Here is a 56714-nt window from a genome sequence, read left to right as displayed (position 1 = left end):
GGCGTCCCGGCGGCGCCCAGGACGAGGCCGCCGCCGTGGCGGCCGCCCTGGATGCGATGGCCGCCGCCCTGCAGGCCAGGCTCCACAGCGAACAGCGCTTCACCGCCGATGTGGCCCATGAGCTGCGCACGCCCCTCGCCGGACTGCACGCCGCGGCCGAACTGCTGCCGCCCGGCCGCCCCACCGAGCTGGTACGCGACCGGGTCCGCACCCTGGTCCGGCTGACCGAGGACCTGCTGGAGATCTCCCGGCTGGACGCCCAGGTGGAACGGGCCGACCTCGGCACCCACCGGCTGGGACCGCTGGCCGAGCGGGCGGTACGGGCCACCGGCACCGACACCGAAGTACGGGTGGTCCGGGACGCCGAGGTGGAAACCGACCGGCGCAGACTCGAACGCGTACTGGGCAACCTGGTCACCAACGCCCATAAGCACGGCCGCCCGCCCGTGGTGGTCACCGTGGACGCCGAGGTCATCACCGTACGGGACCATGGCGAGGGCTACCCGGCCTACCTCCTGGACCAGGGCCCGCAACGGTTCCGCAGCCAGTCGGGCGGCTCGGAGAGCGGCAGACGGACCGGTCATGGCCTGGGCCTGACCATTGCCACCGGACAGGCCCAAGTCCTGGGCGCCACCCTGCACTTCACCAACGCCCCCGACGGCGGCGCCCTGGCCGAACTCCGCCTCCCGCCCCGGCCGCCCGTCCACCGGGCCGAGGGTCCTGACCTTCCCTGACGCAACGAATTCCGGTGAGTGCCACGCGCAGTGAGCGCGCCGGGATCTCGCCAGTCCTACCCATGACTTCAAGAATCATACGGACAACTACGCCTATTGACGTTGTGCGTTCATCAATTTAAGGTCGCGGGACTCTTGGAAGAGATCAAGACCACGGAGAACAATGACGTACTCTCCCGGCGCGCGGCCGCGTCCTGCCCGTCTTTGCGCACTGCTGCTCGCAGGCGTACTCATCGCCGCGGTACCCCCCGCGGCCGCCGCGCAAGTGCCGCAACCACCCTCCGCCGCCCGTCCTTTCACCCCCGCCGCCCCCTCCGGGGAGTGCCGCACGGGCGACGGCTGGACCCTGGACAGCACCCGTATCAACAGCGACGACATCCACCACGCCTATGTCGGCAACGGCTACCTGGGACAGCGTGTACCGCCCAATGGCGCGGGCTACTACGCCGGCGGGGGCAAGACCGGCTGGCCGCTCTACACCCCGGCCTATGACGGCTCCTTTGTCTCCGGGCTCTACGCCCACAACAAGCAGACCGCTGGGGACCGGCAGGCCGCCGCCGCCCTGCCGACCTGGACCGGTCTCACCGTCGGCACCGGTGGCGAACACCCCGATACTTTCAACTCTTTGACAAAACCGGGCCGAATATCCGGATACCACCAGACCCTCTTCCTGCACTGCGGCCTCGTCCGGACCTCCCTGACCTGGACCGCCGCCGACGGCCGCAAGACCGACCTGGTCTATGAGGTGCTCGCCGACCGCGACGACCCGCACACCGGCGCCGTACGGCTGAGCATGACCCCGCGCTGGAACGGCGAAGCCACCGTCACCGATCTGCTGGACGGCCGTGGCGCCCGGCGTATCCACCAGAGCGCCGGCGGCGACCGCACCAAGGGCACCGGCCGCGACGGCCGGACCATGGATGTGGCCTTCCGCACGGACGGCACCGGCACCGACGGTGCCGTGGCCTCAACCCTGCGGCCCGGAGAGGGCGTCCACGCATCCAGCGACCAACGCGCCGGCGTTGCCAGAGACTTGAGTGCCAAACAGTCCCTCAGCTTCCCCGTTCGCAAGGGCCATGCCTACCAACTCACCAAGTACATAGGCGTGGACACCGCCCTGACCTCGCGCGCGCCACGCCAGGACGCCACCACCGCCTCACTGCGCGCCGCCCGGCGCGGCTGGGACGCCCTGCTGCGCGCCCACACCGCCGCCTGGGCCCGGCTGTGGCGATCGGACATCGAGGTGCCGGGGCAGCGCCAACTGCAGGAATGGATACGCTCCGCGCAGTACGGGCTGCTCGCCAACACCCGGGAGGGCGCCGCCAACAGCATCGCCCCGACCGGACTGACCAGTGACAACTACGCGGGCCTGGTGTTCTGGGATGCCGAGACCTGGATGTACCCGGCCCTGCTGGCCACCGCACCCCAACTCGCCAAGACCGTGGTCGAGTACCGCTACCGCACCCTCGCCGGAGCCCGCGAGAACGCCCGCAAGCTCGGCTACCCGGGGCTCTTCTACCCATGGAACAGCGGTAGCAAGGGCGATCTGGCCCAGGAGTGCCACAGTGTGGACCCGCCCCACTGCCGCACCCAGATACACCTCCAGTCGGACATCTCCCTGGCCGTCTGGCAGTACTACCTCGCCACCGGCGACACCAACTGGCTGCGGGAGCACGGCTGGCCGGTGATGAAGGGCATAGCGCAGTTCTGGGCCGGAAGGGTCAGCCGCGACACCGACGGCAGCTACTCCATCAAGGACACCGCCGGCCCCGATGAGTACAGCAATGGCGTCAATGACGCGGTCTTCACCAACGCCGGAGCCGTCACCGCCCTGCGCAACGCCGCCCACGCCGCCCAACTGCTGGGCGAGCGCGCACCGGGGGAGTGGACCGCGATCGCGGACCGGATCCGCATCCCCTACGACGCCCAGCGCAAGGTCTTCCTGCAGTACGACGGCTACCGGGGCAGCAGGATCAAACAGGCCGACACGGTGCTGCTGATGTACCCCCTGGAGTGGCCGATGCCACAGGACGCCGCGGAGCACACCCTGGACTACTACGCCCAGCGCACCGACCCCGACGGCCCCGCCATGACCGACTCCGTCCACGCCATCGACGCCGCAGCCACGGGTGTACCGGGCTGCTCCGCCTACACCTATCTCCAGCGCGCCGTAAGGCCGTTCGTCCGCGGCCCCTTCGCCGAGTTCTCGGAGGCCCGCGGCACCAAGGCGGGTGCCGATGACCCGCTGTCCGGCTCGCCGGCCCAGGACTTCCTCACCGGCAAGGGCGGCTTCCTGCAGATCTTCACCAACGGTCTGACCGGCATGCGCATGCGCCAGGACCGGCTCCACCTCGACCCCACCCTGCCCCCGCAGCTCGCCCAGGGCGTCACCCTGCACGGCCTGCACTGGCAGGGCCGTACCTATGACATCGGGATCGGCCCCCGGCACACCACCGTGCGGCTCACCGGCGGCGCGCCCATGACCCTGGACACCCCGCAGGGCCAACGCGTCCTCACCAAGGCGGCCCCGGCCGTCCTCGAAACCCGCCGCCCCGACCTCACCCCCACCGGCAACCTGGCCCGCTGCACCGCCGCCACCGCCTCCTCCGAGGACCCCGGCATGTACGCGGCCGCCGCCGTGGACGGCAATCCCGCCACGGCCTGGGTCCCCGCCGGTCCCGACGGCGAACTGACCACCGACCTGGGCAGGACCGTACGCGTCACCAAGGCCGCCCCCGTCTGGAGCGGCCCCGCCCCTGTCTCATACCGGATCCAGCTCTCTCCGGACGGCCGGCACTGGCACGAGGCCCCGCACGGTGGGGCGGTGTCCGCGCGATATGTACGCGTGATGCTCCACAGCGCGAGCGCTGCCAAGTCCCGTACGGGCATTGCCGAACTGACCGTCTCCTAGCGGGGCAAACGTGCTCTCCTTCCCCTGCCTGCGGCACCCCCGGGCAGGGGACCTTCTCCTGGTGCGTGTTGGAGAACCCGTGCTCGGCGGGGTGACGGTGGCGGATGCTGCTGGTCGTGGCGTCGGGCAGGGCTGGGCCGCGGTCTTGCCGGGAGCGCTCTGATCCGCTGCCATCGGGGATGGCGAAGTCGGCGTTGTTCTGTTCACCGAGGTGCCGGGTGCGGGCTTGTCGCGCTCCGGCGGCGTCGCGCGACGGCGTTACGGAAACGCCGTAGACGAACGCCGCCCCGGCCCCGTGCGTCTCAGTTGCCCTGTGACGCAACTTCGGGATTCCTTAAGCGTTCTCAGCGCTTGCGACCGATCTGCGGTCCGGTCGAAGGCGAGGAGGCGCGGGTTGGCGGCGCTGGCGGTGGTGCGGGATCTGCGTGAGTACCGGGATCCGGTCTCGGCGGAGGAGCTGGAGCGGTTCGAGAAGGGGGCTGTCGCCATTGACCGTGTCGGGGCAAGAGCGCGACGGTGCAGCTGGACTCGGTGAGGGCGAACGGCCTGTTGGCCGCGAAGCTCCAAGGTGCCCGGCAGTTCGCGGCTGGCAGTGCCTCTCAGCGGGTGGCGACCTGCTGATCGTGCTTGATGCGGGTGAGGAAGAAGTCCCGGACGTCCTGGGCGAGCAGCTCCGGCATCTCCATCGCGGCGAAGTGGCCGCCGCGCTCGAACTCCGACCAGTGCCTGATGTCGTACAGCCGCTCGGCCAGCGGTCGCACCGACTGCGTGATGTCGTGCGCGAACACCGCCACACCCACCGGTACCGGGCACGGCTCGATCCGCCGCGGAGTCTCGCGGTGCAGCCGCGCCGAGGAAGCGGCGGTGGCGGTCAGCCAGTACAGCGAGATGTTGGTGAGCATCCGCTCGTCGCTGATTGTCGAGCCAGGGTCGGTCCACTGTGCGAAACGCTCAGCGATCCAGACCAGCTGGCCGACCGGCGAGTCGGTCAGGGCGTAGCCGAGGGTCTGCGGGGTGGTGGCCTGCAGGGCCTGGTACGGCGGGCGATTCGTCATCAGCTGCCTGACCTTGTCCAGCCGGGCTTCATCCGTCTCTGACAGTTCGATGTCGGCATCCGGGTCCGGCCGGGTCGGCAGGTAGTTGACGTGGACCCCGACGACCTGCTCGGGTGCCACCGCGCCGAGCGCCAGGGAGATGCCCGTGCCGAAGTCGCCGCCCTGCGCGCCGTAGCGCTCGTAGCCGAGGCGGCGCATCAGCTCGGCCCAGGCCCGCGCGACGCGGACGATGTCCCAGCCGCGCTGGTGAGTCGGCCCGGAGAAGCCGTAACCCGGGATGGACGGAATCACCAGGTGGAAGTCGCGCGACAGCGGCTCGATCACGTCGAGGAACTCCAGGAACGAACCGGGCCAGCCGTGGGTGAGGATCAGCGCGAGCGCGTCCGGCTTCGCAGACCGGACGTGGACGAAGTGGATGTTCTGGCCGTCGATCTCGGTGGTGAAGTGCGGAAGCTCATTGAGCTTGGCCTCATGCGCACGCCAGTCGTAGCCGGTGCGCCAGTACTCGGCAAGCTCCCTGAGCCGCGCCAGTGGGAAGCCGTAGTCCCATCCGGCGTCGGCGACCTCGTCCGGCCAGCGGGTGCGGGAGAGGCGGTCGGTCAGGTCGTCGAGGTCGGCCTGGGGTATGTCGATGCGGAACGGCTTGATCATGGTTTTCACTCCAGGGATTCGTTAGAAGTCCAAACGTTCGTAGCGCTAATGAAAGTAGACTGTTAGTGGAACTAACACAAGAGGCGGAGGATCACCCATGAGCCCGACCCCCAACCCCACCCCGGCCCGGCTGCGTACCATCCCCAGCCGCCTGCTCGCCGGGGCCGCGCTCGCCGCCGACCGGCTCGTCAGCGAGCGCCTGGCCGCCGAAGGTGCTCACAAGTGGCACTTCGCCGTGCTGGTCGCACTCGCCGAGGCCGGCGCCGCCAGCCAGGCCGAACTGAGTCGTCGCACCGGCATCTACCGCAGCGACATGGTCGCCGTCCTCAACGAGCTCGCCGACGCTGAATGCATCCGCCGCGAACCCGACCCCGCCGACCGCCGCCGCAACGTCATCACCCTCACCCCCACCGGCCGCCACCGCCTGGAGCGCCTCGATACGCTCATCACCGACGCCCAGCGCGAACTCCTAGCCCCCCTCACCCCCGACCAGCAGGACGAACTCACCCGCCTTCTCGCCGTCCTGACCGAGCACCACCACCCCCCGCACGGCGCGCAATAGCCCATCCACTCGCACCGTCCCGAGCCTTGCCCCCGTCGATGGCTCCTCGGGTCGTCCTGAACCTGGTGACCCTGGGCGCCGACCTGCGCGAGCGCGGCATCGGGCTGCACGATCGAGCAGGGCATCGACACCTCCACCATGGAGGACCGGGCGATGTTCGGGATGCTGTCCGTGCTCGCCGGGCTCCATCGCGAACTGATCGTGGCGAACACCAACGACAGGCTCGCCTCGGCGCGGGGCCGGGGCCGGGCGGGCGCCGGCCGAGGCGCACCGCGGGCCAGGCCGCGCTCGCTCAACGGCTCTATGACGAGCGGGAGAAGACTGTCCAACAGATCGCCGACATGTTCGGCGTCCCCCGGCCGACGGTGCACGGGCACCTCGACAAGACCAACCCATGACCAACTGCTCGCCCGCTGCCCGGCCTACCGGGAGCTCACCAACGCCCAGGTGCTGCGCGCTGCCGGTGGCGCCTGACAGGGGTGGCCGGCTCCATGGCCCTATCGGTCACCCCCTCGGCAGCGACGCCATCGCCTCGCGCAGTTCGACCCGAAGCCCACCTCACCACTGCACCGCGCGGTCGATCTGCGACTGGTCCAGCCTCTACTCCGTCCTCACCGGCTCCTTGTCAGGGCCGTCTTCGTCATCGCTGACACCGGCTTTCCACCCGACGACCCGGCAGGTCGGGGACGGCTCACCGTCATGCGGCATCAACGTTCACCGCCGCTGTGGGACACGCACTGAACTTGCTTTTTATCTTCCAGCCCGCCCAAGCACGTGAGCCGTGCCTTTGACCTGCACCTCTCAGCCTGCTGCTGAACCCGGGTGAGATGCTTTGGCTCATGATTGAGCCGCCTCTGATCGGCATCACGCCGGTGATTCCGCCCGTTGCCGTCTCCTGGCGGCGCATCGACACATGGCTGGCCCGGCACGCGCCCTCTCGACTCGCAGAGCTTGCTCCTCCGGCTTCACCGGATGACGTCGACCAGCTTGAAGTCGCGTTGGGCGTACGTCTGCCCGCCGATCTGCGCGCGTCGCTGCTGTGCCACGACGGGGATTCGTCCTATCTCGGCATCTTGCCGTGCGGCCCGCTGTACTCCACGGATGCAATCGCCGACGTGAGACAGAGGCGTATGGAGATCTGGGAGGGCGAGGACGATCCGGACGAGCAGGAGACCCCTTGGTGGGGAACGCAGTGGATCCCCTTCGCTGGTGGCGACGGCGATGAGCACTTCATCGACGCGGGCACGGGCTTGTGGCGTGACCATCTCGGTCGCGCACCGCATGCCGACTATGCCTGCTTCCTGGGGTGGCCGAGCCTTGGAACCTGGCTCCACGAGGTGGCCGAGGCCATGGAACACCACGATCGGACCGACTGGCTCGACTCCGTCGCCCATCCCTCCGTAGACGAGGACGGAGAGATCGACTGGTGAGTCGAGGGACGCGCTGTTGAGTCCGGTGGGTCGTACTCGCCTCGGCATGTTTGGATCGCTGTGGCATCCGGCATCGAACGACGTCTCGCACTGGGTCGCTCACCTGGGCATTCGCCGGACACTGGGGCGGCCTTCGTCTGATCATGTGCTCCGACCAAGGTGCACGTGACTACGACGAAGGCGGTGAGGGTGAGTCTGCTGGCTGGTGCTGTCCGGAGGGAAGCGTTCGCGGAGGTGTCACGCTTCCGGGGCGAGTTCTACGAGTGTCTGAGCGCCCGGCGTGACGAACTGTTCGAGCTTACGGACGCGCTGCTGTGCGTCGATGGGCCGGTGGTCTCGCCGGTGGACCTGACGCTGGTGCCCGAGCATCGTCGTGGGCACGGAGCGTTGTACGGAGCCCTCAACCACGGCCGGATCGACGTCGACAGGTTGCGGTCCGTGCTGGCCGACATGCCTTTGCCGCGCTTTGATGGTGGTCGCCTGGTGCTGGCGGTGGATGTGTCGCCGTGGCTGAGGTCGGACACCGGGATCCTGGACGTGGTCCGCCTCGGGCCCGAGGATGACGCGACCGCGGCCACCGCCGCCCAGCTGAGGGCAGGGGCCGAACGGCTCATCGAGGCGGGCCAGTGGACGCCCGGCGACCCGGCCATCACGATCGTCATGGACGCCGGCTACGACGTCACCCGTCTGGCCTGGGTGCTGCGGGATCTCCCTGTCGAGTTGGTCGGGCGGATCCGCAGCGACCGGGTGATGCGTTTGCCGAAACCACGGAGGATGCACGGCGTCAACGGTCGGCCGCCCAAGCACGGGCCGGAGTTCCGCTTCGCCAAGCCCGAGACTTGGCCCGAACCGGCGATCATCACGACCACCGACACGGTGAACTAGGGAAAGGCCGAAGCCCAGGCGTGGGACCGGGTCCACCCGAGACTGGCCCACCGTTCGGCCTGGCTGGATGTGGTCCTCGAAGACCGGCGCCGCCCCGGCGGACGTGGACCTGTGGTGGCAGGTGTTCCTCAGGAGATTCGATCTGGAGCACACGTTCCGTTTCGGGAAGCAGACGCTCGGCTGGACCACCCCGAAGCTTCGTGCTCCCGAGGCGGCGGACCGCTGGACCTGGCTCCTGGTCGTCGCCCACACCCAACTTCGTCTCGCCCGGCCGCTGGCCACCGATCTGCGCCGGCCCTGGGAGAAGCCGGCCAAGCCCGACAGCCTCACCCCGGCCCGGGTCCGCCGCGGGTTCAGGAACATCCGCGCGCACCTGCTCTGCCCGGCCCGTGCTCCTCAACCGACCGGCACCGGGCCCGGACGCCCCCTCGGCTCGAAGAACCGGCGACCCGCCACCCGCTACGACGTCGGCAAAACCGTCAAACGCCCCGAGACCCTCAAAGCCATAGGCAAACCTGGCAGATCTTGGTAGATAAAGAACAAGCTGAACGTCACGCACAGAGGCGTGGGAGGAGCCCAATCGGGCTTGCCCACACGCACTTGGCCCGCGTTGCAGCCCATTGCCCCGGCCGACGGTGGTGTTCGTCCGCCGCCGGCCGGGGCGAGGATGCGGGAGACCGTTCAGATGCGGTCCGCGGCGATCAGCAGATAGTGGAAGCTGCCCTCGCGGTAGGCGGTCAGGAAGGGCTCCTCGATGCCGGTGGCGACCGAGGAGCGGGCGCGCAGTTCCCAGTACGGGATGGTGGGGGCCGTCAGGTCCACGACGTTGATGGGCACCAGGCCGTTGGCCGCCATGGCCTTGAAGTAGGCACTGCGCGGATGGATGTTGCAGGTGTAGTGCTCGTCGATGCGGCTGACGGCCTTGGAGCGGCCGCCGGTGACATCGTTGTAGCAGCCGGTGATGACGACATAGCGGCCACCATGGGCCAGCAGCCGGGAGTATTCGGCGAAGAGCTCGAACAGGTCCACATACATGGTGGATTCGTTGTTCCAGATGCCCTGCAGGGCGCCGGTGGGCAGGCCGGTGTCCAGCATATTGCGGAAGTGGTAGCGCACCTTGTCGTCCACACCCCGCTTGCGGGCCTGGGCGTTGGCGAACTCCACCTGGGACTCGGAGATGGACACGCCGTCCACCTGGCAGCCGAAGCGGGCGTTGGCCATGATGCTGGTGCCGCCCCGGCCGCAGCCGGCGTCCAGCAGGCGGTGTCCGGGTTCGATGGGGCCGAGGTGGTCCAGGAGGACATCGGCCTGGGCGGATTCCAGGCGGTGCAGCTCCTCGATGATGCGCGCCTCGCGGGTTTCCTCCGGGCCTTCCAGGACCGAGGGGTCGTAGTCGCCGATCCCGTAATGGTGGTGGTAGAGGCCGTCCACATCGCCGAGGCGCAGATTGACGGGGTCCTTCTCGCTGTTCCAGTAGTCGGCGACCGCCTTCTGGTAGGCGGTGCGCAGGACCTGGGCGGGGGCATCCGGAGTGATGGTCATGGTGGGTGCTCCTTACGACATGCCGGTGCTTCCAGGGCGTTGAGGGTGTGCGGAGGGGACGCTCGGCGCGGTGGGCGGCTGGTGGGCGGCCGGCAGGGGGCCGCCGGCGGAATACGGACCGGCTCAGGCGTCGGCGGTACGGGCGATCTCGACGTTCTCCAGGACGCCGAGCGCGTCGGGGACCAGCACGGCCGCCGAGTAGTAGGTGCTGACCAGGTAGGAGATGACGGCCTGGTCGTTGATGCCCATAAAACGTACATTGAGGCCCGGCTGGTACTCGTCCGGGATGCCGGTCTGCCGCAGCCCGACCACACCCTCGATGTCCTCACCGGTGCGCATCGCCAGGATCGAGGTGGTGCCTTCCGCGGAGACCGGCAGCTTGCCCAGCGGGAAGATGGGCACCCCGCGCCAGGCGGGGAGGCGGTGTCCGTTGACATCCGCGTCACCGAAGTACAGGCCGCGCTTGTTGCACTCCCGGCCGAAGGCGGCGATCGCCTTGGGATGGGCGAAGAACGCCCTGGTCTGGCGGCGCATGCTCAGCAGCTCATCGAAGTCGTCAGGGGTGGGCGGGCCGGTGAGGGTGGAGATGCGCTGGCCGTGGTCGGCGTTGTGCAACAGCCCGAACTCCCGGTTGTTGACCAGCTCGTACTCCTGGCGCTCGCGCAGCGCCTCGATGGTCAGCCGCAGCTGCTGCTCCACCTGGTCCATGGGGTCGTTGTAGAGGTCGGCGACCCGGGTGTGCACCCGCAGTACGGTCTGCGCCACGCTCAACTCGTACTCACGCGGCTGGAGTTCGTAATCGACGAAGGTGCCCGGGAGGACGGGCTCGCCGCTGTGGCCGGAGGCCAGGGCGATATCGGCCTCACCGCGCTTGTTCCGGGGAAGCTCCCCCTCGGCCTCGCGGCGCCGGACATGCTCCCGCAGCCGCTCGCTCCGCCCGGCCACCTCCTGGTAAGCCGACCGGGACAGCAGCAGCACCGTGCACGCCGTCACCGCCCGCGCGGTGAACTCCCAGTCGCCGGGCTCCTCGGACACCGCCTGGCCGCCGAAGAACCCGCCGTCGGCCAGCACTCCCAGCCGCGACTCGCCCCCGTACTTCCCGGTGCCGACCTTCTCGACCTTGCCATGGGCGATCAGCACGACCTGGTCCGCCGGCTGGCCGGCCTGCGCGAGCAACTGGCCCGGCCCGTACTCCCGCTGCTCCATCCGCTCGGCCAGCGACCGCAGCACCTCCGGGTCCTCGAACCCGCGCAGGAGGGGCAGTTCGCCCAGCTCCGCCGGTACCACCCTGACCGCGGCCCCCTCCTGGACAAAGGTCACCCGTCCGTCGCCGACCGTATAGGACAGACGCCGGTTGACCCGGTAGGTACCGCCCTTGACCTCCACCCAGGGCAGCATCCGCAGCAGCCAGCGGGAGCTGATGCCCTGCATCTGGGGAACGGTCTTGGTGGTGGTCGCCAGATTACGGGCGGCCGCCACACCGAGGCTCAACTGCTCCCGGCCCGCGTTTCCCTCGTCCTGCCCCGGCTGTTCCGGCGTTGTTGCAGTCGTCATTACGGTTCCCTTCCGGAGGATTCGGGGATCGTATGTCGGCGCGGTGCTCCCATGGGGGGCCGGGCTGCCGCGGGAGCCGCGGGCCCCAAGTCAACCAGTGCCCAACGATGTTGGGCGAGGGCGGCCAAATGTACGCCGTGATTTCAGGACACCGGCCGCGGAGTCCGGATGGCGTGCTCAGAGGGTCCGGCCGTCATCCGTGTAGGGGATGCCATGGCCGCCGAGGACGGCTGGAATCCGACGAACCGGCCTCAGTGCCCGGCATGTTGGGAGAATGGCGATCCCGCACGTCAGGGCCCGGACGAGGGGTGTACGACCTTGTGCCGGTTCCTGGGCGCGTGCTATCCCTTCGGCGAGGACTGAGCCAAGTCGAGCCCCCTTGGACGGAGTTGCGGATGAAGGCGCCAATCCCCGGCACGACCGATGAACCGACGGGTCCCGTTGGCTCGTCCCCGTCCCTCTCCCGGCTGTTGTCCGGGCCGACCGGGCTGGGAACGAAATCCCTGCGCTTCACTCCGGCCATGGAACCGGAGCCCGTACCGGTCCCTGCACCTGACGCCCAGTCACCACCGCTCGCGGCCCTCCCCGAGCCGGGGCCCCGGCCGGCCTCGCAGCGGATCGAGGGGCTCTACTGCCCGCCCGCGGTACGCGACGACCGTGCGCTGGCGGACGAGATCAATGACCGGCTCGTCCAGTGGGCCGAGCAGGAAGTGGGCCTCTACCCGGACACCGATCTCCGGGAGGCCCTGGTCGGATTCGACGCGGGGCGGTCGGTGGTCCTCTGCCACCCGGACGCCCCCGGAATCGACCATCTGATGGCCGCCGCCCGGCTGCTGATCGGCGAGAACGCCGTGGACGACTACTTCTGCGAAGCGGAGTACGGCGGCAGTGCGGACCGGCGCGGCGCGGTACTGATCGTCGCCCAGTCGGCGATCGACCCCGCCCACAACACCCCGCGCTATGAGGCGGACTGGCGGGCCGGGATCGAGGCCCATCCCGCCCTGCGCTCCATGCGGTCGGCCATGGACTACTTCTACGCCCTGGCAACTCCGGCCCAGGCGCACCGCTTCCGGCACGACATCGCCAACCTCTACCTCGGATACAACGCCGAGGGCGACTGCATCAGCCGGCAGCGCACCCCGGCCGTCTGGGAGTACCTGGTCCAGCGGCAGTTCAACAGCTTCCGCCCCTGCCTGACCCTCACCGACTCCATCGGCGGCTATGAACTGCCCGCCCAGCTCTTCGCGGACCCCGGCGTACAGCGGGCCGTCGCCCTGTCCTCCAATGCCTCGACCATCTGCAATGACCTCTACTCGCTGCGCAAGGAGCAGGCCAGCGGCCGCTTCCACTACAGCCTGCCCACGGTGATCGCCGCCGAGGAGGAGTGCTCCATCGAGGAGGCCTTCCAGAAGGCGGTCGAGGTGCACAACGAGATCGTCCACCGCTTCGAGGAACAGGCCGCCGCCCTGTCCGTCACCAATCCGCTCACCGCCCGCTTTGTGACCGGTCTGCACAACTGGATGACCGGCAACCATGAATGGCACGCCGGCAATGTGGGCACCCGCTACGCGACCTCGCCCTGACGGCTGCCGCGCGCCGCCTCCCGCCATGGGGGCACGGCCCGGACCATGGCGGTGTGGACGACAACCGGATTCCCGGCGGCGCCGAACCGGTGGACGCGCTGGAGGTGGCGCCGACGCCCCGGACGGCCGTGGCCTGGCTGCCGCCGCAGGAGCTCTGGCCCGCGATCCAGGAGATCCGCTGGGAGCACGATCCGCAGGTGCGGCGGTGGCCGCCGCATGTGAACCTGCTGTTCGGCTTTGTCCCGGAGGAGGAGTTCACACGGGCCGTACCGCTGCTCTCCGCCGCGGCGGCGGAGAGCGCGGCATTCGCCGTACGGCTGGCCGGTGTGCGCTATTTCCGGCATCGGCACTACGCCACGATCTGGCTCGACCCGGCCGCGGCGGGCCCGGCCCCATGGGCCCGGCTCCACCGGGCACTGGCCCTGCGCTTCCCGCTCTGCGGCGGGCGCTTCACCCCGCATCTGTCGCTGGGCCGCACCCAGGCCCCCCGTCCACTGGCCGCGGAGTGCGCGGCCCGGCTGGGCGCGCGGCCGGCGGTGGTGGAGGAACTGGTGGTGCTCGCCCGGCGGGGAGACGGGCCCATGCGGGCCAGGGTGGCGGTCGGGCTGGGGACGGGGGAGGTCCGGTGGGCGGGGGAGGGGTAACACCCGGGCACCGGGCCCGCGTTAGCCTCGGTCGTATGGATCTCGAGCTGAAGCAACGGCGTGCCATGGTGACCGCGAGCAGCAAGGGGATCGGGGCGGCGATCGCCCGGCGGCTGGTGGACGAGGGGTGTGCGGTGCTGGTCCATGGCCGTGACCGGGAGCGGGCCGGGGAAGTGGCCCGGGAGCTGCGGGAGGCCGGGGGCACGGTGGAGGTGGTGCTGGGGGATGTGACGGACGAGGCGGCCGCGGAGCGGGTCGCCGGTCAAGCCCGGGACTGGGGGGCCGACATCCTGGTGAACAACGCCGGCCCCTTCGCCGAGAACACCTGGGAGACCGCGGAGCCTTCGGCCTGGCTCGCGGCCATGAGCGGCAATGTGCTGCCCGGGGTCCGCATGATCCGGGCAGTGCTGCCGGGCATGCGCGAGCGCGGCTGGGGACGGGTGGTCAATGTGGGAAGCCGGGCGGCGACCACCCCCCTGCCCCATATGGTGGAGTACTCGGCGGCCAAGGCCGCCGTCGTCAATATGACCACCTCGCTGGCCCGGCATCTGGCCGGCACCGGCATCACCGTCAACTCGGTGAGCCCCGGCGTGATCGCCACCGAGGGAATGCGGGCGATGTTCCGGCAGGAGGCGGCGGACGAGGGCCGGTCCACCCGGTGGTCGGATCTGGAGCCGCGGCTGGTGAACGAGTACGCGCCCAACCCGGCCGGCCGGCTGGGCACCGCCGAGGACATCGCGGCCGCGGTGGCCTTTCTGGCCAGCCCGCTGGCCGGCTATATCAACGGCATCGACCTTCGGGTGGACGGCGGCATCGCCCAAGTGCCCTGAGGATCCGGTCAGTCCGCAGGCACCAGGCGCCGGGCGGTGCGGATCATCTCGGCGACAAAGGCGTGCACCGCCGGGGTCTCGGCCGGTTCCGCGGTGGCAACACAGACGGTGCGGGTGACCGCGGGCCGGCAGGGGATCAGCCGGACGCCCGGGTGCGCCTGGGGTATCGCCATGCGCGGCACCAGCGCGGCGGTGACGCCCGCCGCCACCAGCCGTAGCTGGGTGCTGTAGTCGGCCACCCGGTAGCGGACCCGTACCTCCGCACCCGAGTGCCGGCGCAGCAGTTGCACCAGGGCCCGGTGGGCGTCGCTGCCCTCCGGGCAGCAGGCCCACACCAGGTCGTCCAGGCCGCTCAGCGGGACCTCACCGAGCCGGGCCAGCGGATGGGCCTCATGCACGGCGAGCATCGCGGGCTCATGGACCAGGGCCTGGGTGCGGATGGCCGGCGGGATGGCGGCCGGGGCGTGGGTCCAGCTCTCCATCACCACCGCGTCCAGCCGCCCGGCCCGCAACCCCGGCAGCAGCTCGGCGGTTTCGCCGTCGAGCACTTCCGGAACCAGCCGGGGATAACGGCTCGTCAGGGCCAGCAGGGTTTCCGGGAGCAGGGCGCGCAGCGCGGAGGCGACGGCCCCCACCCGCAGCGGGCCCGCCACCAGCCCGCTGATCGCCGCCAGGTCCGTGCCCGCCTGGGCGGCCACTGTGTCCATCCGCTGGGCGGAGGCGGCCAGTACCCGTCCGGCATGGGTGAGTCTGATGCCCCGGCCGTCCCGCTCCACCAGCTTGCAGCCCGACTCCCGCTCCAGCCTGCGCAGATGCTGCGATACGGCGGAGGCCGTCACATGCAGGGTCTCGGCTGCCGCGTGGACCGAGCCATGCCGGGCGACGGCCGCGAACACCCTGAGCCTCTCCCACGACAACATGTAGCCAGGCTACTGAGTTCAGCGAAGAAACAATAAGTAGTGCTGTGGGTTGAGTGCGGGAAGGCTGCGGTGTGTGAATGCCGCCTCCCAGACCTCCGCCCCCGTCCTGGCCGCGGACGCCCGGAAACGGGCCGACCGGACCACCGCCACCGCCCTGATCATCGGCGGTGCCGCCTGCCTGTCCGCCTCCGCGGTGTTCGTCAAGCTCGCCGACGTCAACGCGGGCACGGCAGCCTTTCTGCGCTGCGCCATCGCCCTGGTGCCGCTCATCCCGATGCTTGTCCATGAGACCCGCCGCCATGGCGGCATGTCCCGCTCCCTCAACCGGTACGCGGTGACCGCCGGTGTCTTCCTGGGCGCCGACTATGTGATGTGGACACTGAGCATCCTGGACATCGGCGCGGCCGTCGCCACCGTCCTGATCAACGTCCAGGTCATTGTCTTCCCGCTGCTGGCAAGGGTGTTGGACGGCACCGCCGTCCCCCGCCGCTTTCTGTGGTCCTGCCCGCTGATGCTGGCCGGCATCGCGCTGGCCGGCGGGGTCCTCAACTCCGGCGCCCACCACGGGCATCCGGTGCGCGGCACGGTACTGGGCATCGGCGCGGGCAGCGCCTACGCCGTATACCTCTATCTCACCCGGCGCTGCGGCCGCAGCTCACCGTGTCATGTGGTCAGCCCGGTCTGTGTCTCCACGGCCGCGGCCGCCGTCGCCTCGGGTGTCATCAGCCTGCTGACCACCGGACTGCCACTGGCCATCCCGGCCGCCTCCTGGGGCTGGATCGTCGCCCTGGCGCTGCTCGGCCAGGTCGCCGCCTGGCTGCTGATCAGCAAGGGCGGCCCGATGCTGCCGCCCAACACCTCGGCGGCGCTGCTGCTGCTCCAGCCCGTGATGGCGATCGGGTTCGCCCTGGTCATCCTCCATGAGACGCCCACCTACGCCCAGTTGAGCGGTTGCGCCCTGGTCATCTGCGCCGTGTGGATCAACAATCGCTCACCAAGGGCCGTCCGCGCCTGACGTCCGTCCGGCCCCGGGCAAGGACGGAAAGGGACCCAACGGCCGCCCGCGGCAAGGCCGCAGAAAGCTCGCAACAAGCCCGCAGAGAGGAAGCAGAGAGGAAGCAGATGAACCAACCGCCGCCCGACGACCACGGCCTCATCGCCCCGGTCAGCCTGCCCCGCACTGGACAGGCCCCCGGAGAGGTCAGCGGACCCGAGGAGTACGACGGCTTCTTCCGCATCCACCACGGTGAGATCTCCGACACCGCCTGGGCCGCCCAGACCCTCGCGGTGACCCGCAAGGTCGCCGACGACCTGCCCGGCACCAGCCTCGACGAGGCCGAACGCGCCGACCTGCTGGACGGCATGAACCTGCTGCTCCAGCACGCCCTGACGCTCACCACCGATCATTGACCAACTCCCACCGCGCCCAAGCCGGTTCCCTCGCGCCCCCGCCCGGGCACCGCGCCGGCGGCACCTGTCCGAGCCGGCCACCCACCAACCGACTCACCAGGAGCGACTCATGGCCCTGTCCGCCGACCAGGAAACCGCCATACGCAGGTGGAAGCTGGGACACCATGTGTTCCACCTCCATCTGACCGTGATGAACACCCACCTCATCGCCCTGCGCACCGCCCTGGAGCAGGAGAACTGGCCCGCCTGCCGGCGGCTGCTGGACATCCTCACCCGGCTCTACCGCGCCTCCACGGCCTCCATGCGCTATGCCTCGGACTTCCCCAAGGAGACCTATACGGGCCTGCTGCGCCCGGCAATGGAACCCCCCTGGGTCAGCCCGGGATTCTCGGGCAAGTTCAACACCGACCATGAGCGGATGCTCGGCCTGCTGAAGTCCGTCCGCGGGCCCCTGAAGCAGGCCGCCCGCGACGGCTCGGCCCCCGCCGAGGTATGCCAGGCCGCCCGGCGGCTATGGCAGGAACAGTCGCGCAACCGCGCCCACCACAAGCTCATCTGCGAGAAATTCGTCCCCGGCGGAACCTCCCTGCTCCAGCAGCACTTCGACACCACCCGCGGCTGAACGCCCCGCACCCTAGGAGACTTTGGTGTCCTTCACCATCGTGGAAACCTGGTATCTGACCGACGAGGCCGCCCAGCAGGCCACCCGCACCATGCAGATCATCGATGACGCCCTGGGCGAGAACGCCCATCACCACCCGGGATGGAGCGGACACGCCACCTTCCTCCAGGACCACCGCGACCCCCGCATCGTCACCTGGGTCTACCCCTGGCGCAGTGCCGAGGACCACGCCGACCTGCTGACCACCGAAGAGCCCATCGTCCGGCCGCTGATAGCCGCCTACTGCACCCGCCCCCGGGAGATCCGCTACGCCGTGGAACTGCCCGTGGAGGTCGAGCATGACCACCACTGAGCCGGCCGTCTCCGCCGTGGGGGACTGGACCCCGGAGCAACTGGAAGAGTACGGGCGGCTGTTGCTGACCCGGCTGCGTGAACACTTCGAGACCCTGCGCTCCCAGCCCGTCACCACCGACCGGCCGGCCAAGGAGATCCGCGAACTCTTCGACGAACCGCTGCCCGAGCAGCCCCAGGACTTCACCGAGATCCTCGACCGGACCTGGGACGAGGTGCGCCCCCACCTGACCCTGTGGAACCACCCGCGATTTCACGCCTACTTCGCCAACAGCTCCAGCGGCCCGGCGATCCTCGCCGAGGCGGCCACCGCCGCGCTGAATGTCAATGTGATGCTCTGGGACGCGGCCCCGGCGGCCGCCGCCGTGGAAAGCACCGTGCTGCGCTGGCTCTGCGAGATGCTGGCCTACCCCGGTGACGGGGACGCGGTGCTGGTGGACGGCGCCTCCCTGGCCACCTTGTATGCGCTGGCCGCGGCCCGGGAGCGCCTCGGCGGCTTCGATGTCCGCCGCACCGGCATGGCGGGCGGCCCCACCCTGCGCGTCTACGCCTCCGACCAGACCCACAGCAGCCTGGACAAGGCCGCCATCACCCTGGGCATCGGGCTGGACCATGTGGTCCGTATCCCCACGGGCCGCGAAGGTGCCCTGGACCCCGTCGAGTTGGCGGCCCGGGTCCGCCAGGACCTCCGCGCCGGCCACCGGCCGCTGGCCGTGGTCGCCAATGTGGGCACCACCTCCACCGGCGGCATCGACCCGGTACCGGCCATCGCCGAGATCTGTGACCGGCATGCCCTCTGGCTCCATGTGGACGCGGCCTATGGCGGCTTCTGGCGCCTGGCCGACCGGATCCGGCCGCATCTGCCGGACCTCTCCCTCGCCGACTCCCTGGTGGCCAACCCGCACAAGGTGCTGCTGTGCCCCATGGAGGCCAGCGCCCTGCTGACCCGGCACCGGGACGCGCTGACCAACACCTTCCGGCTGGTGCCCGAGTATCTGACCACCCGGCACGAGGACGGCAGCGTGGATTTCATGAACTACTCGCTGCAGCTGGGGCGTCAGTTCCGCGCCCTCAAACTGTGGTGGCTGATCAAGTCCTTCGGCGTCCGGGGGATCGCCGGCCGGCTCGACGCGGCGGCCGGGCTCGCCGGCCGGCTGCGGGCCGCCGCCGGGAACACCCCGCACTGGCAGATCACCAACCCCCGTACGCCCTTCCCCCTGGTCTGCCTGCGCTACGCCCCGGAGGGCCTGAGCCCCCAGGAGACCGACGACCTCAACCGGCGCATCCACCACAGAGTCAACGCCGGACGCCGGTCCTATGTCTCCCACACGGTGGTGGACGCCGGCTATGTCATCCGCGTCTCCATCGGCAATATCCACACCCTGGCCGAGGACGTGGACGCCCTGTGGGCGGAGCTCACCGCGGCCGCGGCCGAGGAGGGGAAGTCCCTATGACGGCCACCGCGCATCCCGCCGGCCCGGACACCTTCGCCGGCCGCCTCGCCGCCTTCTCCGCCGTAGGCCGCTGGTCGGCGGTCAATGACGACCTGCCCTGGACCCCGGCGCCCCGGTCCATGCCCTGCCTCTGGCGCTATGCCGATCTGCGCCCCTTTGTGCTGGAGGCCGCCGAGTTCGTCAAGGGCGACGCCGCAGCGCTGCGCGTGATCACCCACCTCAATCCGGGGCACCGCTCCTATGAGGCCGCCTGCGGCCACCTCTACTCCGGCCTCCAGGCGCTCAAGCCGCATGAGGCCATGACCTGCCACCGGCACGCGGCCTCGGCCATCCGCTTTGTCCATGAGGGCCGGGGCGGCTGGACCGCTGTGGACGGCGACCGCATATCCGTCGGCGCGGGCGATGTGGTGATCACTCCCGGCCGCCGGTGGCACGAGCACGGCAATGACGCCGACGACGGACTGGTCATCTGGCAGGACCTCACCAACGACCCCCTGGTGAACACCCTGGGCGCCACCTTCTTTGAACTCCACCCCCAGGGAACCCATTTGACCTCCACCCCACGCCGCGACACCCTCGCCTCCTGGGGCGGCCTCCTGCTGCCCGACACCCGCCGCGGGCACCAGGCGTCACCGCTGTACGCCTACCCCTGGGAGAAGTGCCGGGAAGCCCTGGATGCCGCCGCCCGGGCCGGGCACCACGACCCCTATGACGGGGTGGTCCTGGAATACGCCAACCCGGCCACCGGCGGCCCGGTAACCCCCACCACCGGCTGCCGGCTGCAACTCCTCCAGGGCGGCGAGCGGACGACGGCCCACCGGCACACCGGCTCCGTGGTCTATGTCGCGGCCCAGGGCCGCGGCACCACCGTCATCGACGGCACCGGCTTCGAGTGGTCGGCGGGGGACACCTTCTGTGTCCCCTCCTGGGCAGCGCACTCCCACGCCAACCGCAGCTCCACCCAGCAGGCGGTGCTGTTCTCGGCCGATGAGTTCCCCCTGCTGAGGGCCCTCGGCCTGTACGCCGAGGAAGCCGTCGAGGACGCGGCGAACTGACCGGCCGGGCCCGGGGCGGGCATGCCCCGGGCCCGCGACCCGAAATGCGAGAGGAAAGCCCTGCCATGCCCCGCATCCTGATGATCCTGTCCGCCGCCACCCAACTGCCGCTCACCGACGGAAGTTGCCGGACGACCGGCTTCTGGCCCGAGGAAGTCATCGAACCGCTGAAGGAGTTCGCCGCCGCCGGGGCACATATCACCCTTGCGACTCCGGGCGGACGGCCCGCCGTACCGGATCCCGCCGGGTTCACCCCGGAAGGGGCCGCCCTGCCCCCGGACCGCTGCGACACCCTGCGCCGCGAAGTCGCCGCCCTGCAAGGGCTGCTGGCCCAGCCGGTTCCCCTGCACGCCATCAAGGGCCCGGTCCAGGACGCGGTCTTCATCCCCGGTGGATACGCGCCGATGGCCGACCTGTGGTCCGACCCGCACTGCGGCCGCGTCCTGGAGGAGACCCAGCGCGCCGGCCGTCCCATCGCCGCCGTCTGCCACGGTCCGGCCGCCCTGCTCTCCTGCCGGACGCCCGCCGGTGACTGGCCGTTCACCGGCTACCGGATGACCTCCTTCACCGACCAGGAGGAGAAGGACGTGGGCCTGCTGGACACCCTGCCCTGGACCGCCCAGCAGGCCCTGACCGCCCGGGGCGCCGACTTCCGGCCGGGCCCGGGGCCCTGGCGGGAACACCTGGTCCAGGACCGCGGCCTGCTCACCGGCCAGAACCCCGCCTCGGCCCGCCCGCTGGCCGCCCGCCTCCTGGCCGTGCTCACCGGAACGCAAGGCCGGGCGAATGCCGCACCCACCATCTGACCCGGACCTTATCCGGGCCAAACGGTAGTTTTCGGGGCGCACTTGAGGTCCCGCGCGCCGTGTGACCCCTGGGATGCTGCGATCTGCCGTCCCCTCCCGGGGAGTTCTCCGCCGATCCCCCGCGGAAGGCGCCACCGGACTTGGCACGATGCGGATCGACCGGTTCGGTTCCCATGGGGAAAGGGCGTACTTTGAAGCGTACTTGGCGCAGGGCTTGGGGCTGTATGGCCGTCGCGGCGGCTCTGGCGGCAGGGCCCGCGGTGTACCCCGCCGCGGCTCAACCGGGTCACCCCGGGGGCGGATCCGGCTCCACGCTGGTCTGCGCGGGCAGCGCCGCCATCCGTTTCTCCCCGGGACTGTCGTTGCGGACCAGGCACTCCAAGCTCCATGGCACCGCGCACTACACCTGCGCGGGGGCCGATCCCGCGGTCAAGTGGGCCAAGTCCGTGATCAAGGGTGCGGGGGAGGCCGGCTGCCGGTCTCTGGCCACCACCGCGGTGGAGATGATCACCTGGAACTCCGGCGAGCACAGCACGGTGCTCTACAAGCCACAGCCCCTGGTCCCGGTGGCGGGCGGCGAGGTGCTGTCCCTGGTGGAGGGCACCGTGATCAAGGGCAAGTACCAGGGGCACACGGTGAGTTCCCCCGGGGCGCAGCTCACGCTCAACGCGCTGGACTGCGCCACCGAGAAGGGGGTCGAGATGATCGACGGCCCCTCGACACTGGTGATCCTTTAGCCGACGGGCGCCGGGACCGGCCTATCGAGGTGCCGCCTCGGGCAGCGCCGCGTCCTCGGGACTGGCCATGTCCAGGAGCAGCATCGCGTCATGGTCCGGTGTACCGGGCGGCGCCTGGTAGGTGACCAGGCGCTGGCCGTCCGTGTGGAAGATCGCCATCACCTCGAAGTCGAGACGCATCGAGCCGACCTCCGGGTGCTGGAAGTGCTTCTGGCCGCCACCACGCGCCCGTACGTCGTACCGTTCCCACAGCCGGGCGAACTCCGGGCTCTTCACCACCAGTTCGCCGACAAGCTGCGCCAGCTCCGGCATATCCGGGTCGGCACCGGCGATGGCCCGCAGATGGGCGGCGCTGTGTGCCGCCAGCTGCTCCCAGTCGCGGTAGAGCTTGCGGCCCATGGGGTGCAGGAACATATAGCGGGTGGCATTGCGGCGCTCCTCCGGCCAGTCCGTGATGCCGGGGAACAGGCGCAGGCCGGGCCGATTGGTGGCCAGCAGGTCATTGGTGCGGCTGACCACATACGCCGGTGCCGGGCGCAGCGTCTCCAGCAGCAGGCGCACCGAATCCCGCACCGTACGCGACGGTCCGGCGCAGGGCGCCGGTACATGGCCCGCGGCGAGCGCCACCAGCTCGTGCAGCCGCTTGAGTTCATCGGGGGAGAGCCGCAGCACCTCGCCGAGCGCGTTGACCACGGCCGGTGAGGGCCGGGTCTCGCGGCCGCGTTCCAGCCGTGCGTAGTAATCGACGCTGACCCCGGCCAGGGTGGCCAGCTCCTCGCGGCGCAGCCCCGGAGTGCGGCGGATGCCCGTTCCGGCGGGCAGGCCCACATCCTCCGGGCGGACCTGCTGGCGCCGGGCCCGGAGAAAGCGGCCCAGTTCCGTACCTTCGCTCATCCGGCCATTGTCACAAAGGGCCGGGAGCGCAGGGAGGCCGTACCGGGTCCAGGAACGCTGCTCCCCGGCGCGGCCCGGTCTGCCGGGCAACGCCCGCGCCGAGCAGGCTGCACTCCGTAACCGATGGGACCGGCAACGGCAAGGAGCGGAGCACAATGAGCCTGACGCGATCCGGGACGCGTGGGGAAGCCGAGGACAGGGCGGAGAGCCGGGGTACGCAGGAGCGCCGGGGCTCCGCCGCCGCGGCGCTGGCCGCCGCCGTCCTCGGCTTCTTTGTGATCACGGTTGATGTCTCGGGGGTGACCATCGCGCTGCCCGCCGTGGGCAAGGAACTCGGCGGCTCGATGTCCGGGCTGCAATGGGTCGCCGACAGCTACACCTTGATGTTCGCGGCGCTGATGCTCTCCGCCGGTTCGCTTTCCGACGCGGTGGGCGCCCGGCGCGCCTACGGCTGGGGACTGGGCGTGTTCACCCTCGCCTCGCTGGCCTGCGGGGCGGCGCCGACGCTGGAGGCGCTGACGGCGGCGCGGGTGGTGCAGGGGAGTGCGGCAGCGGTGATGATGCCCGCCTCGCTGGCGCTGATCCGCCAGGCCTTCCCCGAACCGGCGGCGCGGGCGCGCGGCATCGCCCTATGGACGGTCGGCGGCGCGGTGGCCATCGCGGTGGGCCCTCTCCTGGGCGGGCTGCTCACCACGGAATGGACCTGGCGCGCCGTCTTCTGCCTCAACGCACCGGCCGGAGCCGCCGGTCTGCTGCTTCTGCTGCGGGCGGCGCGCTCCCCGCGCCACCGTGCCGGGTTCGACCTGCCGGGGCAGCTGACGGCCGTACTGGCGCTGGCCGCGCTGACCTTCGCGGTGATCGAGGGCGGACACCGCGGGCTCACCGGCACCGTGTCGGTCATGGCCGCGGTCGCCGTGCTGTCGGGGGCCGGTTTTGTGGCCGTCGAATCACGGCGGCGGGCGCCGATGCTGCCCCTGGCACTGTTCCGCAACCGGGGCGTCACCGTGCCGGTCATCGCGGGCTTCGCCCTCAACGCCGCCTTCTACGGCGTGGTGTTCGTACTGAGCCTCTGCTTCCAGGGGCAGCGCGGACAGTCCGCGCTCTCGGCCGGGAAGATGTTTGTGCCCATGGCCTTGGTCACCGCTGTCTTCAACTACCTTTCGCCCAGGGCGGTTTCCCGCTTCGGTGCCCGGACGGTGGTCGTCCTGGGCCTGCTGACCTCCGCGCTGGGCTGTGGCGGACTGCTGGCCGTCGGCACCGCGACGCCCGCCTGGGCGACCGCCCTGCTGATGATCCCGCTGGGCATCGGCGGCTCCCTGGCCGTGCCGGCGCTGACCTCCCTGATGCTGGAAAGCGTCCCGGCCGAGCGGGCCGGCACGGCGGCGGCACTGCTCAACACCAGCCGCCAGACGGGCGGAGCGCTGAGCATCGCCGTCTTCGGCGCGCTGCTGGCGGGGGACTTCGCGTCCGGGATGCGGGAGAGTCTGCTGCTGGCCGGCGGCCTGCTCGCGGCCATGGCGCTGGCCGCGGCCGCACTGCTGCCGCGGCGGTGAGAAAGCGTAATTCCCTGGTCCGATCGCCGCGTTGAGGCCAGAATTCCTGCCGGAGCCAGAGACCGCGAAAGCAGGAGAATCAAGGGAGGCGAGCGTGCTCATCAGGGCCGCGCGGACAGATGAAGCCGGAATGCTGAGCGAACTGGCGCTTCGCTCCAAGGCGTACTGGGGCTATGACGAGGCGTTCATCGCCGCCTGCCGAGATGAACTGACCCTCTCGGCAGATGAAGTCGAAGCAACCGCGGTGGCCGAGCAGGACGGCCGGATCCAGGGCTTTGTCACCGTGCAGGGGAGCCCGCCGTCGGGAATCCTGAGCATGCTCTTTGTGGAACCGCACGCCATTGGCAAGGGCGTTGGCCGGCGCCTGTTCGAGCACGCCACCACCACCGCCGCGGACCACGGTTTCACCCGCCTCACCATTGACGCGGACCCCCATGCCGAGCCCTTCTACCGGGCCATGGGGGCCACGCTCATCGGCAGCACCCCCTCGGGTTCGATACCCGGGCGAACCCTGCCCCTGATGGCGATCACCCTCCCATGATCAGGACCTCGGTGGGGCGGGGTACGGTTACGCCGTCCCCGCCCCCGGACGGTTCCGGTGCCGCACCCGTGGTGCTGCGGACAGCTGCGCCAGGCCGAAAAAATGTTGGACCGGGTCCAGTGTTTCGCCGGTTCGCTGCGGTGCCCTGCCCCGGCGGCAAGCTGTATGCCTGCCTGAAGTCCTCCGGCCGTATGGGCTGGCTCGAGGGGCCGGACGGCAGGCGCTGGTACACCGTCCGGGACGCCGAGAAGTTCGCCGGTGCCATCGCCGATGCGGGGTTCATGGTGGACCGGGTGGACCCGGGGTTCCACGCCGAGGCGTGGGCCACCCGCAAAGGCTGAAATCTGTAGCGGTTGTTGGGCGGTGGGTGAGATCGGGGGGTGTGGAGTGTGAGCCCGCCCATGAGACCCACGTCACTTACGAGCCTCTTTCGTGATAACCGAACGCGTGGAATGGCGAATTGGCGGAAGTGGTGTGCCCTCTGCATGGGGTTCTTTCGTAGGTCACACCCTTTGCCAGGGGGTTTTTGCGTCGCTAAGACTGGTCGGGTCGCAGGGCGCCGTCGGATCGAGACGCGGCGCTTCTTTCGCGCCGATGAGGGCCGCTGCGGCAGATTCCCCCCACTGGAAGGTTCAGCTCACTTATGCGTTCTGGCTATACCCACCTGACCAAGGCCCACAAGTTCGCCGCCGCCGGTATTGCCACCGCTGGTGCCGCCGCTCTCGCCCTGGGCGTGGCGGGCACCGCTTCGGCCGCCGAGTCCTCCTCGGTCAAGCCGGTCGCGTGGAATGCGCAGACCTTCTCCGGTGCGGGCCAGGCCGAGCTGACCCAGCTGTCGGACACCGCCGCCGCCCAGGCCAAGGCCCAGGCCGCCACGGTCAAGGCCACCGCCGCCAAGAAGCAGGCCGACGCCAAGGCCGCCGAGAAGGCCAAGGCCGCCGAGAAGGCGCACGCCGCCAAGGCCGCCGCCGGCCGCTCCGAGGCCCGCAAGCCCATCGCCGCCGCCCCGGCTGCCCCGGCCGCTCCGGCCCCCAAGGCGTACGCGGACAACCTGGACGGCTGGATCAGCCAGGCGCTGGACATCATGCACGCCAAGGGCATCCCCGGCTCCTACGACGGCATCAAGCGCAACATCATGCGTGAGTCGAGCGGCAACCCCCAGTCGATCAACGACTGGGACGTCAACGCCCAGGCCGGTATCCCGTCCAAGGGTCTGCTGCAGATCATCGACCCCACCTTCAAGGCCTTCCACGTGGACGGCACGTCCTGGAACATCTGGGACCCGGTGGCCAACATCGTGGCGTCCTGCAACTACGCGGCCAAGACCTATGGCTCCATGGACAACGTCAACTCCGCTTACTAAAGAAGCGCTCCCTCAGGGCGGCGGCCCCGGTACCCAGCCGGAGCCGCCGCCCTACGCATGACCATGCATGTGCAAAGCCGCCCTGGGCACCCGTGGGAACGTCCGCCAGGGCATGGGGCCCCGGCCAAGAAGCAGCTGGGAGGCATCAGGGCATGGCCGTTCAGTGCTCCGACCAGCCGGGCACCATACGTACCTCCGTTCCCGCCAGACTGGACCGGCTGCCCTGGTCGCGCTGGCACTGGACGGTGGTCCTGGGGCTGGGCACCGTGTGGATCCTGGACGGTCTGGAAGTGACCGTGGTGGGCAATATCGCTTCCCGGCTGTCCCACCCCGGCAGCGGTCTGCACATCAGCAGCGCCCAGGTCACCGGGACCGCCGCCGCGCTCTATGTGGCGGGCGCCTGCGTGGGTGCGCTGTTCTTCGGCTGGCTGACCGACCGTTTCGGCCGTAAGCGACTCTTTCTGCTCACTCTGGCGCTCTATCTGACCGCCACCGCCCTGACCGGTCTGTCCTTCCAGCCCTGGTGGTTCTTCCTGTTCCGCTTTCTGACCGGGTGCGGCATCGGCGGTGAGTACGCGGCCATCAACTCCGCCATCGACGAACTGATCCCGGCCGACTACCGGGGCCGCGTCGATCTGATCGTCAACGGCAGCTTCTGGATCGGCGCCGTGGGCGGCTCACTGCTCTCCGTCGCCATGCTGAACACCTCCCTGCTCCCCGCCGATGTGGGATGGCGGCTGACCTTCGGTCTGGGTGTGCTGCTGGGGCTGGTGATCCTGCTGGTACGGCGCAATGTGCCCGAGTCGCCGCGCTGGCTGTTCATCCATGGCCGGGGCGAGGAGGCGGAGCAACTGGTGGCCTCCATCGAGCGGAAGGTGGCCGCACAGACCGGCCAACAGCCGGCGCCGGTGGACCATCCCATCACCATCCACCAGCGGCGCAGCATCGGCTTTGTGACCATCGCCCGCACGGTCTTCCGGTCCTATCCGCGCCGGGCCGCACTGGGGCTGGCCCTCTTCGTCGGGCAGGCCTTCCTCTACAACGCCATCACCTTCGGCTACGGCGCCATCCTCAATCACTTCTTCTCGGTGCCCTCGGGGCATACCGGCTACTACTTCGCCGTGATCGCCTTCGGCAACTTCCTGGGCCCGCTGCTGCTGGGCCGTCTCTTCGACACCCTCGGCCGCCGGGTGATGATCAGCGGCACCTATCTGCTCAGCGGCCTGCTGCTGTTCGCCACCGCCTGGCTGTTCGGCCGTGGCTCGCTCAACGCCACCACTCTCACCGGCTGTTGGTGTGTGGTGCTGTTCTTCGCCTCGGCCGGGGCGAGCAGTGCGTATCTGACGGTGAGCGAGGTCTTTCCCATGGAGACCAGGGCGCTGGCGATCGCCTTCTTCTACGCCGTGGGCACGGCCGTGGGCGGCATCAGCGGGCCGCTGCTGTTCTCCCGGCTGACCGGCTCCGGGGTGGTGGCCGACACGGTGCTCGCCTTCGCGATCGGTGCCGCGCTGATGACGGCCGCGGGAGTGGTCGCCGCGCTGCTGGCGGTGCCGGCCGAGCGCCGCTCGCTGGAGGACGTGGCGCGGCCGCTGACCGCGGAGGGGACGGGTTAGGCGGCGCGGCGGCCTGGGCGCGTACCGGAGAAGCCGGTGGTGCGGCCCGGCCGCGGCGGGCGGCACCGGGTATCTCAGCCCAGAGTGTCGGCGAAGGAGATGGGCTCGGCCCGGGTCCGGTGATGATCGAAGATAAGGATCTCATTGCGGCCACGGCGCAGCCAGGGCGCGGGACAGTAGAGCCGGTGCTGTGGGCCGATCTCCCAATAACGCCCCAGGTTATGGCCGTTGACCCAGACAACTCCCTTGCTCCACCCCGACATATCCAGATAGGTGTCGCCGGTCCGCTTCAAGGTGAGATCGCAGCGGAAGAAGAGTCCGGGCCGGCCCGGGTCGGTGATGCGATGACGCAGCGAGCGCACATATCGCTCGTCCATGGGCAGCAGAAACACCTCCCAGCCGGTCAGCGGGCCGGACGGCGCTCCGGTGCCGGTCAGCCGGACCGATTCCAGAATGCCCTTGCGATCGACCATCGCATGGCCGTAGTTGGTGCGTCCCATGCCTTCGACAAAGATGTCCAGCCGTGCGTCCTCCGCGGCCGCCGGGGTACGCAGGGGGAGGGGCCGGTCGTTATTGGTGACCCGGAGCCGCTCGGCCAGTGCGGGCGGAATGTTCTGGCGGGAAAATCCGCCCTGATAGGCGCCGTTGACGAAGACGGTGGCGTAGTCGTGCACCCAGGCGATGTCCAGGGTTCCGCCGGTGAAACCGGAGAGGGTTTTGCGGTAGAGGATGAATCCCGAGTTCTGGCCGTAGGTTTCCATGGGCCGCGGCTCCACCGTACGGTCGCCGGGCAGCGGCGCGGGCAGGTTGTCCCATACCGAGGCGAAGGGCCTTGGCAGCAGGGCGCGGTGGCCGGCCCGGGCGAGGGTGGGGACGGGGGCCGGGACCTTGGGCGGGGGCGAGGGCAGATAGCGCGCTATCAGGTCGCGGTAGGCGGTGTAGCGGGCCGTGGCCACGCCCTGTTCGGTGATGGGGGCGCAGTAGTCATAGCTGGTGATGTCGGCCTGGTAATCGCCCGACTGATCATTGGCGTTGGCACCGGCGAAGAAACCGAAGTTGGTTCCGCCATGGATCATATAGAGGTTGAATGACAGGCCGCCCTCCATAAACGCACGCAGGGTGGCGGAGAGATCGGTGTCCTGTCCCTGGAATCCTGGCTCTCCCCAGTGAGTGAGCCAGCCGGGATAGACTTCACCGGCCAGCACCGGTGCAGCCGGGAACGCGGTGCGCGCGGCGGCGATTGCGCCGGCGTCGCCGCCGCTGAGACCGATGGCGCCGCCGGGCACATTGGTGTGGTTGATCTCCACCTGCCATAGGCCGTCCTGGGTGTAGAACGGGCCCGGTACCCCGCCGTCGATCCACAGTTGGCGCAGTTCTTCCAGATAGGCGTGGTCCTTGCCGTAGGAGCCGTACTCGTTCTCGATCTGGACCATCAGTACGGGGCCGCCATGGGCGGCCATCAATGGCCTGATCCGGGGCACCAGTTGCCGGTAGTAGCGGGTGACGGCGGCCATATAGCGCGGATCGGCGGCCGAGCCCACCCGCAGCCGGATGTCCGGATGACGCAGCAGATACGGCGGGATGCCGCCCAGGTCCCATTCGGCGCATACATAGGGACCCGGGCGCAGTAACACCCACATGCCTTCGGCCTGGCAGAGCCGGATGAAGCGCGCTATGTCGCGGCGGTCGGTGCGGAAGTCGAAGACGCCCGGCCGCTCTTCGATGTGGTTCCACATGATGTACAGGGCGATGGTGTTGATGCCCATGGCCTTGGCCATCCGGATCCGGTGCCGCCAGTACTGGACCGGGATACGTGCCGGGTGCAGCTCCCCGCTGCGGATCTGGAAGGGCTTGCCGTCCAGCAGAAAGGCGCTGCCGTCCGCGGCGAATCCGAACCGGTGCCGCCCCGCGGGGCGGGAGCGTCCGTCCCCCTCGGGCATGGCGAAGGCCGGGTCCCCGGTGGCGAGTACGGCCGCCGCCGGGGTCAGCGCACTGAGGGTCAGAAAGCGGCGCCTGTCCATGCGACTCTCCTTGGAGGGCGAGGGAGCGTGGTCACCGGGCACAAGGGCGGGCGGGGCGGCTGGTGCCCATGCGCATCCTTGGGCGGATACCTACGGAAGTCAACATGCCCTACCGTTCAGGTCTGTTGGGGGGTGATGGCTTTCGGGCAGCGGGTGCCGCGCCTGCCCGGGCGCGGCACCGATCGGGCCGTCAACGCCCTATGCCGGGCGGGGGATATAGGCCAGGCCATGTGCCAGGGAGCCGCCGGTCCCGGACAGGTCCAGCCGGGCCAGGCCCTGGAGCGTCTCCAGGTCCACGATCTCCACGGTGGACGAGGTGGCACAGGACACATAGGCGAGCCGGCCGTCGGGGGAGGCGGTGATGGTCAGCGGGAAGAGCCCCACCTCCAGCTCGCCCAGCCGCTGGTGGGTGCCGGCGTCGAACACGGTGAGGCGGCCCGGCGCATGGCGCCCCAGCCGGGACTCCGGGTCGGGCTCCATGCGCACTTCTCCCGCCAGCAGCTTGCCCGTTGACGTCAGATGCACCGGGAAGACGATGCTGCCGGTGGGCAGGATCCCGGTCACCGACGCCGTCCTGGCGTCGATGACCCGGATGCCCGTGGCCGGCCGCTGTCCGGCGGTGGCGGCGAAGGAGGCGTAGGGCGCGGCGACGAAGACCCGGGCACCGTCGGCGGAGACGGCCAGCCCCTCGCTGCCCGGCACCTCCGCCTTCGCGGTGAGGACTCCCCGTTCGAGATCGACGACCGAGACAAACGGAGCCTCCTTGTTGGTGGCGTAACCCCGCCTCCCCGCCGCATCGATGGCGAACCAGTGCGGGCCGGGCGCGTCGGTGTCGATCCTGCCCAGGGGCCGCCGGGTCGCGGTGTCGATCACCACCACACCGCCCGGCCGGCCGGCCGAGCCCTCCACACTGACGTACAGCCGGCCGCGGGCGGTGTCCAGGGCCAGCCCGTGCGGACCGTGTTCCGGGGCGAGGTCGATGACCTCGACGATGCGGCGGGTGTCGGGGTCCACAACGGTCAGCTGGGTGCGCCGGCCGCTGTTGGCGTGGTAGTAGCCCGAGTGGTACGTCGAGGTGCACCACAGCAGCCGCTGGGTGGGGTCGAAGCACAACTCATGGGGCTCGGCCAGGACTTGGACGCTCCCGAGGTGCCGGTCGGAGGCGGCGTCGAAGAACGAGACCGTCGCGCCCTTCTGCGCGACGACGGCCAGCACATCGCCTTCCCGGCCGGCGCGGGGGGACTGCTGCATGGAGGGCTCCTTGCACTTGGGCGGATGGGACATCGGGTGCACGCGGTTTCGCGGACCACTCCACTCTCGCCGGGAGGGGACCCCGCCAACAATGCAAAGATTGGCAGCAAGTTATTGCGTCAGCCGCAAAAATGCAGTTCAGGAGGGTGGAGTGGATCTCAACCTGCTCAGGGCCCTGGACGCCCTGCTCCAGGAGAACAGCGTGACCCGCGCCGCCGAGCGGCTTGGCACCTCACCCGCGGCGGCCAGCCGTATGCTGGCCCGGCTCCGCCGCGCGGTCGGCGATCCGCTGCTGGTCCGTGCGGGCCAGGGCATGGTCCCGACCCCCCGCGCCCAGGAACTCCGGGAGGAGGTGGGCGCGTTGCTGCGCGGTTGCGACAACCTCCTGCGGCCCGGGGCCGGTTTCGACGCCGCCCGGCTCCACCGCACCTTTACCGTGCAGGCCACCGATCTGCTGGTGTCGGGCCTGGCCGGGACCCTGAGCGACCGGATCCACGCGGAGGCCCCGCGGGTGGACGTGGTCTTCCTGCCGGAGGCGCTGGAGGGCGGCCCCGCGCTGCGGCAGGGCTGGGTGGACGTCGAACTGGGCGTCCTGGGACATCTGGACCCGGAGATCCTTACCCGGCCGCTTACGCGGAAGACGCTGGTCGGGGTCGCGCGCAGCGGTCACCCCCTCTTCGACGGGCCCATCGACGCCCGCCGGTTCGCCGCGGCCGACCACATCGGCATATCCCGGCTGGGCAAGCGCTTCGGGCCCATTGACGACGCGCTCGCGGAGCTGGGGCTGCGGCGCCGGGTCGCGGTGGTGGTGCCCAGCCACACCGGAGCGATGATTCTCGCCCGCAATACGGACCTGGTCGCCCTCGCCCTGGCCGACTGGCTCCCCGGCACCATCTCCGCGCTGGGGCTGCGTACCTTCCCCCTGCCGCTGGAGGTGGCACCGCTGGACTTCGGGATGGCCTGGCACCCCCGTAACGCGAGCGATCCGGGGCATGGGTGGTTCCGGGACCACCTGGCGGCCGCGGTCCTCGATCCGCCGGGGGCCGGGTAGCCGTTCCGCGTCGCTGACGGGGCGTCCGGGGTACGCGGCGTCAGCGCCTCCGCTCCGGGGCCAAGGGGACGCCCATGGCCCCGCTCAGCGCGGCGCCAGCCCCATGCGGCCGCCTCCCAGGTCGTACAGCACATCGACCTTGGCGAAGGCGGGCAGCCCGGCCAGGATCAGCGGATGCGGCTGCCGCCCATAGCTCAGCAGCGGGGTGTCCAGGGCGTTCAGCGGCTGGTCCAGGGCGTCCCTCGGTGGCATCCGGTAGGTCCAGCTCCAGTGGGCGCCGGGCACCGACAGGGTGAGCCGGCGGCCGAAGGTGTTGACGATGTCCCCCTCGACCAGCTGCCCTGCCGCGGGTCCGGGGAGCCGGGGAGCCTGGAGGGACAGGGTCGGGGTGCCGGTGTCGAAGACCATCGGAGCGCACTGCGTGTCCAGCACCGAAGTCACGGACAGACAGCCCGTTATGGGGGTGGGATCCCAGACGGTGAACGCGGTCGGGGAGGCACCCGGGGCCGGCGCCCTGGTGACCGACTGCCGCAGGCTCACCATGCTGAACCGGTCAAGGCTCTTCCGGTCGGGATTGAGCAGCAGTCGGGGACGGCGCTGGTCGAAGTGGACCACAAAGGAGCCATTGTGGGTCGGAGCCTGGAGGGGATTGGCGCAGCAGCCCCGGACGCCCTGGTCGCGTTCGGCCAGGCCGATGCCCAGGATGCCGTCGAAGACACCACCGAACTCCTCGGGCGCCTTGCCGTGCGCCGCCTCGCAGTCGGGCACCTCGGCGGTGCAGCCGAGCGAGTCCACCAGCAACAGCGTCTCCTCCCAGGTGCCGGCACCGGCCAGCCCCACCTTGGCCTGGGCCTCCCGCCCGCTGACCCGCAGCCCGCTGAGAAAGCTGATGCTGCCGCCGGCACCGGTGGGGGTTGCATTGCCCCTGCCCACCGCCGAGGCCAGCACCCTCAGCCCGGTGGAGCCGGTGTCCACCAGCACATTGAGCTGCTGCGACCCCACCCGGACGGCGGCCTGCAGCCGGGGCTCGCCCAGCTTGCCGCCCACGCTCCCGGCCGGGAGATAGGTCAGGGGGACGGTCATCGCCGCCGCCGCACCGGAGCTGCGCTCCGTCCCGCCCGTACCCAAGCCGCCGCAGCCGCCCGCCGGCAGCGCCGCCAGCAGCGCCAGCACGGCCGCCCGCCGCCAGGGACGGCGGCGCACCGGCAGGCGGGGGAGCGGCATGGGGCACACGGGAGGGCTCCGGATCGACGGCGGACGCACTGGTGCCGCCAGAATGGGGCGCCCGCGTCCGGAGCGCCCGCCGGCCACCGCCATCCGGGTCCCGCCACCGGGTCCGCGCCCCGCTTGGCCCAGCCCCGCCCGCGCCGGCGCCCGGCAGGCGCTAGGAAGGGAGCGACCGTAACCCGCGGCGGGAGGAGTGACCGGGCATGAGGGTCGTGGTGGACCTCAACCGCTGCCAGGGCTACGCCCAGTGCGCCTTCCTGGCGCCCCGGGTCTTCGAACTGCATGGCGAGGAGGCCCTGCTCTACACCCCGGCCGTCCCCAACGACCAGCGTGAGCGGGTGCTGCAGGCGGTGGCCGCCTGCCCGGTCCAGGCCATCACGGCGGGCGAACAGGCGGGTGCCGGTGAGCTTTGACCTCAAGGACGGCCGGATCGTCATCGTCGGCGCCTCGCTGGCCGGGCTGCGCGCCGCCGAAACCCTGCGCGAAAAGGGCTTCACCGGCTCCCTCACCCTGGTCGGCGAGGAGCCCGAACTGCCCTACGACCGGCCGCCGTTGTCCAAGGCGGTGCTCCTGGGACGGGCCGGTGCCGAGGACTGCGGACTGCCGGGCCGCCGCTCCCTGGACGCCCACTGGCGGCTCGGCGTCCGCGCCACCGGGCTGGACCCCGAGGCCCGGCGCCTGCTGCTCGCCGACGGCGAGCAACTGCCCTACGACCGGCTGCTGATCGCCACCGGCACCCGCGCCCGGCCCTGGCCCAACCCCGAAGAGGCGGCGCTGGACGGCGTGTTGACGCTGCGCACCAGCCAGGACGCCGCACGGCTGGCCCGGTTGCTGGACGCCCGGCCCCACCGGGTGCTGGTGGTCGGCGCCGGGTTCACCGGCTCGGAGATCGCCTCCGCCTGCCGGGAGCGCGGACTGGACGTCACGGTTGTCGAACGCGGCCGGGCACCGCTGATCGGCGCCCTGGGCGGCACCGTCGGTGCCTGGGCCATCCGGCTCCAGCGCGCCCACGGGGTGGACCTGCGCTGCGGGGTCACGGTCACCGCCCTGCTGGGCCGGAACGGCCGTCTCAGTGGAGCCGAGCTCTCCGACGGCAGCCGGATCGACGCCGAGGTGGCCGTGGTCTGCCTGGGCGCGGTCCGCAACACCGAATGGCTGGCCGACTCCGGCCTGGCCGCCGGACCCCGGGGCGTGGCCTGTGACGCGGGCTGCCGGGTCTTCACCATGTACGGCATCGTCACCGACGATGTCTTCGTGGCCGGGGACGTGGCCCGCTTCCCGCACCCGCTCTTCGAATACCAGCTGATCGCCCTGGAGCACTGGGGCAATGCCATCGCCCAGGCCGAGGTGGCCGCCCACAATATGGTCAGCCCCGGGCCGCGGCGGCGGCCCCACCTGGCGGTGCCCTCCTTCTGGTCCAGCCAGTTCGGCCTCAACATCAAGTCGGTCGGCGTGCCCACCTTCTCCGACCAGGTGATCCTGGCCCAGGGCAGTCCCGGGGAACGCCGCCTGGTGGCCGTCTACGGCTACCGCGGCCGCATCACCGCCGCGGTCACCGTAGACCGCGCCAAATGGCTGGAGCACTACCGGCACTTGATCGAGACCGCCGCTCCCTTCCCGCCCGGCCCCGGCGCCGCCGACCACCTCGCCGGCCAGGAGCCCGTCCCCTCCGACGTCCCCGACCCCCGGGTGCTCTCCCACGGCCCCACCGTCGCCCTCACCGGCCACCTGCCCGACTGGCGGCTGACCCTGCTCCGGCCGGCCGGCTGACCCGTACCGCCCCAGGAGGCCGCCGATGTCCACCGACACCCTCTTCCGGCGCATCACCGACTACGCCAACCGTCCCGACCCCTACCCGCTCTACGCCGAGCTCCGGGAGCACGGAGTGGCACGCCAGGAGGACGGCGCCTTTCTGGTGGGCACCTATGACGAGATCACCGCGCTGCTGCACGACCCCCGGGTCAGCTCCGACGTTCGTAACCGCGACGACGCGGAGGAGCTGCTGGCCGGAGAGGACCCGGCGGCACCCCGATCCTTCATCGCCCTGGACGACCCCGAGCACGACCGGCTCCGGCGGCTGGCCATGCGGCGGTTCGGCCCGCCCCACACCCCCGGCCGGATCGACGCGCTGCGCCAGGACATCACCGCCATCGCCGAGGACCTCGCCCGGGGGCTGGGGGAGAAGCAGCACATCGACATCGTGGACGACTTCGCCTTCCCGCTGCCGGTCGCCGTCATCTGCCGACTGCTGGGCGTGCCGGGCGAAGACGTGCCCCAGGTCCATGAGTGGGCGGACGCCGTGGTGGCCGGGCTGGACTTCAGCCCCGAGGAGGAACCCGCCGAACGCCGGCGTACGGCACTCCAGGCCCGCCAGGCCATGGGCGTCTACCTGGGCGAACTGGCCCGGACCCGGCGCGAGAGGCCCACCGGCGACCTGCTCTCCCAACTGGCCAACGAGGACGGGCCGGACGGCCGGCTGACCGACGGTGAACTGATGAGCACCGCCACCCTGCTGCTGATCGCCGGCCATGAGACCACCGTCAACCTGATCACCAATGGGGTGCTCACCCTGGGCCGCCATCCCGAGGCGCTGCAACGCCTGTGCGACGACCCGGAGTTGATGCCCCGTGCGGTGGAGGAGCTGCTGCGCTTCGAACCGCCCGTGCAGTTCCTGCCCCAGCGCACCCCGCTGGCCGATATCGAGGTGGCCGGGGTCACCGTGCCCAAGGGCGCGCCCCTGATCCTGGTGCTGGCCTCCGGCAACCGCGACCCGCTGCGCTTCCCCGAGCCCGACCGCTTCCGGCCCGACCGGGAGGACAACCAGCACCTGGGCTTCGGCAGCGGCGTCCACAGCTGCTTCGGCGCCCCGCTCGCCCGGCTGGAAACCCAGATCGCGCTCACCGTCCTGCTGCGCCGGCTGGGCTCCTGGCGGCTGCTCGCCGACCCGCCCGAGTACCGGCGCAGCCCGGTGCTGCGCGGGCCGCGCCATCTGCCGGTGGAGCGGGGCGGGGGCGTCTCCTGACAACCCCCTAACCGTTCAAACGTTCTATTTATGTCGTACGGTAGGAGCATGGTGCTCCAGCTCCAGGGCTCGCTCTTCGATCTGGCGGACGACATAGGACTGCGTCGGCCGCTGGCCGAGGCGCGCCGTACCACGCTGGCCCACGGGGCCTGGATCGATGTGCTGCCCGGCTGGCTGGCCGGCTCGGACCTGCTGTTCGAGACGCTGGCGCAAACGGTGCCCTGGCGAGCCGAGCGCCGGCATATGTACGACAACGAGGTCCGGGTCCCCCGGCTGCTCGCCCACTACGGCGAGGACGACGAGCTCCCGCACCCCGTGCTGGCCGAGGCCCGCTCGGCCTTGAGCGACCACTACGCCGCCGAGCTGGGCGAACCCTTCCGCACCCTGGGCCTGTGCTTCTACCGCGACGGCCGGGACAGCGTGGCCTGGCACGGCGACCGCATCGGCCGGGGCGAGAAGGAGAACACCATGGTCGCCATCCTCTCCATCGGCGCGCCCCGCCCGCTGATGCTCCGCCCGCGCGGCGGCGGGCCCAGCATCCGCCGGCCGGTCGGACACGGCGATCTGCTGGTCATGGGCGGCACCTGCCAGCGCACCTGGGACCACTGTGTGCCCAAGACCGGCAAACCGGTGGGGCCCAGGATCAGCATCCAGTTCCGCCCGCGCGGAGTCGGATGAGGAGCGGCGGTCAGTAGCCGCCGAGCAGGCCGCGCAGCCGGCGCAGGGCCTCCGGCCCGGCGTCACTGTGCCAGCGGGCCGGGTTCGCCGGGCGCCGTCCCCACAGCAGCAGCACCCGGGCGGCCGCGTCGCTCTCCACGGTGGCCGGGCCCTCCGCGGGGGCGAAGGTGATGCCGGTGCCGCCGCCGGCCTCCGCGGTCACCAGGATGTCCTCGGTGCCGGGGGTGCGCAGCCGGCCCTCGACGCGTTCCCCGGGCCGCAGGCCCAGCCCGTCCAGGCCCCGGCGCAGCAGCGGCCGGCCCACATCGGTCACGCTGTGCCGGGTCATCCAGGGCTCGCCCAGCGACCGCAGGGCCGTTTGGTCGTCGCCGGTGAGGTCCCAGCGGTGCAGCACCAGTTCCTCGCGCAGATGCTCCGCGAAGAAGGGGACGGTGACCGTACGGCCGGTCCAGCGCACCTCGGTCTCCGGCGCCAGCTCCCGTTCCGCCGTGGCGGAGACCTCGGCGAGCTCCGCACAGCGCCTGGCGAAGACCGGCCACAACTCGGAGTCGGACAGGGCCCGGTAGGGCAGCTCCCGGTCGAACCCCCGGGTCTCCACCGGCTCGCCCGCCAGATGCGCCCGGAGCACCCGGGCCAGTTCCTCGGCGTTGCCCGTCTGATGGATCACCACATCGCGTACCGTCCACGCCTCGCACCAGGTCCCGTCGGAGGGGCGCCGGGCCCGCGCGGCATGGACGAAGGGAGCCAATTCCGGAAACCGGTCGTACACCGCCGTTGCGAACATGAGGAATGGTTATCCCCCGGCCCGTCCGCTCCAACGCCCACACCGCCAACCGGAGGGCGGGCGGACCGCCCTGCCCGGCGGCACCTTTCGTTATGACGCATCGCCAACCCCCAAGCGCGGGGGTTTTGTTCCGTTCTCCGGAAAGCGGCCCGGCTCTGGCCGGTTTCCGACGGCGTGCGAAGATTCCTCACCCGGTCCGGAGGGACCGTAGGAAGAAGAGGAGTTTTCCTTGAGACGAACGACAGTCAAATCGGCGGTGGGCGTGGTGCTGTCCATCGCCACGGCGGCCGTGGTGGTGCCCGCCACCGCGGCGAATGCGGCCGCCCGGCCCGCCGGCGTGGACCAGGCGACGGCCGCGTCCTTCGCCCGGGCCACCGATGTGCTGCTGGCCAAGCGCACGGCGGCGCTGCTGGACGGCACCGCGGCCAAGCGCGTGGTGCCCTCCGGTGACCGGACGGTGCACCTGTCGGCCGGCGTCACCCGGAGCGAGAAGAGCGCGCTGGCCACGCTGCAGGCGCGCAAGAAGCGGCTCGCCGCGCTGGGTGAGGCGTACACCTCCGGCGACACCCGGGTCGCCGTGGACCAGGTCCGGGTCAAGGGCAAGAAGGCCACGGTCCGGGTCACCGAGAGCACCACGCTGGCCTACAAGAAGATCCACGGTGACGAGCCCTCCGGCACCGGCTTCAAGGCCCGCCACGAGGTGAGCTTCACCGCCACCGGCCACGGCAAGTGGGAGCTGACCGGGATCAAGTCCGCCGACAACGGCGCGGTGGCGGTCAACGCCCCGGCGCCGCCCAAGGCGCCGGCCCGGGAGGGCATAGGCCCGACCCCCGCCGCCAAGCCCTCCGACACCTCCTGGGGTGCCCCCTCCATACCCAAGCGGCGGACCGGCCTCAACTACTCGGCCATGGCCGCCTACGCGGAGAAGTACTGGCGGAACTACAACCCCGCCTACCGGCAGTTCAACGAGGAAGGCGGTGACTGCACCAACTTCATCAGCCAGGCCCTCAAGGCCGGTGGCTGGAAGCCGGAAACCGGCCCGGCCGCGGACTACCGCAAGTGGTGGTACAGCTCCTCCAGCCAGTCCCACTCCTGGGTCGGGGCCAATGAATGGTCCTGGTACGCGCAGAACTCCAAGCGGGTCACCCACCTGCCGAATGTGTTCCAGCTGGAGGTCGGCGACATCCTGCAGATGGACTTCGACGGTGACGGGTCCAAGGACCACTCCATGATCACCACCTATAAGAGCAGGTGGGGCGTTCCCTACCTGACCTACCACTCCACCAACACCTACCGGAAGTCGCTGCTCAGCATCCTGGCCTCGTACCCGGACGCGGACTACTACGCCTACCGCACCTGAGCGATCCCGCCCCGTCCCGCCTCTCCGGGGCGGGGCCCCCGCCAACTCGCCAAGGCCCGCACGGCAGTCGGGCCCGCGCGGAACCTGGCTGCGGACGCCCTGACCTGCCCTGTGATACTTGAGCCGGAATATGTGCTTTGGTGCCAGGGGGTACGAAGTTGTCGAAGAGGACCGTGCGAGGTGCGGCTGCTCTGGCCACCGTGGCCGCGTTGATGGCCGGCCTGCCGGGCTGCGACGGCAAGGACGAGGGACGGAAGGCCGCCGCCCCGTCCACCGCCGCGCCCGCCGGGAAGCCCACCGCCACGGCCGGTCCTTCGCCCACGGCGACCTGGGACGGCAAGGTCCGGGTGCTGGGCGATGGTTCGATGTCCGACACCGGGCCGCAGCCCCACCAGCCCAAGCCGGAAAAGCTCAAACCCGGACAGAAGCCTCCGCAGTTTGTGGTGTTCTCCTGGGACGGCGCCCTGGAGGGCGACGACCACCTCTTCTCGCACTTCCGCGAGGTGGCCAAGGAGAACAACGCCAGGATGACGTTCTTCCTCACCGGCACCTATCTGCTGCCCAGGTCCAAGGCGAAGATGTACCGGCCGCCGCAGCACAAACCGGGTGAGTCGGCGATCTCCTATGCCACCGACCAGCACATCAGGGACACCCTGGAACAGGTCCGCGCCGCCTGGCTGGACGGCGATGAGATAGGCACGCACTTCAACGGCCACTTCTGCGGACGCAAGGGCGGCGGCGACTGGAGCCCGGCCGAGTGGACCAGCGAGATAAAGCAGGCCTATTCCTTTGTGGAGCACTGGAAGACCAACACCGGCTACCAGGACCTGCCGCCGCTGCCCTTCGACTACACCAAGGAACTGGCCGGCGGCCGGGCGCCCTGCCTGGAGGGCCAGAAGAACCTGCTGACCGCGGCGAAGTCCTTCGGCTGGCGCTATGACGCCAGTTCCCCCGGCGACTTCCAGCTCTGGCCCTCGAAAATCAAGGGAATCTGGAACTTCCCGCTGCAGCTGCTGCCTTACCCGCAGAGCGAGAAGCAGGTCCTGTCCATGGACTTCAACTTCCTCTACAACCAGTCCGGTGACAACACCAAGGGCGATCCCGCGAAGTACGCGCAGTGGCGGAAACTCACCCGGGACGGATATCTCAACGGCTTTGAACGTGTCTACAACGGCAGCCGGGCACCGCTGTTCATAGGCAACCACTTCGAGGACTGGAACGGCGGCATCTATATGAAGGCCGTCGAGGACGTGGTGAAGTCGGTGTGCAAACGGGACGGGGTGCGCTGTGTGTCCTTCAAGCAGCTCGCCGACTGGCTGGACGCCCAGGACCCCCAAGTGCTGGAGCGGCTGCGCAAGCTGGACCCGGCGCAGTCCCCGGACTGGGCGAAGCTGGTGAAATAGCGCAGACGGCGCCGGGCACAAATGCCCGGCGCCGTACGGCCGTTGTGCGCGTTCGCTTACCGCGCAGTCATATAGCGGGTCCAGATGTCCAGGGGCAAGTCGCTGCCCGCCTTGCCCTTGGGGGCGCCGCCCAGACCGTCCAGCGGCTGGAGCTCCTGGCTCCTGGGGTCGATACGGGCCAGCGAGACGGCCGTGGAGAGCCGGTCACGGTAACCCACGAACCAGGCCGAGGTGTTGTCCTGGGCGGTACCCGTCTTGCCGGCCGCCCCCGGACCGGCGGCCCGGGCCGCGCCGGCCGTACCACGGCTGACCGCCTCCCGCAGGGCGTCGTCCACCGCGCCCGCCACCGGGGCGGACAACACCCGCTTCGCCTGCGGCCGTTCCACCGGAATGTCCGCCCCATTGCGGGTGAGCCTGCCGACCGAGTACGGCTCGGTGTGCCGTCCCCCGGCCGCGAAGGTGGCATAGGCGTCGGCCATACGGATCGCGCTGGGCGTGGCCGTCCCCAGTGAGAAGGAGGGCAGCTTGTCGCCCAGGCTGTCCTCCAGCAGCCCGGTCCGTACGCCCACTTCGCCGACCTTGTCCAGGCCCACATCCATGCCCAGCTGCATCATGGCGGTGTTGACCGACTGGGCCACCGCCTGCTTCAGGGTGACCCTGCCCCAGGACTTCCCGCCGTCGTTGGACGCCTTGACGATCTTCCCCGAGCGGTCCCAGTACGGCCCCTCCGGAGTGAGCACGCTGATCCGGTCGTCGCCGTTGTAGAGCGTGGCCGGGGTCACCGGCGTCCTGGGCTTGTCACGTTCCCGCTGGACGCCCTCGCTGAGGGCCGCGGCATAGACAAAGGGCGTGAAGGCGCTGCCGGCGGGCACCACCGAGGAGTTGGCGTCGTTGAAGCCCTGCTCCAGATAGCCCGGACCGCCGTAGAGGGCCAGGATGCGGCCATCGGTGCTCACCGAGGCGGCGCCGATGCGTATATCGCGGTCGGCCGGCCGCTGTTGGGGCTTGAGTCCGGCCCGTACCGCGGTCACCGCCTTGGTCAGGGCCTGGGTCCGCCGCCGGTCGAAGGTGGTGCGGATCTGGTAGCCGCCACGGTCGAACTCCTTGGGGGAGACCTCGGAATGGGCGCTGACATAGGCACGGGCCGTCTCCACCAGATAACCGGTCTGGCCGGTCAGCCCGGTGGGCCGGGGCGGTGCCTTGGGCTCGGGGAAGCGGGTGTACCGGGCCCGTTCCTCCTTGGAGAGCTTCCCACTGGCCACCATCCGGTCCAGGACCCACTTCCAGCGCTCCACGGCGCGTTCGTGGTTCCTGGCGCCCAGCGCCGGGTCGTACATGGCCGCGCCCTTGAGCAGCGCGGCGAGGAACGCGCCCTCACTGGCGTTGAGCTGGGAGACGTCCTTGCCGTAGTAGGCGTGGGCGGCGCGCTGGATGCCATAGGTGCCCCGGCCGTACCAGCTGGTGTTGAGATAGCGCTCCAGGATCTCGTCCTTGCTGAGCCTGTTGTCCAGCTTGATCGCGATGAACATCTCGCTGAGCTTGCGGGAGATGGTCTGCTGCTGGCTGAGGTAGGCGTTCTTCACATACTGCTGGGTGATGGTGGAACCACCCTGGGTGCTGCCGCCTGTGATCATTTTGCCGAGGGCCCGGATCATCCCGCTGGGCGAGACGCCGCTGTCCGAGTAGAAGGTCTCGTTCTCCGCCGCCAGCGCGGCCCAGCGGACCTGCTCCGGCACCCGGGCCAGCGGGGTGTCCTGCCGGTTGACCTCGCCGGTACGGGCCATTTCGGTGCCATCGGCCCAGTAGTAGACGTTGTCCTGCTGGGTGGCGAAGGAGTTGAGGTCGGCGGGTATGTCGGTGCGTATGTACATCACCACCAGCACCCCGGTGACGAGCGTGACACAGCAGCCGAAGAGGCCCAGCGTCTGGCGCCAGGACGGCACCCATCGGGCGAAGCCCGACCGCCCCGGGCGCGGGTAGGCCGGACGCAGCGAGAATTTCCGGGCAGCTGCCCCTTTTCGACGTTCGATCACCGCTCGACCCTATGGGACGCCCTCCGGTGGGTAATGCCCCGGTCTGGGCTGGCGGCTTGGTGCATACCGATACGGGATAGTTTCGACCGGCTGTGCCCTTGCCGACGGGCGGATGATGGATAGCGGAAAGGCCGACGGCAGGGCCGGGTCCCGGCGCTGCCCGCGCGGAGTGGGGCGAGAGCACATGGGCGGTTCCATCTCGCTGGGAAGGCTCTTCGGCATACCGCTGCGGATCCACTGGAGCGCTCCGGTACTGGTCCTCTTCCTGGGCACCGGCCTGGCCCGGGGGACGCTGCCCGCCTCGGTACCGGGGCGGTCCGCCCTGGTCTATGCCACGGCCGGGCTGCTGGGAGCGGTGCTGCTGACGGCGAGTCTGCTGCTGCACGAGGCGGCGCACGCGCTCACCGCCCGCCGCTCCGGGATCCCCGTCATGGACATCACGGTCTGGGGGCTGGGCGGGGTGACCCGGCTGGGCCAGGCCGCCGCCCCGCGCACCCAGTTCCTGGTGGCGGTGGCCGGACCGCTGACCAGCCTGGCCGTGGGCGGACTGGGCATCGCCGCCGGCTTCGCCACCGGGCATCTGCTGCACTGGGCGGTGCCCGCCGTGGTGCTGCTCTGGGCCGGCGGGGCCAATGTGCTGCTTGCGGTGTTCAACCTGCTGCCGGCCGCCCCGCTGGACGGCGGACGGATCCTGCAGTCGCTGATCTGGTGGCGCGGCGGCGACCGCACCCGCGCCCAGCGGGCGGCCGGCCGCTGCGGACAGGCCGCCGGGCTGCTGCTGATGCTCCTGGGCTGGTACCAGACCGTCCATGGCGTGGGCTCGGGCCTGTGGCTGATGCTGGTCGGCGGCTTCCTCGCGGTCTCCGCCACGGCCGAGATGCGCCAGGCCGAGGTGCTGGCGGCGCTGGCCGGGGTGCGGGTGGCCGAGGCGATGACGGTACCGCCGCCGACGGCACCCGACTGGCACTCGGTGGCGGACTTCCTGGACACGGTGCCCGCCCGGACCGGGCAGCCGGTGATCGCCCTGCTGGACTTCGAGGGCCGCCCCAGCGGGGTCGTCGAACAGAACCGGCTGCTGCTGGTCCCGGCCGCCCGCCGGGCCTCGGTACGCGTTCGCGAGCTGGCCGTACCGCTGGAGCAGTGCGCCCTGGCCGCCCCGGACGACCTGCTGGTGGACGTCCTGCAACGAACGGCCGTGGCGGGCCGGCTGCTGATCCTGGCCCTGGACGAGGACGGCCGGCTGGCCGGCACGGTCACGCCCGAGGACATCATGCGGGTGGCACGGCGGCGGGTGCCGCGGCTTTGAGAACCGGCCGCGCGGCGGGCGGGCCGGGGGAACCGTCAGTCCCCGGACGCCGCACCCGGCTGGACGTTCGCCGACCACTTCTCCTCGATACGGGCCACCTTCCAGGTCACCAGCGCGATGACCCAGGTGGCGAAGAACAGCCCGACGATCACAAAGCCGACGACATTGAGGTCGAGCCCGCCGATCCAGTCCCAGAACGCCCCATGGAGGTGGAGCTTGTCGGCGAGCAGGCCCAGCAGCTCCACGGTGCCGATGATCAGCGCCACGGCCACCGACAGGGCGGTGATGGTGAGGTTGTAGTAGACCTTGCGCACCGGCTTGGAGAAGGCCCAGCCATAGGCGAAGTTCATAAAGGACCCGTCGATGGTGTCCAGCAGCGACATCCCGGCCGCGAACAGCACCGGCAGGCAGAGAATCGCGTACCAGGGCAGACCGGAGGCGGCACCCGAGCCGGCCAGGACGAGCAGGGCGACCTCGGTGGCGGTGTCGAAGCCGAGGCCGAAGAGCAGGCCCAGCGGGTACATCTGCCATGGCTTGGTGATCGACTTCATCACCCGGCCCAGCAGCCGGTTCATCAGCCCCCGGTTGTTGAGCTGCTCCTCCAGCGCGTCCTCGTCGAAGTGACCGGCCCGCATCTGCCGGAAGACCTTCCAGATCCCGGCCAGGATCACCAGGTTGAAGATGGCGATCAGATACAGGAAGGCACCGGAAACGGTGGTGCCGATCCAGCCGGTGATCTGGTGGAGCCGGGAGTTGTCGTCCTTGACGGGCCCGGCCAGGGCCTTGATCCCCAGCGAGAGCAGCAGCGACAGCGCGAAGACGACACTGGAGTGGCCCAGGGAGAACCAGAAGCCCACCGACAGCGGACGCTTGCCCTCGTGCATCAGCTTGCGGGTGGTGTTGTCGATGGCCGCGATGTGGTCGGCGTCAAAGGCGTGCCGCATGCCGAGGGTGTAGGCGGTGACGCCGATGCCGATGCCGAAGGACTTGGTGCCCAGGCTGTAGTGGTGCGGCGCCACGATCGCCACCAGGGTGAACCAGCCCACGAGGTGCAGGGCCAGAATGAAGGCGGCCATCCCGCCCATACGGCGCCACTCGGCACCGGTCATCGCTCCCGATATCCGCCGCCAGCCGGAGGGACGTATCTCCTGGCTGGCGGTGACAGTGGCGACCATCGAGGCCCCTTCCTCGTGCGTAAACAATGGCACACGGTAGGCGCGGGGATTTCGTAGTTGCAAGTCAGACGCAGCTGCGAGCGGGTGTGAGCACGGGGCGGGCGGCGCACTGGTGCGGGTCGCGCGCTGGTGCCCGGCGGCGCCGCAACGCCCGTACGGTCACCCCATCCGCGGCCCCGGGGCAGCCGGACCGGCACGGACCTTGCCGCCCCTGACATCACGGGCGCACGGTGGAGATATGAGCACCGGCGCTCCCGGGACCGGGTCGCTGCCCACCGTCACCATGGCCTGGGTCGTGGACCATCCCGCGCCCATCGCCGCCCGGCCACTGCGCCGAGTGCGGCGTCCCCTGCCACCGGTGGGGCCCATGGACCTGCTGGTGGAGGTGGCCGCGTGCGGGGTGTGCCGTACCGACCTGCACCTCGCCGAGGGCGACCTGCCACCGCGGGTGCCGCACTGCACCCCCGGACACGAGATCGTGGGCCGGGTACGGGCGGCCGGGCCCGCCGCCGGAGGGTTCGCCCCGGGGGACCGGGTCGGAGCCGCCTGGCTGGCCGGCACCTGTGAGGCGTGCCGCTACTGCCGCTCGGGCCGCGAGAACCTGTGCCCCCGGTCCCGCTACACCGGCTGGGACATCCACGGCGGCTATGCCGCGCACACGGTGGTGGACGCCCGCTACGTCTACCGCCTGCCGGAGGGCCCCACGGACGCGGAACTGGCACCGCTGCTGTGTGCGGGCATCATCGGCTACCGGGCCCTGGAACGTGCCGAGTTGCCGCCCGGCGGCAGGCTCGGCATCTACGGTTTCGGCGCCTCGGCGCATCTGACCGCGCAACTGGCCATCTTCCGGGGCGCCACCGTCCATGTCCTGACCCGCTCCGCGGCCGCCCGTCAACTGGCCCTGGAACTCGGCGCCGCATCGGCCCGCGGCGCCTATGACGCACCTTCCGAGCCGCTCGACGCGGCGATCCTCTTCGCACCGGTGGGCGACCTGGTGCCGGTCGCGCTGGCGGCACTCGACCGCGGCGGCACGCTGTCGGTGGCCGGGATCCACCTCACCGACATTCCCTCGCTGTCGTATGCGCAACACCTCTTCCAGGAAAGGAACCTGCGCAGCGTGACATCCAACACCCGTGCCGACGGCCGCGGTTACCTGGCCGAGGTGTCCCGGTTCCGCCCGGTGGTCCAGGTGTGTCCGTACCCGATGGAGGAGGCGGACCACGCCCTGGCCGACCTGGCGGCCGACCGCGTCACGGGCGTGGCGGTGCTGACCGTCTGAGGCCCGGCGGGCCGCCCGGGCATTGCCTTCGGCGACATTCATTGCAACGACGCGTTGCATTCGATTCCACTGTCATTGCATCAAGTTACCGTGGCTCACCTGCGTTAAGCCTTACTGATGGGTTGACCATTCGCTGAATGCAACGTAGCTTTCCGTCATCGCAAAACGCGCACTATCGCGAGACAAGGAATGACCATGGGTGAGTCCCTCCACACCGTCCAGACGCTGCCGACGACGCGTCAGCCCGGCTGCCCCTTCGACCCGCCGGCCGAGCTGATCGACGCCCGCCGGCACGGTCCCATCAGCCGCTACACCCACCCCGGCGGAAAGCCCGGCTGGCTGATCACCGGCTATGACCTCGTCAGGTCGGTCCTGGCCGACTCGCGATTCAGCTCGCGCAAGGAACTCCTGAATGTGGGCGACTTCGAGGTTCCTCCGGCGCCGCCGGGCGAATTCCTGCTCATGGACGAGCCACAGCACGGCCGTTACCGGAAACCGCTGGTGAGCAAGTTCACCGGACGGCGCATGCGGCTGCTCACCGAGCGCATCGAGCAGGTCACCGCCGACTGCCTGGACGCCATGGCGAAGGACGGACCGCCGGCGGACCTGGTCACCGCCTTCGCCAAGCCCATTCCCACCATCGTCATCTGCGAGCTGCTCGGGGTGCCGTACGAGGACCGGGGCTCCTTCCAGGAGCAGATCGACTCCTTCCTCGGCGGGGAGACAAGCGATGAAGAGCTGATAGCGGCCTACACCGCCACCCAGCGCTACCTCGCGGAACTGGTGGCCGCCAAGCGCGCCAACCCCACCGACGATCTGCTCAGCGACCTCATGGACAGCGATCTGACCGACGAGGAGCTGCAGGGGGTCAGCCTGATCCTCCTGGTGGCCGGGCTCGACACCACCGCGAACACGCTCGCGCTGGGTACCTTCGCCCTGCTGCGCAACCCGGCACAACTGGCCGCGCTGCGTGCCGATCCCGCCCTCACCGACCGGGCCGTGGAGGAGCTGCTGCGGTATCTGAGCGTCGCCAAGACGTTTATGCGGACGGCGCTGGAGGACGTCGAGCTGGGCGGCCAGACCATCAAGGCGGGCACGACGGTGGTGCTCTCCTACAACACCGCCAACCGCGACCCCGAGCGCTTCGCCGATCCCCATGTGCTCGACCTCCGCAGGCAGGACGGCGGGCACCTGGCCTTCGGGCACGGCGTCCACCTGTGCCTGGGCCAGCAACTGGCCCGCGTGGAGATGCGAGTGGCGCTCCGCGCGCTGCTCGACCGCTTCCCCACGCTGCGGCTGGCCGTCCCGGCCGAAGAAGTAGCGCTGCGCCCGGAGACCGCGGACATCTACGGGGTGAAGAGCCTCCCGGTCACCTGGGATATGTGACCGCGGTCCGGCGACCGCTGCGGCGCCGCCCGGTAACTGGGCGAGACCGGAGAGGAGTTCGTCAAGTGCCTTCTCCAGAGCGCCGGAGTTGGCCAAGTCGAACCAAGTGGTGCGGATGCGTTCGTTGAGTCCCCCCGGCGTCTCATGGCCGGCCGCCAGCTGCCGCAGTGAACGGCTTTCGTCCCCCAGGGAGCGCCCAACTCCCTGGAAAAGGCTGCGGATAGAGCGGTCCGCGTCCTCGGGGGGAATGCCCTGCCGTCCGGCCCAGGCGGCGAGTGTGGCCAGGTAGGAGTAATGGGTGGTCAGGGTGCCCGTCAGCGCGGAGCAGACATTGAAGCCCGCTTCATCCGCGACGGGCAGCGCTCCACCCAGACGGTCGAAAAGAGCGTCCGCCACCGGGTGCGAGGGGCAGGTGACGGTGACGGACCGGCGCTCGCGCACGGTCGGCAAGGGGATGGCGCGTATCAACGGGGCGTCGGTGGGCAGCAGTTGGCGCAGCTCGTCGATGCCGACGCCGGCCATCAGGCTGACCACCACGCCGGCGCTGTCAACCCGGAGACCGGTGAGGGCCTCGGTACGGTGCTGCGGGCGGACGGCGAGCACCACCGCCTCGGAGCGGTCCGTCACCTCCTGGTTGTCCGCGCACACCCGTACATTCGGGTAGCGCCCGGCCGGCTCGGCGACCGTACGGGCCCCACGGGGAGAGAGGAAGATCTCCGGCGCTTCCCCGGCGCCGTCACACAGTCCGTGCACCAAGGCGCGGCCGATTTCGCCCACACCGATGATTCCCAAGCGCTGCACCATGTCTCCTGGATCAACGCGACCGGTGGTGGTGCCGGAATCCCCTGGCTGTTACGGACACCGTAAGTGGACGGTGTCACCGGACAGTTGGCGGCCGGGCGGATTCTGCCCGCCCGGCGGACCGCCTTCCCGCCTCCCGGGAGCATGCGGGCCCCTCCCGGCGTTGCGGGACGAGCGCCATATGGCCGGACGCGCCGAGGGCGGGCGGGGATGCAGCGGTTCACGGCCGTACCGCGATTACCGTCAGCGGAAATGACGGTTACGTCAGCGCCGGGAGAGGCACAGCGATGACCATGCACAACACCGTCGGACAGGACCCGGACAGCAATGACGTGGTGATCCTGTTGCAGCAGCAGCACCAGGAGATCCGCCGTCGTATGGAGGCGGTCCTGGCGCAGACCGGGAAAGCCCGGGAAAAGGCGTTCCGCCGCTTTGTGCATCTGCTGGCCGTGCATGAGACCGCCGAGGAGGAAATCGTGCACCCCTATGTCCGCCGCACCGTGGACGGCGGTGAGAAGGTGACGGCCGACCTGGTGCGCGAGGAGGAGGTGGCCAAGCGGGTACTGAGCGAACTCGAGCGGGGAGGCGTGGCAGCCGAGGACTTCGAGTCCCGCTTCACCGAGCTGTACGACGACATCCTGGCGCACGCCCAGGCGGAGGAGGAACACGAATTCCCCCGGATTCGTGAACAGGCCGATCCGGCCCGGATGCAGCTGATGGCCAAGGCACTGCGCACGGCCGAAATGGTGGCACCCACTCGCCCGCATCCGGGGATGACCTCGGCGCCCGGAAACCTGCTGCTGGGATCCTTCGCGGCGATCGCCGACCGGACCCGGGAGGCCGTCCGGATGGCCCTGGGAAAGTGAACACCGGCCCCGGCCCTCACCCGCTCGGTCACCGAGGTTTGCCGGACCGGTGTCGTGGCTACAGAGCAGGCGCCATGATCTGGCGGAATCTTCGTCGTCACACCAGCGCTTCGGAGGGCGCATGTCGCAGTTGGACGAGCAACGACAGCGCGAGCCGCTGGATGCCTCCGAGAATCCCCGGGTCCGGCTGGGCCGCAAGATCAGGGACTATGTGACCACCACCGATCACAAGACGATCGGCAATATGTATCTGGTCACCTCCTTCGGCTACTTTCTGGCCGGCGGCGTCATGGCCATATTGATGCGCGCCGAGCTGGCCCGCCCCGGACTGCAATTCCTCAGCACCACGCAGTACAACCAGCTCTTCACCCTGCATGGCACCGTCATGCTGCTGCTCTTCGCCACCCCGACCTTCACCGGACTGGCCAACGCCATCATGCCGCTGCAGATCGGCGCCCCCGATGTCGCCTTTCCCCGGCTGAACGCGCTGACGTACTGGCTGTTTCTGCTGGGCGGACTGATCGTGCTGTCCGGACTGGTGGTGCCCGGCGGTCCGGCCGCCTTCGGGTGGTTCGCCTACGCCCCGTTGAACGGTCCGGTGTACTCGCCCGGCGCGGGCGGCGATCTATGGGCGATGGGGCTGGTGCTGGCGGGGCTGAGCACCACCCTGGGGGCGGTGAACTTCATCGCCACCATCCTCTGCCTGCGTGCGCCCGGAATGACGATGTTCCGCATGCCCATCTTCACCTGGAACGTGCTTTTCACCTCCATCCTGGTGCTGCTGGCGTTCCCGGTGCTCACCGCGGCCCTGCTGGTGCTGGAGGCCGGGCGCAAGTTCGGGTCGCGGGTCTTCGAGGCCGCCGACGGGGGAGCGCTGCTCTGGCAGCATCTGTTCTGGTTCTTCGGCCACCCCGAGGTCTATATCGTCGCCCTGCCGTTCTTCGGAGTGGTGTCCGAGATCATCCCGGTGTTCAGCCGTAAACCGTTGTTCGGCTATGCCGGGATGGTGGGGGCCACCATTTCCATCACCATGCTGTCGGCCACCGTATGGGCCCATCACATGTTCGCCACCGGCGCCGTCCTGCTGCCCTTCTTCTCCTTTCTGTCGTTCCTCATCGCGGTGCCGACCGGAATCAAGTTCTTCAACTGGATCGGCACCATGTGGAAGGGAAGCCTCTCATTCGAGACGCCCATGGTCTGGGCGGTGGGCTTTCTGGTCACCTTCCTGCTCGGCGGCCTCAGCGGCGTCATCATCGCCTCGCCGCCGCTGGACTTCCATCTCACCGACTCGTACTTCATCGTGGCCCATCTGCACTATGTGCTGTTCGGCACCATCGTCTTCGCCATGTTCGGCGGCTTCTACTTCTGGTGGCCCAAAATCACCGGCAAGATGCTGGACGAGCGGCTGGGAAAGATCCATTTCTGGACGCTCTTCGTGGGATTCCAGGCCACCTTCCTGGTCCAGCACTGGCTCGGAGAAATGGGCATGCCCCGCCGGTATGCCGACTACCTGGCGGCGGACGGATTCACCACGCTGAACACCGTCTCGTCCATCGGCTCCTTTCTGCTCGGTCTGTCCACCCTGCCCTTCCTCTACAACGTCTGGAAGACGGCGGCGTCCGGCCGGAAGGTCGAAGTGAACGACCCCTGGGGCTATGGGCGCTCGCTGGAGTGGGCGACCTCCTGCCCGCCGCCCCGGCACAACTTCCTGGCGCTGCCCCGCATTCGCTCCGACTCGCCCGCCTTCGACCTCAACCACCCGGAGATTCCGGCCCTGCCGGGGAGGGGCGGTGGAGTGCAACCGACACCGGACACCGCGGGAGGAAAGGGCACATGAAACATGAGGCCATGCTTTTCGCGGGGGTGGCCGGGTTCTTCCTGATCACCGATGTGTCCTATATCTGGTTCGCCCGTGAGCCGGCCGGAGTGGCGGCGCTCACCGTCTCCCTGGTGATGTCCTCGGTCATCTCCTTCTTCTGCGCCATGAACTACCGGCGCAAGGGCCGCAGACCGGAGGACGTGGGGGATTCCGAGATCCGGGAGCGGGCCGGGCTGCTGGACTTCTTCCCGCCGCACAGCGCGTATCCGCCGGTGACCGCTGTCGGCGCGGCGCTGATGGCCGTCGGCATCGTCTATGGGCTCTGGCTGTTCATCATCGGCTGCGGCATCATGCTCGCCGGGGTCTTCGGCATGGTCTTCCAGTTCCCCGATGTGGAGGCCTGAGGCCCGGCGCCGGCCGGCTACTCCCGCTCGGCCTCCGGAAGCGGGGTCATCGTCCTGCCGGTGATCTGCAGACGCTGCTCGGCGGTGGTCGGCATATCCACCCGGTCGCGGTAGAACCAGTTGCTCAGGGCCGCCCTGAGCCGGTGCCGCCGGGGCGCGCGCTTCCCCGGGTCCGGCAGCGGCAGCGGGATGTCCCGTACCAGCAGCCGGTAGCGGTGCCGGGCGTCCAGCGACCGGTTGCCCTCGCTGAAGGCACCGTAGGCGTTCTGGCTGACCAGACCGGTCTCCTCGCCCTCCTCCAGCAACTGGCGGTCATGGGCCTGGAGCGCCAGGCAGGCCCGTTTGGTGATCAGGAAGGCGATCACCGGGCCGATGACCAGGGCGATCCGGTAGATCCAGGTCAGGCTCTCCACCGAGACCCGGAAGATATACGCCGCCACATCATTGCCGGCCGCCGCCAGCAGCACCGCGTAGCAGACCACAGCGGCGGCCCCCAGCGCGGTGCGAGTGGGCCGGTCCCGCGGCCGGTCGCACAGATGATGCTCCATCAGGTCCCCGGTGACCCACTTCTCCAGCGCCGGATACAGATAGAGCACCAGGAACAGCAGGGCCGGCAGCAGGACCGCGGGGATGAAGACGTTCCACATCAGGGTGTGCCCGGCCACCGCGTTCTGCCAGGGCGGCATCAGCCGCAGGGCGCCCTCCAGGAAGCCCACATACCAGTCGGGCTGAGCGCCGGTGGACGCCTGGTCGGCACGGTAGGGGCCGAAGTTCCAGATGGGGTTGATCTGGGCCAGGGCGCCGAGCAGCGTGGTCACGCCGAACACCGTCAGACACAGGCCGGTGGAGCGGATGGCGAACTGGGGGACCATCGGCATGCCCACCACATTCCGGTTGGTCCTGCCCTGATCCGGCCACTGGGTGTGCTTGAGGTAGACGACCATCACCAGATGGGCACCGATCAGCGCCAGCAACAGCCCCGGGACGAACAGCACATGGACGATATAGAGCCGGGCGATGATGAGATGGCCGGGGAAGGAAGCCCCCCACAGCAGAAAACTCAGATAGGTGCCGGCCACCGGAATCGACATCACAATGGTGTTGGCGGTGCGCAGCCCGGTCCCCGAGAGCAGGTCGTCCGGGAGGGAGTAGCCGCAGAACCCCTCCAGCAGGGCGAGCATAAAGAGCGTCACCCCGATCATCCAGTTGAGCTCGCGCGGGCGGCGGAAGGCCCCGGTGAAGAAGATGCGCAGCATATGCACCCCCGCCGCGGCGACAAAGATCAGCGCCGCCCAGTGGTGCATCTGACGGATCAGCAGGCCACCACGGACATCGAAGCTGATGTGCAGCGTCGATGAGTAGGCATCGGTGACCAGCAGCCCGCGCAGCCCGGCATAGCGGCCCTGGTAGACGCCCTCGGTCATGGCGGGGGTGAAGAAGAAGGTCAGAAAGCTGCCGGTGAGCACGAGCAGCAGAAAGCTGTAGAGCGCGATCTCGCCCAGCAGGAACGACCAGTGGTCCGGAAAGGCCTTCCGGAGCAGTTGGCGCGCCAGCTCCGAGACCGGTGCCCGTCGTTCAAGTACGAGATAGCCGGTATGGGCGGCCTGCCGGGCACCGGACCGGATCCGGGCCTTCCGCCTGCGCAACAGCATGCAGCGTGCTTCCTTTCCCGCGGCCCCGCTAGCTGCTACCCGGGCGCTGCCGGGCCTACCGTCCGGCTGCTCCACTCGGCCCAAGCACTCGTCAGGGCCGCCATGGCGGCGGTGCCAAGGGGCAACCCTTACGGGACGCAGGACGCACCGGAGGAACCCCACGTGCCACCCAACGCCGACCTCATCACCGAGCTCACCGCCGACCACCGGGTGGTCCAGCGGCTCTTCGACCGCATCCGCGCGGCGCCGCCGGGCAGCGCCGAACGAGGGGAACTGGTGGAGCGGGTGACCATGGAGCTGGTGGCCCACTCGGCGGTCGAGAAGGAGCACCTCTACCCGGCCGTGCGCGACCACCTCCCGGACGGGGCGGGCTGGGTGGAGCGGGAGCTGGCCGATCACGACCGGGTGGAGCGGATCCTGCGCGAGCTGGAGGAACTGGAGCCGGGCGACGAGGAGTTCGCCCGGCTGCTCCCGCTGCTGGTGGCCCAGGTCACCACCCATGTGCTGGAGCAGGAGCAGCGGCTGTTCCCCCGGCTCGGTGCCCGCTGTCCCACCGAGGTCCTGGCGGAACTGGGGGAGAAGGTGCGCCGGAGTCGGCGACTGGTCCCCACCCGGCCCCGGCCCGGCATTCCCGATCTCGCCCCGGTCACCAAGGCGGTGTCGCCGGGACTGGGCCTGCTGGACCGGATCCGGGACCGGCTGACCGGGCGCGCCCGTCGTCGCATGGACTGACGACGCGTCCGGCCGGCCAACGGCCCGTGCGGCGCAGCCGTATGACGCAGCCGCCCGCGCCCCTTACGGGGCACCCGGCGGCCGGCCATGAACCGGCAGACAGCCCTCAGCGGGGATGGCGGGAACCGATGTGCACCCCGGCCATCCGCCAGAGGCGGATCTCCCGGATGATCCCCGGGAACTCCTTGATCAGGATGCCCAGGGTGGCCGCTCCGGCCACTACGGCCTGGATGATCAGCAATCGTCTGGCCATGGGGACATGCTCCTTGTCGGTCGGACCACCGCTCAGCCGGATCGCCGCTCAGCCCGGCGGCAGCTTGGGCATGATCTTCATGATGGCGTCGTGCTTCTTCCAGTGGATGCCGGTGGAACGCCGGGCATCCGCGGTGCCGTCCTCGTGATGGCCGGTCTGGCGCTTGTAGGGGCCCTTGTTGCCCTGGCGCATGCCGCGTACATGGGTGGGAGTGTCCGGTTTGACGGCCGGCTTTCCGGTTCTGATGCGTCCCATAGCGGTCTCCTTTCCGGTGGGGCGCCGGGCTTCGGCGCCGGTCAGCGGCCCGGAACAGGCTGTTCGGCCCGTTCGGCCCGTTCCCCGAGTTCCCCGAGTTCGGTGAAGAAACGGTCCACCGCGGGCCACACCCGGCTGCCGCCGGAGAGCCCGGTCCACTCCCGGCGGACCAGGGCCACCAGCCGGAAGCAGTCGTCGAGGGGCACGATCCAGTGGTGGCGGTGGCTCCAGGCGGTGTCCACCAGCAGCGCCTCCACCTCGGCGGTGAGGCTGCCCAGCGCCGGGTGACGGTCCACGGTGGCTTGCCAGGCGGCCGGGTCCACCTGCCAGCGGGTGGCCCCGGCCGGGCTGGGGTAGTGGGCCATGGCCCCGCCCTCCGTCCGGGGCACGAAGAAGGCCAGCCCCACCGGTACGCCCAGTTCGCGGGTGGACACCGGGTCCAGCCGAACCCGCCGGCGGGGGATCAGCAGGTAGCTGTCGCGCCCGGCGCCGTCCTGGGTGAAGAGCAGGGCGCACGCCCGGCAGGCGCACAGCACTTCCTCCCGCGCGGTGGCGTACAGATGCCGGTGCCCGGGCTCCGTCGGGGCATCACACAAGTCACAGCGCTCACCGGTGGCGCGCCGTTGACGGGCGCCATGCCGGACGAGGCGGGCCAGGGCGCCGGTGGTCATCCCGGGCCTCCGGTGGCGGCCGCCGGCCGGGCCAGCGCGCTCAGCGGTACAAAGGCGGGCGGCCCGGCGGCGTCCGGCAGCCGCCGCACCTCGGACAGCTCCGGGGCGATGGCCAGTACGGCCTCGCGTACCGCCTGCTCCAGGGCCGCGGCGGTGGAGCGGCAGCCTTCGGCGGTCAGCCGCACCGTGGCCACCCCCTCGGCCACCCCGGCCAGTTCGACCTCCCCGCCGTGCTCCCGGAGGGCCGGGCGCAGACCGTCCAGGGCCCGGGTGACCCGCCGTTCGACGCCGTCCGGATGGAGGCCGTGCAGCACCAGCAGATGGCCGATCAGCTCGTCCTCGGCCAGCCGCCCGCCGAGCGAGGGGCCGGCCGCGTCCAGCACCCGGGCCAGTGCCTCGCCATAGACCTCGGTGAGCAGGCGCACGGCCTCCAGCGCGGCCCCGGCGGTGGGGCCTGGCGCCCCCTCAACACGTTCCAGCAGGTCATCGACCCGGGCCAGCCGCCGGCCGATGTCCTGGTCGTCCAGTCGGTCAGCCATGAGCCGCCGCCCCATAGACCGGCGAGTGGACCTTCTGCAGGACGTTGCCCTTGCCGAGGTACATATGCACCCCGCATGGCAGACAGGGGTCGAAGCTGCGCACGGTGCGCATGATGTCCACGCCCTTGAAGTCCTCCGGCCCGTTCTCCTCGAAGATGGGCTGGCCCTGGACCGCGTCCTCGTACGGGCCCGGGGTGCCATAGCTGTCCCGCGGGCTGGCGTTCCAGGGAGTCGGCGGATAGGGGTGGTAGTTGGCGATCTTCCGGTCCTTGATCACCAGATGGTGGGAGAGCACGCCGCGCACCGCCTCGTGGAAGCCGCAGCCAATGGCCTCCTCGGGCACCTCGAAGTCGGTGAACACCTTGGTGTCACCGGCCCGCACCATGGACATCGCCCGTTCCAGGAAGGTGAAGGCCATCGCCGCGGAGTAGGCGACGAAGTAGGCGCGGGCCCGGTCGCGTTCGATGGTGTTGCTCCACCGGGGGATCTTCCACTCCAGGGTGGTCTCGGGGAGCTTCTCGCTCCTGGGGAGCGAGATCCGCACGCTCTGCCCGGTGGCCTTGACATAAGGGGTGTCCACCAGGCCGTTGAGCGCGGTGGACCACAGCCGGGCCAGCGGGCCGCCGCCGGTGTCCAGGGCGAGATGGCCCCCACTGGCCCGGTCGAACCAGCGGGGGCTCATCACCCAGCTGTAGTTGCCGTTGAAGTCGCGCTTCTGCGGAGCCGGGAGGGTGGTCTGGTTCCAGGGGTGGCGGATGTCCACCGGGTTGCCCAGCGGGTCATGGGTGACAAAGGGTTCCTCCTCCCGCCAGTCCTCGTAGAAGGAACTGCCCAGCAGTACCCGCAGACCCAGGTTGATCTCCACCAGGTCATTGGTGACCAGCTTGCCGTCCACGATGATCCCGGGGGTGACGAACATCGAACGGCCCCAGTCGCCCATGGTCTGGTAGCGGTAGTCGCACACCTCGTAGTCCTGCCAGGCGCCCCAGCAGCCGAGCATCACCCGGCGCCGGCCCACCTCCTCATAGCCGGGCAGCGCCTCGTAG

The 56714-nt window shown here is 70.2% G+C and carries 52 protein-coding genes and 2 pseudogenes (1 of these 54 running past the window's edge); 36 read left to right on the top strand and 18 right to left on the bottom strand.

The window, feature by feature from the left end; translation table 11 throughout:
- A protein-coding gene (locus tag CV755_RS10765; protein WP_241561118.1) for a sensor histidine kinase crosses the window boundary here: on the top strand, positions 1–734 show its 3' portion. 586 nt of this gene lie to the left of the window's left edge; 734 of the gene's 1320 nt are visible here — the last part of the coding sequence; the start codon falls outside the window, past its left edge; it ends in the stop codon at positions 732–734.
- 163 nt (positions 735–897) lie between these two features.
- Positions 898–3645 (top strand): discoidin domain-containing protein, encoded by a 2748-nt coding sequence (locus tag CV755_RS10760; protein WP_109279963.1) that lies wholly within the window; start codon positions 898–900, stop codon positions 3643–3645.
- A gap of 599 nt (positions 3646–4244) precedes the next feature.
- Here the strand turns inward: CV755_RS10760 and CV755_RS10755 are convergent.
- Positions 4245–5351, bottom strand: coding sequence for an epoxide hydrolase family protein (locus tag CV755_RS10755; RefSeq protein WP_109279962.1), 1107 nt, complete (start codon positions 5349–5351; stop codon positions 4245–4247).
- A 97-nt stretch (positions 5352–5448) separates the two neighbouring features.
- Between CV755_RS10755 and CV755_RS10750 the strand changes: the two genes are divergently transcribed.
- From CV755_RS10750 to CV755_RS10735, 4 genes and pseudogenes are all read left to right on the top strand, one after another.
- Entirely contained in the window at positions 5449–5913 is a 465-nt protein-coding gene (locus tag CV755_RS10750; RefSeq protein ID WP_109279961.1) for a MarR family winged helix-turn-helix transcriptional regulator, read from the top strand.
- A 138-nt stretch (positions 5914–6051) separates the two neighbouring features.
- Positions 6052–6387: a hypothetical protein gene (locus CV755_RS10745; RefSeq protein WP_338323642.1), complete on the top strand. Its 336-nt coding sequence runs from the start codon at positions 6052–6054 to the stop codon at positions 6385–6387.
- A gap of 365 nt (positions 6388–6752) precedes the next feature.
- Positions 6753–7343, top strand: coding sequence for an SMI1/KNR4 family protein (locus tag CV755_RS10740; RefSeq protein ID WP_161968661.1), 591 nt, complete (start codon positions 6753–6755; stop codon positions 7341–7343).
- 189 nt (positions 7344–7532) lie between these two features.
- A pseudogene (locus CV755_RS10735) lies at positions 7533–8760 on the top strand (transposase).
- A gap of 149 nt (positions 8761–8909) precedes the next feature.
- Here CV755_RS10735 and CV755_RS10730 read toward each other — a convergent pair.
- The gene (locus CV755_RS10730; RefSeq protein ID WP_109279959.1) at positions 8910–9770 is read right to left on the bottom strand and encodes a geranyl diphosphate 2-C-methyltransferase; all 861 of its coding nucleotides are present in this window, start codon (positions 9768–9770) and stop codon (positions 8910–8912) included.
- A gap of 123 nt (positions 9771–9893) precedes the next feature.
- Positions 9894–11324, bottom strand: coding sequence for a family 2B encapsulin nanocompartment shell protein (locus CV755_RS10725; protein WP_109279958.1), 1431 nt, complete (start codon positions 11322–11324; stop codon positions 9894–9896).
- Positions 11325–11356: 32 nt separating this feature from the next.
- Here CV755_RS10725 and CV755_RS10720 point away from each other — a divergent pair, with 32 nt between their 5' ends.
- The 3 genes from CV755_RS10720 to CV755_RS10710 are packed head-to-tail and all read left to right on the top strand — an operon-like array spanning position 11357 to position 14381.
- Complete coding sequence (locus tag CV755_RS10720; protein ID WP_338323641.1) at positions 11357–12907, top strand: family 2 encapsulin nanocompartment cargo protein terpene cyclase; 1551 nt, start codon at positions 11357–11359, stop codon at positions 12905–12907.
- Between the two features lie 53 nt (positions 12908–12960).
- Positions 12961–13551 carry a 2'-5' RNA ligase family protein gene (locus CV755_RS10715; protein ID WP_241561117.1) on the top strand — a complete coding sequence of 197 codons (591 nt, stop codon included), beginning with the start codon at positions 12961–12963 and terminating at the stop codon, positions 13549–13551.
- A 35-nt stretch (positions 13552–13586) separates the two neighbouring features.
- Complete coding sequence (locus CV755_RS10710; protein ID WP_109279955.1) at positions 13587–14381, top strand: SDR family NAD(P)-dependent oxidoreductase; 795 nt, start codon at positions 13587–13589, stop codon at positions 14379–14381.
- An 8-nt stretch (positions 14382–14389) separates the two neighbouring features.
- On the opposite strand, the gene CV755_RS10705 is transcribed toward CV755_RS10710, so the two are convergent.
- Complete coding sequence (locus CV755_RS10705) at positions 14390–15301, bottom strand: LysR family transcriptional regulator (protein ID WP_109279954.1); 912 nt, start codon at positions 15299–15301, stop codon at positions 14390–14392.
- A gap of 73 nt (positions 15302–15374) precedes the next feature.
- On the opposite strand from CV755_RS10705, the gene CV755_RS10700 reads away from it, so the two are divergent.
- From CV755_RS10700 to CV755_RS10665, 8 genes are all read left to right on the top strand, one after another.
- Entirely contained in the window at positions 15375–16316 is a 942-nt protein-coding gene (locus CV755_RS10700; RefSeq protein ID WP_241561116.1) for a DMT family transporter, read from the top strand.
- 107 nt (positions 16317–16423) lie between these two features.
- A complete protein-coding gene (locus CV755_RS10695) occupies positions 16424–16711 on the top strand; it encodes a hypothetical protein (RefSeq protein ID WP_109279953.1) in 288 nt (95 codons plus the stop codon).
- Positions 16712–16820: 109 nt separating this feature from the next.
- Positions 16821–17333 carry a hypothetical protein gene (locus CV755_RS10690; RefSeq protein ID WP_109279952.1) on the top strand — a complete coding sequence of 171 codons (513 nt, stop codon included), beginning with the start codon at positions 16821–16823 and terminating at the stop codon, positions 17331–17333.
- A 25-nt stretch (positions 17334–17358) separates the two neighbouring features.
- Positions 17359–17685: a hypothetical protein gene (locus CV755_RS10685; RefSeq protein WP_206608411.1), complete on the top strand. Its 327-nt coding sequence runs from the start codon at positions 17359–17361 to the stop codon at positions 17683–17685.
- Entirely contained in the window at positions 17672–19138 is a 1467-nt protein-coding gene (locus tag CV755_RS10680) for a pyridoxal phosphate-dependent decarboxylase family protein (RefSeq protein WP_109279951.1), read from the top strand. The genes CV755_RS10685 and CV755_RS10680 overlap by 14 nt, the downstream gene beginning before the upstream one ends.
- Positions 19135–20193, top strand: a complete 1059-nt coding sequence (locus CV755_RS10675) for a cupin domain-containing protein (protein ID WP_109279950.1) — start codon at positions 19135–19137, stop codon at positions 20191–20193. The genes CV755_RS10680 and CV755_RS10675 overlap by 4 nt, the downstream gene beginning before the upstream one ends.
- A gap of 65 nt (positions 20194–20258) precedes the next feature.
- Positions 20259–20999 (top strand): type 1 glutamine amidotransferase domain-containing protein, encoded by a 741-nt coding sequence (locus tag CV755_RS10670; protein ID WP_161968660.1) that lies wholly within the window; start codon positions 20259–20261, stop codon positions 20997–20999.
- Positions 21000–21361: 362 nt separating this feature from the next.
- Positions 21362–21736 carry a hypothetical protein gene (locus CV755_RS10665; protein WP_153068640.1) on the top strand — a complete coding sequence of 125 codons (375 nt, stop codon included), beginning with the start codon at positions 21362–21364 and terminating at the stop codon, positions 21734–21736.
- Positions 21737–21757: 21 nt separating this feature from the next.
- On the opposite strand, the gene CV755_RS10660 is transcribed toward CV755_RS10665, so the two are convergent.
- Positions 21758–22630, bottom strand: a complete 873-nt coding sequence (locus CV755_RS10660; protein WP_109279947.1) for a helix-turn-helix transcriptional regulator — start codon at positions 22628–22630, stop codon at positions 21758–21760.
- A gap of 155 nt (positions 22631–22785) precedes the next feature.
- Here CV755_RS10660 and CV755_RS10655 point away from each other — a divergent pair, with 155 nt between their 5' ends.
- The 5 genes from CV755_RS10655 (at position 22786) to CV755_RS10635 (ending at position 27700) form a co-directional block, all read left to right on the top strand.
- Positions 22786–24183 carry an MFS transporter gene (locus CV755_RS10655; RefSeq protein ID WP_109279946.1) on the top strand — a complete coding sequence of 466 codons (1398 nt, stop codon included), beginning with the start codon at positions 22786–22788 and terminating at the stop codon, positions 24181–24183.
- 94 nt (positions 24184–24277) lie between these two features.
- On the top strand, positions 24278–24724 hold the full coding sequence (locus CV755_RS10650) for a GNAT family N-acetyltransferase (RefSeq protein WP_241561115.1): 447 nt from the start codon (positions 24278–24280) through the stop codon (positions 24722–24724).
- Positions 24725–24864: 140 nt separating this feature from the next.
- Positions 24865–25065, top strand: coding sequence for a hypothetical protein (locus CV755_RS10645; RefSeq protein WP_109279944.1), 201 nt, complete (start codon positions 24865–24867; stop codon positions 25063–25065).
- A gap of 302 nt (positions 25066–25367) precedes the next feature.
- Positions 25368–26087, top strand: coding sequence for a lysozyme family protein (locus tag CV755_RS10640; protein ID WP_109279943.1), 720 nt, complete (start codon positions 25368–25370; stop codon positions 26085–26087).
- 152 nt (positions 26088–26239) lie between these two features.
- The gene (locus tag CV755_RS10635) at positions 26240–27700 is read left to right on the top strand and encodes an MFS transporter (protein WP_109279942.1); all 1461 of its coding nucleotides are present in this window, start codon (positions 26240–26242) and stop codon (positions 27698–27700) included.
- Positions 27701–27774: 74 nt separating this feature from the next.
- On the opposite strand, the gene CV755_RS10630 is transcribed toward CV755_RS10635, so the two are convergent.
- Both CV755_RS10630 and CV755_RS10625 read right to left on the bottom strand, forming a co-directional pair.
- Complete coding sequence (locus CV755_RS10630; RefSeq protein WP_109279941.1) at positions 27775–29721, bottom strand: beta-galactosidase; 1947 nt, start codon at positions 29719–29721, stop codon at positions 27775–27777.
- Between the two features lie 198 nt (positions 29722–29919).
- Positions 29920–30972 carry a YncE family protein gene (locus tag CV755_RS10625; RefSeq protein WP_109279940.1) on the bottom strand — a complete coding sequence of 351 codons (1053 nt, stop codon included), beginning with the start codon at positions 30970–30972 and terminating at the stop codon, positions 29920–29922.
- Between the two features lie 151 nt (positions 30973–31123).
- On the opposite strand from CV755_RS10625, the gene CV755_RS10620 reads away from it, so the two are divergent.
- Complete coding sequence (locus CV755_RS10620; protein ID WP_109279939.1) at positions 31124–32023, top strand: LysR family transcriptional regulator; 900 nt, start codon at positions 31124–31126, stop codon at positions 32021–32023.
- A gap of 84 nt (positions 32024–32107) precedes the next feature.
- On the opposite strand, the gene CV755_RS10615 is transcribed toward CV755_RS10620, so the two are convergent.
- Complete coding sequence (locus CV755_RS10615) at positions 32108–33247, bottom strand: DUF3443 family protein (protein ID WP_161968659.1); 1140 nt, start codon at positions 33245–33247, stop codon at positions 32108–32110.
- A 206-nt stretch (positions 33248–33453) separates the two neighbouring features.
- Between CV755_RS10615 and CV755_RS10610 the strand changes: the two genes are divergently transcribed.
- From CV755_RS10610 to CV755_RS10595, 4 genes are read left to right on the top strand one after another with little or no spacing between them, the layout of a single operon-like run.
- A complete protein-coding gene (locus CV755_RS10610; protein ID WP_109279937.1) occupies positions 33454–33663 on the top strand; it encodes a ferredoxin in 210 nt (69 codons plus the stop codon).
- Entirely contained in the window at positions 33653–35020 is a 1368-nt protein-coding gene (locus tag CV755_RS10605) for an NAD(P)/FAD-dependent oxidoreductase (protein WP_109279936.1), read from the top strand. Before CV755_RS10610 ends, CV755_RS10605 begins: the two co-directional genes overlap by 11 nt.
- A 25-nt stretch (positions 35021–35045) precedes the next feature.
- Positions 35046–36272, top strand: coding sequence for a cytochrome P450 (locus CV755_RS10600; protein ID WP_109279935.1), 1227 nt, complete (start codon positions 35046–35048; stop codon positions 36270–36272).
- A 48-nt stretch (positions 36273–36320) separates the two neighbouring features.
- The gene (locus CV755_RS10595) at positions 36321–36950 is read left to right on the top strand and encodes an alpha-ketoglutarate-dependent dioxygenase AlkB (protein WP_109279934.1); all 630 of its coding nucleotides are present in this window, start codon (positions 36321–36323) and stop codon (positions 36948–36950) included.
- A 10-nt stretch (positions 36951–36960) separates the two neighbouring features.
- Here CV755_RS10595 and CV755_RS10590 read toward each other — a convergent pair whose 3' ends face one another.
- Positions 36961–37734, bottom strand: coding sequence for a maleylpyruvate isomerase N-terminal domain-containing protein (locus CV755_RS10590; RefSeq protein ID WP_109279933.1), 774 nt, complete (start codon positions 37732–37734; stop codon positions 36961–36963).
- A gap of 229 nt (positions 37735–37963) precedes the next feature.
- Here CV755_RS10590 and CV755_RS10585 point away from each other — a divergent pair, with 229 nt between their 5' ends.
- Both CV755_RS10585 and CV755_RS10580 read left to right on the top strand, forming a co-directional pair.
- Positions 37964–39094: an amidase domain-containing protein gene (locus CV755_RS10585; protein ID WP_241561114.1), complete on the top strand. Its 1131-nt coding sequence runs from the start codon at positions 37964–37966 to the stop codon at positions 39092–39094.
- Between the two features lie 158 nt (positions 39095–39252).
- Positions 39253–40497 (top strand): polysaccharide deacetylase family protein, encoded by a 1245-nt coding sequence (locus CV755_RS10580; RefSeq protein ID WP_241561113.1) that lies wholly within the window; start codon positions 39253–39255, stop codon positions 40495–40497.
- A gap of 56 nt (positions 40498–40553) precedes the next feature.
- On the opposite strand, the gene CV755_RS10575 is transcribed toward CV755_RS10580, so the two are convergent.
- Entirely contained in the window at positions 40554–42440 is a 1887-nt protein-coding gene (locus CV755_RS10575) for a transglycosylase domain-containing protein (RefSeq protein WP_241561112.1), read from the bottom strand.
- 274 nt (positions 42441–42714) lie between these two features.
- Here CV755_RS10575 and CV755_RS10570 point away from each other — a divergent pair, with 274 nt between their 5' ends.
- Positions 42715–43836 carry a site-2 protease family protein gene (locus CV755_RS10570; protein WP_109279931.1) on the top strand — a complete coding sequence of 374 codons (1122 nt, stop codon included), beginning with the start codon at positions 42715–42717 and terminating at the stop codon, positions 43834–43836.
- Between the two features lie 35 nt (positions 43837–43871).
- Here CV755_RS10570 and nicT read toward each other — a convergent pair whose 3' ends face one another.
- Entirely contained in the window at positions 43872–44945 is a 1074-nt protein-coding gene (gene nicT / locus CV755_RS10565; protein WP_109280057.1) for a Nickel transporter NicT, read from the bottom strand.
- A gap of 304 nt (positions 44946–45249) precedes the next feature.
- Here nicT and CV755_RS10560 point away from each other — a divergent pair, with 304 nt between their 5' ends.
- A complete protein-coding gene (locus CV755_RS10560; RefSeq protein WP_109279930.1) occupies positions 45250–46290 on the top strand; it encodes a zinc-binding alcohol dehydrogenase family protein in 1041 nt (346 codons plus the stop codon).
- Positions 46291–46485: 195 nt separating this feature from the next.
- Positions 46486–47676 carry a cytochrome P450 gene (locus tag CV755_RS10555; RefSeq protein ID WP_109279929.1) on the top strand — a complete coding sequence of 397 codons (1191 nt, stop codon included), beginning with the start codon at positions 46486–46488 and terminating at the stop codon, positions 47674–47676.
- Positions 47677–48249: 573 nt separating this feature from the next.
- Here CV755_RS10555 and CV755_RS36000 read toward each other — a convergent pair.
- A pseudogene (locus tag CV755_RS36000) lies at positions 48250–48480 on the bottom strand (NAD(P)-binding domain-containing protein); the annotation flags it as partial.
- A gap of 284 nt (positions 48481–48764) precedes the next feature.
- Between CV755_RS36000 and CV755_RS10545 the strand changes: the two are divergent.
- From CV755_RS10545 to ctaF, 3 genes are all read left to right on the top strand, one after another.
- Complete coding sequence (locus CV755_RS10545) at positions 48765–49343, top strand: hemerythrin domain-containing protein (RefSeq protein ID WP_109279928.1); 579 nt, start codon at positions 48765–48767, stop codon at positions 49341–49343.
- A gap of 121 nt (positions 49344–49464) precedes the next feature.
- Positions 49465–51180, top strand: coding sequence for an aa3-type cytochrome oxidase subunit I (ctaD, locus tag CV755_RS10540; protein ID WP_109279927.1), 1716 nt, complete (start codon positions 49465–49467; stop codon positions 51178–51180).
- Positions 51177–51566 (top strand): aa3-type cytochrome oxidase subunit IV, encoded by a 390-nt coding sequence (gene ctaF / locus CV755_RS10535; RefSeq protein WP_109279926.1) that lies wholly within the window; start codon positions 51177–51179, stop codon positions 51564–51566. The genes ctaD and ctaF overlap by 4 nt, the downstream gene beginning before the upstream one ends.
- 17 nt (positions 51567–51583) lie before the next feature.
- On the opposite strand, the gene qcrB is transcribed toward ctaF, so the two are convergent.
- A complete protein-coding gene (gene qcrB / locus CV755_RS10530; protein WP_109279925.1) occupies positions 51584–53218 on the bottom strand; it encodes a cytochrome bc1 complex cytochrome b subunit in 1635 nt (544 codons plus the stop codon).
- 162 nt (positions 53219–53380) lie between these two features.
- Between qcrB and CV755_RS10525 the strand changes: the two genes are divergently transcribed.
- Positions 53381–53950 carry a hemerythrin domain-containing protein gene (locus CV755_RS10525; protein WP_241561110.1) on the top strand — a complete coding sequence of 190 codons (570 nt, stop codon included), beginning with the start codon at positions 53381–53383 and terminating at the stop codon, positions 53948–53950.
- A gap of 106 nt (positions 53951–54056) precedes the next feature.
- Here the strand turns inward: CV755_RS10525 and CV755_RS35075 are convergent, their stop codons facing one another.
- The 5 genes from CV755_RS35075 to CV755_RS10505 form a co-directional block, all read right to left on the bottom strand.
- Positions 54057–54203 (bottom strand): hypothetical protein, encoded by a 147-nt coding sequence (locus CV755_RS35075; RefSeq protein ID WP_164503280.1) that lies wholly within the window; start codon positions 54201–54203, stop codon positions 54057–54059.
- Positions 54204–54251: 48 nt separating this feature from the next.
- Complete coding sequence (locus CV755_RS10520; RefSeq protein ID WP_109279923.1) at positions 54252–54458, bottom strand: hypothetical protein; 207 nt, start codon at positions 54456–54458, stop codon at positions 54252–54254.
- Positions 54459–54499: 41 nt separating this feature from the next.
- Positions 54500–55129 (bottom strand): DUF5947 family protein, encoded by a 630-nt coding sequence (locus CV755_RS10515; protein ID WP_109279922.1) that lies wholly within the window; start codon positions 55127–55129, stop codon positions 54500–54502.
- Positions 55126–55668 carry a NifU family protein gene (locus CV755_RS10510; protein WP_109280056.1) on the bottom strand — a complete coding sequence of 181 codons (543 nt, stop codon included), beginning with the start codon at positions 55666–55668 and terminating at the stop codon, positions 55126–55128. The genes CV755_RS10515 and CV755_RS10510 overlap by 4 nt, the downstream gene beginning before the upstream one ends.
- The coding region (locus CV755_RS10505; protein ID WP_161968658.1) for a nickel-dependent hydrogenase large subunit at positions 55661–56714 on the bottom strand (1054 nt) is incomplete at its 5' end. The genes CV755_RS10510 and CV755_RS10505, both read right to left, overlap by 8 nt.

This window comes from Streptomyces orinoci, from assembly GCF_003121295.1.
Taxonomy (GTDB): Bacteria; Actinomycetota; Actinomycetes; order Streptomycetales; family Streptomycetaceae; genus Streptomyces; species Streptomyces orinoci.
Note: the sequence above shows the minus strand (reverse complement) of the source record. Positions and strands in the feature narration are given on the sequence as shown.

Coding starts and splice junctions, on each gene's coding strand:
- CV755_RS10520 (WP_109279923.1), bottom strand. CDS start 54,458: ATGGGACGCATCAGAACCGGAAAGCCGGCCGTCAAACCGGACACTCCC.
- CV755_RS10545 (WP_109279928.1), top strand. CDS start 48,765: ATGACCATGCACAACACCGTCGGACAGGACCCGGACAGCAATGACGTG.
- CV755_RS10560 (WP_109279930.1), top strand. CDS start 45,250: ATGAGCACCGGCGCTCCCGGGACCGGGTCGCTGCCCACCGTCACCATG.
- ctaF (WP_109279926.1), top strand. CDS start 51,177: ATGAAACATGAGGCCATGCTTTTCGCGGGGGTGGCCGGGTTCTTCCTG.
- CV755_RS10720 (WP_338323641.1), top strand. CDS start 11,357: ATGTCGGCGCGGTGCTCCCATGGGGGGCCGGGCTGCCGCGGGAGCCGC.
- CV755_RS10745 (WP_338323642.1), top strand. CDS start 6,052: ATGGAGGACCGGGCGATGTTCGGGATGCTGTCCGTGCTCGCCGGGCTC.
- CV755_RS10740 (WP_161968661.1), top strand. CDS start 6,753: ATGATTGAGCCGCCTCTGATCGGCATCACGCCGGTGATTCCGCCCGTT.
- CV755_RS10670 (WP_161968660.1), top strand. CDS start 20,259: ATGCCCCGCATCCTGATGATCCTGTCCGCCGCCACCCAACTGCCGCTC.
- qcrB (WP_109279925.1), bottom strand. CDS start 53,218: ATGCTGTTGCGCAGGCGGAAGGCCCGGATCCGGTCCGGTGCCCGGCAG.
- CV755_RS10510 (WP_109280056.1), bottom strand. CDS start 55,668: ATGGCTGACCGACTGGACGACCAGGACATCGGCCGGCGGCTGGCCCGG.
- ctaD (WP_109279927.1), top strand. CDS start 49,465: ATGTCGCAGTTGGACGAGCAACGACAGCGCGAGCCGCTGGATGCCTCC.
- CV755_RS10615 (WP_161968659.1), bottom strand. CDS start 33,247: ATGCCGCTCCCCCGCCTGCCGGTGCGCCGCCGTCCCTGGCGGCGGGCG.
- CV755_RS10610 (WP_109279937.1), top strand. CDS start 33,454: ATGAGGGTCGTGGTGGACCTCAACCGCTGCCAGGGCTACGCCCAGTGC.
- CV755_RS10570 (WP_109279931.1), top strand. CDS start 42,715: ATGGGCGGTTCCATCTCGCTGGGAAGGCTCTTCGGCATACCGCTGCGG.
- nicT (WP_109280057.1), bottom strand. CDS start 44,945: ATGACCGGTGCCGAGTGGCGCCGTATGGGCGGGATGGCCGCCTTCATT.
- CV755_RS10695 (WP_109279953.1), top strand. CDS start 16,424: ATGAACCAACCGCCGCCCGACGACCACGGCCTCATCGCCCCGGTCAGC.
- CV755_RS10690 (WP_109279952.1), top strand. CDS start 16,821: ATGGCCCTGTCCGCCGACCAGGAAACCGCCATACGCAGGTGGAAGCTG.
- CV755_RS10515 (WP_109279922.1), bottom strand. CDS start 55,129: ATGACCACCGGCGCCCTGGCCCGCCTCGTCCGGCATGGCGCCCGTCAA.
- CV755_RS10600 (WP_109279935.1), top strand. CDS start 35,046: ATGTCCACCGACACCCTCTTCCGGCGCATCACCGACTACGCCAACCGT.
- CV755_RS10635 (WP_109279942.1), top strand. CDS start 26,240: ATGGCCGTTCAGTGCTCCGACCAGCCGGGCACCATACGTACCTCCGTT.
- CV755_RS10705 (WP_109279954.1), bottom strand. CDS start 15,301: ATGTTGTCGTGGGAGAGGCTCAGGGTGTTCGCGGCCGTCGCCCGGCAT.
- CV755_RS10595 (WP_109279934.1), top strand. CDS start 36,321: ATGGTGCTCCAGCTCCAGGGCTCGCTCTTCGATCTGGCGGACGACATA.
- CV755_RS10750 (WP_109279961.1), top strand. CDS start 5,449: ATGAGCCCGACCCCCAACCCCACCCCGGCCCGGCTGCGTACCATCCCC.
- CV755_RS10710 (WP_109279955.1), top strand. CDS start 13,587: ATGGATCTCGAGCTGAAGCAACGGCGTGCCATGGTGACCGCGAGCAGC.
- CV755_RS10640 (WP_109279943.1), top strand. CDS start 25,368: ATGCGTTCTGGCTATACCCACCTGACCAAGGCCCACAAGTTCGCCGCC.
- CV755_RS10680 (WP_109279951.1), top strand. CDS start 17,672: ATGACCACCACTGAGCCGGCCGTCTCCGCCGTGGGGGACTGGACCCCG.
- CV755_RS10625 (WP_109279940.1), bottom strand. CDS start 30,972: ATGCAGCAGTCCCCCCGCGCCGGCCGGGAAGGCGATGTGCTGGCCGTC.
- CV755_RS10555 (WP_109279929.1), top strand. CDS start 46,486: ATGGGTGAGTCCCTCCACACCGTCCAGACGCTGCCGACGACGCGTCAG.
- CV755_RS10760 (WP_109279963.1), top strand. CDS start 898: ATGACGTACTCTCCCGGCGCGCGGCCGCGTCCTGCCCGTCTTTGCGCA.
- CV755_RS10675 (WP_109279950.1), top strand. CDS start 19,135: ATGACGGCCACCGCGCATCCCGCCGGCCCGGACACCTTCGCCGGCCGC.
- CV755_RS10630 (WP_109279941.1), bottom strand. CDS start 29,721: ATGGACAGGCGCCGCTTTCTGACCCTCAGTGCGCTGACCCCGGCGGCG.
- CV755_RS10655 (WP_109279946.1), top strand. CDS start 22,786: ATGAGCCTGACGCGATCCGGGACGCGTGGGGAAGCCGAGGACAGGGCG.
- CV755_RS10755 (WP_109279962.1), bottom strand. CDS start 5,351: ATGATCAAGCCGTTCCGCATCGACATACCCCAGGCCGACCTCGACGAC.
- CV755_RS10590 (WP_109279933.1), bottom strand. CDS start 37,734: ATGTTCGCAACGGCGGTGTACGACCGGTTTCCGGAATTGGCTCCCTTC.
- CV755_RS35075 (WP_164503280.1), bottom strand. CDS start 54,203: ATGGCCAGACGATTGCTGATCATCCAGGCCGTAGTGGCCGGAGCGGCC.
- CV755_RS10725 (WP_109279958.1), bottom strand. CDS start 11,324: ATGACGACTGCAACAACGCCGGAACAGCCGGGGCAGGACGAGGGAAAC.
- CV755_RS10660 (WP_109279947.1), bottom strand. CDS start 22,630: ATGAGCGAAGGTACGGAACTGGGCCGCTTTCTCCGGGCCCGGCGCCAG.
- CV755_RS10730 (WP_109279959.1), bottom strand. CDS start 9,770: ATGACCATCACTCCGGATGCCCCCGCCCAGGTCCTGCGCACCGCCTAC.